Consider the following 53,955-nt stretch of genomic DNA (forward strand, 5'->3'; position numbering starts at 1 on the left):
GGCCTGCTGCACAACGCCTTCGGCACGCGCACGCTCGCGCTGTTCGAGCGCATGCCGAAGGAAGAACTCGCGAGCTACCTCTCGGGCCTGCTGATCGGCGAAGAGTTGCGCACGCAGTCGCTGCAGGCAGCCGGCGAGGTGATCCTGATCGGCTCGTCCGCCCTCACCCAGCGCTACACACTGGCCTTGCGCGCCACCGGCGTCGCCACGCGCACGCTGGGGGCCGAAGCCACCTGGGCCGGGCTGCATGCGCTGTCCGGCTTTCTCGATTCCGACAGAATTCCCGCATGAGCACCCCCACACCCCTCGACAAATTCGGCGCCGCGATGCGCGAGCTGCCTCTGGTGGCGATCCTGCGCGGCCTCACGCCCGCCGAGGCAGCCGATGTCGGCGACGCCATCGTCGAGCCCGGCTTCCGGTTGCTCGAAGTGCCGCTCAATTCGCCTCAGCCGCTGGAAAGCATCGCGCTGATGCGCAAGCGCTTTCCGCAGGCGCTGGTCGGTGCCGGCACAGTGCTCGGCGCGCAGCAAGTGCGCGAGGTTCATGCGGCCGGCGGCGAGCTGATCGTTTCGCCCAACTTCAACGCCGAAGTCATCGCCGAAGCCGTGCGACTCGGCATGGTCTGCCTGCCGGGCGTCATGACGCCGACCGAGGCCTTCGGCGCGCTCGCGGCCGGTGCCACCGGGCTCAAGCTGTTCCCGGCCGAGCTGGCTTCGCCCGCCGTGGTGAAGGCGCTATTGGCCGTGCTGCCGGCCGGCACGCCGGTGATGCCCGTGGGCGGCATCACGCCCGCAAACATGGCCGAATGGCGCACGGCCGGCGCAGCCGGCTTCGGCATCGGCTCAGCGCTCTACAAGCCCGGCAAGCAGGCCGCGGCGGTGCGCGACGACGCGAAGAAATTCATCGCGGCCTGGACGGGCACAACCCTCGCCTGATCTACGCCCTTCCTCCCAACAAGAAAAATGGAGAGCCCCTCGATGTCCGCCGATGCCACCTACGCCAGCCCTGCCGTCCGCAAGCTGCGCGAAGACCTCGCCCTGGCCCTGCGCGCCGCCGCCCATCACGGGCTGTCCGAAGGCGTCTGCAACCACTTCAGCGTGATGCTGCCGGGCGCGCAAGACCGCTACCTCATCAACCCGCGCGGGCTGCACTGGAGCGAGATCGGCCCCGACGACATCGTGCTGATCGACGTGCATGGCGAGGTGCTCGCCGGGCGCCATCGCGTGGAGCCCACAGCCCTCTTCATCCACGGCGCGGTGCATCGCATCACCGGTCATGCGGTCGTGCTGCACTGCCACATGCCGTACGCCACGGCGCTCACGATCACGGTCGACCGCGCGCTGGACCCGACCGCGAGCCAGAACGCCATGCGCTACATGAACCGCATCGCCGTCGACGCCGAATACAACGGCCTCGCGCTCGACGACGCGGAGGGTGAACGCATCGCCCGCGCCATGGCGGGCAAGGACGTGGCCTTTCTGGCGAACCACGGCGTGATCGTGGCCGGCGGCAACATCGCCCACGCCTACGACGACCTCTACTACCTGGAGCGCGCCTGCCTGCACCAGGTGATCGCGCAGTCGACCGGGCGTCCGCTGGTGCCGGTCAACGCGAAGCTGGCCGCGCACGTGGCGGCGCAGATCCAGGGCGAGCGCGAGCAGTCGGACCTGTTCTTCGAAGCCCTGCGCCGCATGCTGCCCGCCCCGCGCGGCTGAACTTCCGGCCGATACGGCCAATGGCCTATCCGTGGGACATGTTCCGCGGTGCAAACTCCATTCACAATTGTGTCTTGGCCTTGCTACGTCCTGCGCGCAAGGCGCTTACAGCTCTTCATCCGATTTCGCTCCAGCCTTACACCAACTTCACACAAGGCCGCGAGGATGGGGCTTCCAACCACAACCGGGGGATCACATGAAACAGCTTTCTTTTGCATTCGGCGCCGCGGCCCTTCTGTCGCTGGCCACGCTCACCGTTCCGGCCCAGGCCCATGCGAGCGGAAACTTCATCCAGGCGCAGGTGTATGTCGTGCCCGCACCGCCGCCTCCGCGCCGCTACTACGCACCGCCGCCTCCGCCGCGCCACTATTACGGCCCCGGTTATCGCCGCGACGGCTACTACGACCGCCGCTGGGATGACCGCCGCCACCATGGCGGCCGCCGGGACAACGACGGTGACGGTGTGCCCAACCGTTACGACCGCCGGCCCAACAACCCCTATCGCTATTGATGAAGACCCGGGCCGCTTGCCCGGGTTTTTCGTTCAGGTTGCGGAACCCGCATAGGGCGGCGTCGCGCTCGACAGGGTCTGCTTGAGCTGCCGCGAGACTTCGTCCGCCAGCACCTCGGGCCGCCCCGCCTCCACGCCCGCCAGCGCCTGGCGCGCCACGTCGTCCGGCGAGGACTTGTCGCCCTGCACGTGCGCTGCCATGTCGGTGTCCATGTAGCCCACGTGCAGGCTCGTGACCTGCGTGCCCTGCCCAGCCAGTTCGTTGCGCAGGCCGTTGCTCAGCGACCAGGCCGCCGACTTGGTTGCGCTGTAGGTTGCCACGCTCGGGAAGGTGGTCCAGCTCAGGGCCGACAGCACGTTGATCACACCTCCGCCGCCGTTGGCCGCGAGCACGGGCGCGAAGGCCTGCGTCAGCGCCCAGGGGCCGAAGAAGTTGGTTTCGAATTCGGCGCGAGCTGCAGCCAGCGCATCGGGCGAGCCGAGGAAGCTGGAGCCGCGCGAGATGCCCGCGTTGTTGACGAGCAGCGTGACGTCGCCGCAGGCACGCACGGCCGCTTCGATCTGCGCGGGCTGCGTCACATCGAGCGCCACCGGCGTCACGCCGGGCAAGGTGACGCTCTTGGGGTCGCGCGCCGCGCCATAGACCTTGCGTGCGCCTGCTGCCAGCGCTGCCTTCGCAAAGGCGAGACCGAGGCCGCGATTGGCGCCAGTGATGAAGACCACGGAGTCCTTGATTTTCATGATGAGTCTTTCGTTGATGGAAATCGTTGAAAACTGCTCTCAGGCCTGCGCCACGCGCCGCAGCAGGCCGCTGGTGGTGCGCGGCCAGCCTACGCGGCCGAACCAGGCGCCTCCTGCGATGGCCGATGCGATCACGATGCCGTACACCACGAGTGCCACGCCCTGCGCCGCGAACACGCCGGTGAGCCCGCCGCCCCAGCGCAGCGCCAGCCAGCCGCCCGTGCCGGCAACCGCCAGGCGCGCGATGTTGCCCAGCACCGGCCACAGCAGCCGCCCCGCGCCCTGCGACGCGAAATACAGCACCAGCCCGACACCGAAGAAGCCATACAGCGGCCCCACCACGCGCAGGTAGTGCGCGCCGGTTTCGAGCATGGCCGGGTCGTTGCCGAACAGCAGCAGCCACGGGCGCGGGAACAGCGCGGCCGCAATGCCGATGGTCTCGGTCAGCGCAAAGGCCAGCGCCGCGCCGGCCCAGGTGGCTCGCAGCGCACGCTCGCGCTGCCCGGCGCCCATGCAGGTGCCGACCATCGCCACCAGCGGCGCGCCCAGCCCGAACACCAGGGGCACCAGCAGGTATTCGAGCCGCGAGGCCGTGCCGTAGCCGGCCAGCGCACCCGAGCCAAAGTGCCCCGTCAGCGCGGTGGCGATGCCGATCGACAGGTTGGTCGCCACCGTCGACACCGCGCCCACCAGCCCGATGCGCAGGATGTCGCGGAACAGCGGCCAGCGCAGCTTGAGCGCGGCCAGCGTGGGCCGCAGCAGGCTGCGCGGCGAGCGCAGGTAGACGATGAGCGCGATGGAACCCAGCAGGTAGTACAGCAGCAGCGCCATCGCGCCACCCGCGATACCCATGCCCGGCAGCGGCCCGACGCCGAAGATCAGCAGCGGCGACGCCGGAATGAGGAACACCACGCCCACCACCGTCACGTTGGCCGGCACAGACATGTTGCCGGTGCCGCGGATGATGGCCGAGAGCGAGTTGAAGAGCCACACCAGCGTCGCGCCCGCGAACACCCAGTTCGAGTACGTGAGCGCCGCGTCGAGCGCGGGCCCGGTGCCGCCCATGATTCCGTACAACCAGCGCCCGCCCAGCAGCAGCGCCAGCGTGAAGCACAGGCCGAAGCCCAGTGCGATGACGATGGCGTGCCACACCAGCGCGTCGGCATCGGCGCGGCGGCGTGCGCCGAGCGCACGGGCGATCGACGAAGCGATGCCGCCTCCCATCGCGCCGCTCGATGTCATCTGCATCAGCATGACGATGGGGAACACCAGTGCCATGCCCGCGAGCGCATTGGTGCCGAGCTTGCCGACGAAGTAGGTTTCGATGAGGCCGACGGAGGCCTGCGCCACCATCACCAGCACGTTGGGTGCGGCAAGGCGCAGCAGCGTGGGAACGATGGGGGCTTCGAGCAGGCGGCGCGTGCGCGGGTCGAGTTCAGTGGCGCTGTTTGGAGCGGTCATGGCGGGAACCTTGGTGCGTTCAGGCACGGGCCGCGGCGGAAGGCGTGACCGGCGAGCCGGCCTTCGCCGCCGGGCGGCGGATCATCATCACGATCAGCGCCGCCACCAGGCAGGCCGCGCCAGCCGCGTAGAGCGCCGGTGTGTAGGTCAGCAGCAGCGTGCGAGCAAAGCCGGCGCCGTAGGCAGCCGTGGCGGCGCCCAGCTGGTGCGCGGCAAAGACCCAGCCGAACACCAGGCCCACCTTGGCGGGGCCGAAGGCGGCGCCCGCGAGCTTGACGGTCGGCGGCACGGTAGCGATCCAGTCGAGGCCGTAGAACATCGCGAAGATGCCCAGGCCGTAGATGGTGAATTCCGAATGCGGCAGCCAGAACAGCGACAGCCCGCGCAGGCCGTAGTACCAGAACAGCAGCTTGCGGTTGTCATAGCGGTCCGACAGCCAGCCCGAGAGGATGGTGCCGACGAAGTCGAAGGCGCCCATCATCGCGAGCACCGAGGCAGCGGGCACCGCGCCCATGCCGTTGTCGCCGCACAGCGAGATGAAGTGCGTCTGCACGAGTCCGTTGGTGCTCAGGCCGCAGATGAAGAAGGTGCCGGCCAGGATCCAGAAGGTGCGGTTGGTCGACACCTCCTTCAGCACGCGGAACGGCGTGGCGAAATTCATCGCTGGCGCTGCTGCGGCGGGCGCTGCCGGCTGCGTGCCGGGCAGTTCGCCGTAAGGCAGCAAGCCGATGTCCGAAGGCCGGTTGCGCATGAGGCACAGCGCCAGCACGCCGATGAGGATGCTGCCGATCACGATCGGCACGATGGCCGAGCGCCAGCCCCAGTGTTCGATCATCCAGGCCGCGAACGGCAGGAAGGCCAGCTGCCCGGTCGCAGAACTGGCCGTGAGCATGCCGATCACCAGCCCGCGCCGCGCGACGAACCACCGGTTGGCCACCACCGCGCCGAGCACCAGCGCCGTCATGCCGGTGCCCAGGCCCAGCATCAGGCTCCACAGCACGAACAGCTGCCACAGCTGCGAGGCCATGGTGACCAGCGCCATGCCCATGCCGACGAGCGCCAGGCCGGTGCAGATCACCGCGCGCAGGCCGTAGCGTTCCATCAGCACCGCGGCGAATGGGCCCATGAGGCCGAACAGCGCGAAGCGCAGCGCAAGCGCCGAGGAGATCTGCTCGGTGCTCCAGCCGAACTCCTTGCCCAGCGGCTGCAGCATGGCGCCCGGCAAGCCCAGCGCGGCCGACATGGTCAGCATGGTCAGGAAGGTGATGGCGGCGACGATCCATCCGTAGTGGATGCCGCGGCGCTGGAGCCATGCGGAAACGGGGGTGGCGAACATGGGACCTCTGCTGTTGGAATGAGATGTGGAGGAGAAGAAAAAAACGGGAGCCGCACGCGACGGAACGCGTGATGTGATGGGGTCGGGAAAGCGGTTGGAGGCGGGTCAGTCGTCGCCGTCGGGCACGTCTTCGGCGCCCAGCAGTTCCATCGACTCGTCGATCAGCAGGTGCAGCGCCAGCACGCGCTCCACACCCAATAGCGCATTGAGCTTTTGCTGCGCGGTCTTCCAGTGGGCCAGCGCCTCGCGCCGTTTTTCTTCGCCCTCGGGCGTGACATGCACCAGCCGGCTGCGCGCATCGGCGCCGGCGGTCTGCGCGACCAGGCCCGCGACGATCAGCGGCTGCAGGTTGCGGCTCAGGGTCGAAGCGGTCATCTTGAGTTCGCCCGCCAGGTCGACCGGCCGCGACGGGCCGAGCCGCGCGAGGTTCGACAGCAGCGAGTACTGCGTGGTCTTCAAGCCGCTCTTCGACACCTCGGCGTCGTAGAACTGCGAAAGACGGCGCGAAAGCTGGCGCACCTTGAAGCTGGTGCAGCCGCGTGGCTTGGTGGGGGTGTCCATGGGATATTATTGTATGTGCAACTATTGCATATGCAACTACCACCCTCCGCCAAAGCCCCCAGAAGGAACACAGGCATGACACAAAACCCCAACCAGCTCGAAACCTGGATCGCCGAAGAACGCCGTATCGCCGAGCGCCTTGATGCCGGCCCAGGCCCCGGCCTCGCCCGCCCCGAACAGATCGCGGGCAAGACCGGCCTCGAAGTGATGCAGGCGATGCTGAACGGCGACATTCCCTACGCAGCCATCGCCAAGACGCTGGACTTCACGATCCTCGAAGTGCGCCAGGGCGTGGCCATCTTCCAGGGCACGCCGCTGCCGCAGCACCTGAACCCGCTGGGCACCATCCACGGCGGCTGGGTCGCGACGATGCTCGACTCGGCCCTGGGCTGCTCGGTGCACACGATGATGCCGCCCGGGCGCGCCTACACCACCGCCGAGCTGAGCGTGAACTACGTGAAGGGCCTCACGCCCAAGGTGCAGCGCGTGCGCGCCGAAGGAAAGGTGATCCATTGCGGCAAGCAGCTCGCCACCGCCGAGGCTCGCCTCTACGGGCCCGACGGCACGCTGTTCGCGCATGCCACGACCACCTGCCTGGTGTTCGAGGTGCTGCCAGCACGCTGAGCCCCTGCGCCCGGATTGCCATCGGGTTGGGCGGGAGGGCGTCAGCAGGAGGAAGCGGACGCCATCACATGCTGCTGAGCAGCGCAGGCACCGCACTTTGCAACGAGGCAGTAGGCCTTCGACCTGTAAGTCCAAAGGCGTCGCAACTCACACCTCCAGTGATAATTATTCTCATCCGAGACCTGCAACAGGCCTCGGAGCTTTCCAGAACACCCGCTCCCGGAGGATTCTCATGACCGAACGCTCAAGCGTCCAAGGCCGCGCCGCGCGCGCATTGTTCGCCACCAGCGCCGCCTGGCTTGCCGTCGCCGCCCTGCCCGCGCAGGCTGCCGCAGCCGACGAACTCACGCTCTACACGACGCGCGAGCCCGCGCTGATCCAGCCGCTGATCTCGGCCTTCAGTGCGCAGAGCAACATCAAGGTCAACACCGTGTTCGTGAAAGATGGCCTGCTGGAGCGCGTCAAGGCCGAAGGCGCACGCTCGCCGGCCGACGTGCTGATGACGGTGGACATCGGCAACCTCATGGACCTGGTCGACGGCGGCGTGACGCAGCCGGTGAAATCGGCCGCGCTCGAATCGGCCATTCCGGCCAACCTGCGCGGCGCCGACGGCCAGTGGTTCTCGCTCTCGCTGCGCGCGCGTGTGCTGTATGCCGACAAGAGCCTGCCCCTCACGAGCTTCCGCTACGAGGACCTGGCCAACCCGAAGTACAAGGGCAAGGTCTGCATCCGCGCCGGCCAGCACCCCTACAACACCGCGCTGGTCGCCTCGCTGATCGCGCACGACGGCGAAGCCAAGGCCGAGCAGTGGCTGCGCGGCGTCAAGGCCAACCTGGCACGCAAGGCCACGGGCGGCGACCGCGACGTGGCGCGCGACATCCTCGGTGGCATCTGCGACGTGGGCCTGGCCAACTCGTACTACGTCGGCCAGATGAAGAGCGCCAAGGAAGGCACCGACGCTCGCAAGTGGGGCGACGCCATCAAGGTCGTGCGCCCGACCTTCGCCAATGCAAAAAGCGGCGGCACGCACGTCAACATCAGCGGCGCGGCCGTGGCAAAGAACGCGCCGCAGCGCGCCAACGCGGTCAAGCTGCTCGAGTTCCTGGTGTCGGAACCGGCGCAGTCGCTGTATGCGCAGACCAACTATGAATACCCGGTGCGCAAGGGAGTGGCACTCGACCCGATCATCGGCCAGACCATCGGCGAGCTGAAGGTCGATCCGCTGCCGCTGACCGAGATCGCGAAGTACCGCAAGCAGGCCAGCGCCCTGGTGGACAAGGTCGGCTTCGACCAGTGACATGAATGGCCGGGCACGCCTTGCCGGCGACTGAATGCTGACAGCGCGGCGCCAGCCGCCGGGCCTGCGCGCCGCGGGCCCGGCGTGGCGCTGCGCGTCGTTCTTGATCGCCATCGGCGTGCTCGCGCCGGTGCTCACGCTGGCTTGGCTCGCGTTCGGCTCGGGCGTCGGCCACTGGGGCCCGCTGTTCGCGCACGTGCTGCCGCAGGCGGCGCTCAACACGGCCCTGCTGCTCACGGGCGTGGGCGCACTGGTGCTGGTGATCGGCACCGGCTGCGCGTGGCTGGTAACGGCGCACGACTTTCCAGGGCGCGGTGTGCTGCACTGGGCGCTGCTGCTGCCGCTGGCGATGCCGACCTACATCGTCGCCTTCGCGTACCTCGACTTGCTGCACCCCATCGGCCCTGTCCAGGGCGCGATCCGCTGGGTGCTGGGCTTCGACAGCCCGCGCCAGTTCCGCCTGCCCGACCTGCGCTCGATGCCCGGCGCGATCTTCGTGCTGGGCTTCGTGCTCTATCCGTACGTCTACATGACGGCGCGCGCGATGTTCATGACGCAACCGGCGCACCTGATGGAAGCGGCGCGCATGCTCGGCGAAAGCCGGCGCGGCGCGTTCTTTCGCGTGGCGCTGCCGCTGGCGCGGCCGGCGCTGGCCGTGGGGCTGAGCCTGGCGCTGCTCGAAACGCTCAACGACATCGGCGCTTCTGAATTCCTGGGCGTGAACACGTTGACGGTGGCGGTCTACACCACGTGGATCACGCGCTCCGACCTGGCCGGAGCAGCGCAGATTGCGTGCGCGATGCTGTTCGTGGTGGTGGCGCTGGTCTGGCTCGAACGCAATGGCCGGCAGCACCAGCGCTTCGGCTCGGCACAGCGCATGCGCGCGGTGCAGCCACGGCGCCTGCATGGCGGCGCGGCCTGGGCTGCGACTGTGACGGCAGCGACGCCCGTGCTGATCGGCTTCGTGGCCCCTGCGCTCTACCTCGTCTGGGAAAGCGCCAAGCGGCTGCAACAGGGCGGTGGCGTTTCCCGGGGTCTGATCGCGAGCCTCGGCAACACGCTGGCGCTGGCTTCGGGCGTCACCGTGGTCGCGGTGGCGGCGGGGCTGGTCGTCGCCTGGGCTTCGCGCAGCCAAGGCTCAAGCCTCAACCGTGCGCGCTGGCAGGCGCGTGTAGCAACTCTGGGCTATGCCGTGCCGGGCACGGTGCTGGCCATCGGGCTGCTCACGCCTGCGCTGGCCTTCGATGCCGCCCTGGCCACCGCGCTCGGCTGGCAGGGCCTGCCGCTGATGGGCGCCGGCGTCGTGCTAGTCATGGCCTGCGCGATCCGATTTCTTGCGATGCCCGTGGGCGGCATCGAGGCCGGCCTCGCGCGCATTCCCCCCGCCATCGAGCAGGCCTCGCGCCTGCTTGGCGAAACCACCGCCGGCACGCTGCGCCGCGTGCACCTGCCATTGCTGCGCCCCGCCATGGCTGCAGCCGCGCTACTGGTGTTCGTCGATGCAATGAAGGAGCTGCCGGCCACGCTGCTGCTGCGGCCCGCCAACTTCGACACCCTCGCCACCTGGCTCTATGCCGAGGCCGCGCGCGGCACGTATGAAGAAGGCGCAATTGCCGCGCTCGCGATCGTGCTGGCCGGCCTGCTGCCCGTCGTGCTGCTTGCGCGCAACCAGCTGGGCACGTCCTCGCTCACACCCGGCCCCGACAAGACATGAGTTCTCCCCTGCACATCGATGCGATCCAGCTCGCCTACGACACGCCGCGCGGCCTGCACACGGTCGTCGATGGCTTCTCGCTGACATTGAACGCGGGCGACATCGGCTGCCTGTTCGGCCCCTCGGGCTGCGGCAAGACGACGGTGCTGCGCGCCATCGCCGGCTTCGAGCCCGTGCGCGCCGGCACCGTCCGACTCGGCGACGTGCTGCTGTCGTCCGCGCAGAAGCACCTGCCGCCCGAGCAGCGGCGCGTGGGCATGATGTTCCAGGAATACGCGCTGTTTCCGCATCTGTCGGCCGCGAAGAACGTGGCGTTCGGGCTGCGTCGCCTGGACCGTGCGGCGCAGCAATCGCGCGTCGCGGAAATGCTTGCGCTGGTCGGCCTGGCCGACGCGGGCGAACGCTACCCTCACGAACTCTCCGGCGGCCAGCAGCAACGCATTGCGCTGGCCCGCGCGCTCGCGCCCTCGCCCGCGCTGCTGCTGCTCGACGAGCCCTTCTCCAACCTCGACGGCGGCACGCGCGAGCGACTGACGGCAGAAGTGCGCGGCATCCTGAAGCAGGCCGGCCAGACCGCGATTCTCGTTACGCACAACGAGGCCGAGGCGCACGCCATGGCCGACCGCATCAGCGTGATGCACGGGGGGCGCATCACGCACTGGCTCGACACGGCGGCCTAGCACACAGGGGCCTTTTCTCGAATGGGCTTATCGGGAAAAGGTTGTTCGGGATCGCAAGAATCGCGGCGTTCCAGACACATCCTTCCCAAAGAACGGAAAGCCCCATGACGCGACAAGCCCTCACCCTCGTCAGCCACCTGCTGTGCCCGTACGTGCAACGCGCCGCGATTGCGCTGAATGAAAAAGACGTGCCCTTCGAGCGCGTCGTGATCGACCTCGCCAACAAGCCCCAGTGGTTCCTCGACATCTCGCCGCTCGGCAAGGTGCCGCTGCTGAAGGTACAGCGCCCCGATGGCAGCGAGGCCGTGCTGTTCGAAAGCAACGTGATCTGCGAGTACCTCGAAGAAACGCAGCTCGGCGCGCGCCTGCACCCCGAAGACCCGCTCACCCGCGCCGAGCACCGCGCCTGGATGGAGTTCGGCTCGGCCATCCTTGCCGACCTCTGGGGCTACGAGACCACGCAGGACGCCGCCGTGTTCGAGCAGAAGCGCCTCGCGCTCATCGCAAAGTTCGGGCGCGTCGAGGCTGCGCTGGGCGAAGGCCCCTACTTCGCAGGCCGCAGCTTCAGCCTCGTCGACGCGGTCTTCGCGCCGGTGTTCCGCTACTTCGAGGTGTTCGATGCGATCAGCGACTCGCACGTCTTCGATGCCCTGCCCAAGGTCGATGCCTGGCGCAAGGCGCTGGCCGCCCGTCCCAGCGTGCGCAACGCCGTGGTGCCTGAGTATCCGCAGCACCTGATGGAATTCCTGCAGCGCCACCAGGCCCATCTGCTCACCCTCGCAGCTTGATCGCCGCGCCGGGAGGCAGACAATAGCGGCCTCCCTTTCCGATCTTTCCCATAACTACACGGCACCACGAGATGCGACTCCTTCACACCATGCTGCGCGTTGGCAACCTCCAGCGCTCCATCGACTTCTACACCAAGGTGCTCGGCATGAACCTGCTGCGCACGTCCGAAAACCCCGAGTACAAATACAGCCTCGCCTTCATCGGCTACGGCAAGGGCAACCCCGACCAGGCCGAGATCGAGCTCACCTACAACTGGGGCACCGAAAGCTACGAACTCGGCTCCGCCTACGGCCACATCGCGCTGGGCGTGCCCGATGCATACGCGGCCTGCGAGAAGATCAAGGCCGCGGGCGGCAACGTGACGCGCGAGGCGGGGCCGGTCAAGGGTGGCACCACGGTGATCGCGTTCGTCACGGACCCTGATGGCTACAAGATCGAGCTGATCCAGCGCGACGAAGGCGCCGCTGGCGGCGGCCTGCGCTGAACCTCGGCGGGGCAGCCCATGGCAAGCACGAAGAAGCAGGCCACGACAACCCGCCATGTCGCGCTGCTGCGCGGCGTGAACGTCAACGGCATCACGATCAAGAGCGCCGATCTGAAGGCGCTCTTCGTCGAACTGGGCTTCGGCGCGGTGCGCACCGTGCTCGCCAGCGGCAACGTGCTGTTCGACACCAGCGAGAGCGACGCCGCCGCGCTGCGCACGCGCATCGAGCAGGCCCTGCGCAAGCGCTTCGGCTACGACGCGTGGATCGTGCTGCTCACGCAGAAGACCGTGGCCGAAATGGCGGCGAGCTACCCCTTCGAGCGCATCGACGAAGAACGCCATCCCTATATCGTGTTCGGCTCCGACGCCGCAATGCTCGATGAAATCGTGGAGAAGGCCGGCACCGTCGATGCTGACGTTGAACAGCTGAAGCGCGGCAAGGGCGTGCTCTATTGGCAATGCCCGCGCGGCGAGAGCCTCGATACACCGGTGGCCAAGCTGCTCGCCAAAACCCGCTACAAGTCGAGCACCACCACACGCAACCTGCGCACGGTAGAGAAGCTGCTCACAGACTGATCAGCAGCCCAGCAGGTCCGCCAGCTCATTGATGTCGCGCGCGTGCAGGTTGTTGTCCACCTGCGGCGAAACATCCTTCGGCCTGGCGCGGCCGAATTCATGCGGGCGTTCGATGTACGCGGTCTTCAGGCCGCAGGTGCGCGCGGCGGCCAGATCGTCGTGGTGCGCGGCGGCCAGCATCACCTGCCCGGGCGTTGCGTCGAACACACCCGCCACGCCGAGGTAGGTTCGCGGGTCGGGCTTGTAGGCCTTGAACACTTCGGCCGACAGCACGCAGTCCCAGGGCAGGCCGGCGCGCTTGGCCATTTCGGTGAGCAGGCCGATGTTGCCGTTCGACAGCGTGCAGATGGTGAACTTCTTCTTGAGCCGCGTGAGCCCGGCCACCGAATCGGGCCACGCCGGCAGTCGATGCCAGGCACGGCTCAGGTCGCGCTTGGCGGCGGTGTCGAGGCGGTCGGCCAGGCTGAAGTCGTGCAGCACCTGTTCGAGCATGCTCAGGTGCAGTTCGTCGAGCAGCGTGAAGCCGCCCTCGCCCGCGGCGATGCGCTCCATCACTGCCTTCATCGCGGGCTGGTAGCCGGCACGCCATGCCAGCGCAAAGGCTGCGCCGTCCACGCCCGGCAGTGCGCTCTCGGCCTCGGCGGCAATGCCGCTGTGCCAGTCGACCACCGTGCCGAAAACGTCGAACGCGATGACCTTGAGGTCGCTCGCGTCGAAATCAGCGCCGCTCATGGCGATGCTCAGCGCGGCAGCTGGCTCGCGGCGCGTGCCAGTTGCTCGATGCGCGCCCAGTCACCATCGCGGATCGCGTCGGTCGGCACGATCCACGAACCGCCCACGCAGGCCACGTTCGACAGCGCAAGAAACTCGGCTGCGTTGCCCGCATGGATGCCGCCCGTCGGGCAGAAGGTGACGTCGCCGAACGGCCCCTGCCAGGCCTTGAGCATCGGCAGGCCGCCGGCCTGCAGCGCGGGGAAGAACTTCAGCTGCGTGTAGCCGTCTTCCTGCGCCGTCATGATTTCGCTGCCAGTGGCCACGCCGGGCAGCAGCGGCAGGCCGAGGTCGTGGCAGGCCTTGCCGACCGCGCGCGTGTAGCCCGGGCTCACGCCGAACTTGGCACCCGCCAGCGCCGAGGCTTGCGCATCGGCCGCGCTGCGGATGGTGCCGGCACCGGCCACGGCTTCGGGCACGTCCTTGGCGATGGCCTCGATGCACTGCAGCGCCTGCGGCGTGCGCAGCGTGACTTCGAGCATGCGGATGCCGCCGGCCACCAGCGCGCGCGCCAGCGGCACGGCGTCTTTCACGTCGTTCAGCACGATGACCGGGATGACCGGGGCGTCGCGCATCACGTCCAGCGCGGTGAGTTTTTCGTTCATAGCCATGAGCAGGCTCCTTCTTCTGCGGTCAATGCATTGCGGCGCATGCCGGCGAACAGTTCACGGCCGAGGCCGTGCCCGTCGGCGATGCGCTGCGCTTCGGGTTGCGTTGCGGTCTCGCGCGCTGCCCATTCGTCTTCGGGCAGCAACACGGCGAGCGTACCCGCGACGGAGTCGAGGCGGATCAGGTCGCCGTCGCGCACCTTGGCGAGCGGGCCGCCCGCTGCCGCTTCGGGCGAGACGTGGATCGCGGCCGGAATCTTGCCCGACGCGCCGCTCATGCGGCCATCGGTGACCAGCGCCACGCGGAACCCCTTGCCCTGCAGCACCGACAGCGGCGGCGTGAGCTTGTGCAGCTCGGGCATGCCGTTGGCCTGCGGGCCCTGCCAGCGCACCACGCAGACCACGTCGCGCTCGAGTTCCCCGGCCGTGAATGCCTTCTGCAGCGCCGCCTGCGAGTCGAACACGCGCGCCGGGGCTTCGATGACGTGGCGGTCGTCGGGCACCGAGGACACCTTGATGACGCTGCGCCCGAGGTTGCCACTCAGCAGCTTCAGGCCGCCCGTGGCGCTGAACGGGCTCGCGACCGTGCGCGTGACGGCTTCGTTCTTCAGGGGCGCGGCGGGGGTCCATTGCAGGCGGTGCTCGCCCGCATCGCCTGCCAGCGCCGGAATGTTCGCGAATTCACGGATGCCGCCCGAGCGCACCGTCAGCACGTCGGCATGCATGAGGCCGGCATCGACCAGTTCGCCGATCACGAAGCCGGGGCCGCCCGAGGCCTGGAACTCGTTCACGTCGGCGCTGCCGTTGGGGTACACGCGGCTCAGCAGCGGCACCACGTCGGAGAGCTTGGAGAAGTCGTCCCAGTCGATCAGGATGCCGGCGGCGCGCGCCACGGCCACCCAGTGGATCAGGTGGTTGGTGGAGCCGCCCGTGGCGAGCAGGGCGACCATGGCGTTGACGATGCAGCGCTCGTCGACCATCTCGCCGATGGGCGGGCAATTGAATGCTGCCTCGCCCGCCTTGCCCAGCACCGTGCGCACGGCCTCGCGCGTGAGCGTTTCGCGCATCGCGTCGCCGGGCTGGATGAAGGCCGTGCCGGGCACGTGCAGGCCCATGGCTTCGAGCAGCATCTGGTTGCTGTTGGCGGTGCCGTAAAAGGTGCAGGTGCCCACCGTGTGATAGGCGGCCATCTCGGCATCGAGCAGGCCCTGGCGGCCCACAAGGCCCTGCGCCGCCTGTTCGCGCACCTTCGACTTGGCGCCGTTCGACAGGCCCGAGGGCATCGGGCCGGCTGGCACGAACACGGTCGGCAAGTGGCCGAAGTGCAGCGCGCCGATCAGGAGGCCAGGCACGATCTTGTCGCACACGCCGAGCAGCAGTGCCGCATCGAACATGTCGTGCGTGAGCGCGACCGCGGTGCTCATGGCGATCAGGTCGCGGCTGAACAGGCTCAGCTCCATGCCGGGCGTGCCCTGCGTGACGCCGTCGCACATGGCGGGTACGCCGCCGGCCACCTGCGCGGTGGCGCCGAGGCGGCGAGCCTCCTGCTTGATGATGTCCGGGTAGCCTTGGTACGGCGCGTGGGCCGAGAGCATGTCGTTGTAGGCTGTGACGATGCCGATGTTGGGTGCGCGCTCGGTCACCACGCGGAATTTGTCGTTGGCCGGGATGCCGGCCACGGCGTGCGCCACGTTGGCGCAGCCCATGCGGTCGGAGCCGCGGTCGCGGGCGCGGATTTCGGCAAGGCGGGTGAGGTAGGCGCCGCGCAGCCCCTGGCTGCGCTCGCGGATGCGATCGGTAACGTCGCGGACGGTGGGGTTTGTGCTGCTGCTCATGGGGGTACGTGGCTCTTGCTGCATGTCGCCAGGGCGACTGTGGGCCTGGAGGCCCATGGTAACAAGCCGGGCGCGAAAGCCCGATGAAATCCGGGCGCCAGGCAATACGAATTTACCCATTCGAGCCTTGCAGGGAGGCGCACGCAAAAAAGCCCGGCGTTACCGGGCTTCTTCTCTGATCTGGCAATCGGGGCGCGTGGCGCTCAGTCGACCAGCTTCACCTCGACACGGCGAGCCTCGGCGTTGTTGCCAGTGCCGGCCGTCACGGCGGGCTTCTGCAGGTCGACCTTGGCCGCCGGAACGCCCAGGCCCACGAGCACGTCGCGCACCATCTCGGCGCGCTTCTTCGCGAGCTGTTCGTTGATGGCGGCGTCGCCGGTGGTGTCGTGGAAGCCCGAGATCACCGCCTTGCGGCCGCTTTCGACGCCCTTGATGACCGCGGCCAGTGCCTCGGCGGCGCCCGGTGCGAGATCGGCGCTGCCGGTCGCGAAGTAGAAGCTCACCACGCCGTCGACCACGCGGACGCTGGCGCCGTCGGGGATCGTGACCGTCACCGTCTCTGTGACCTCGGCCACCTTGGGCGCCGCTCCGGGTGCGGGCGCCGAGATTGTCACTGCCGCAGCGGGCTTGGCGGCCGCCGGGTTGTGCCCCTTGTGCCAGAGCACGATGCCCACCACGAAGAAGATCACCAGGGCGATCAGCGCCATGACGAATCCGATGATGAAATTCTGCTGGCTGTCGTCGTCGCTCATTGCGGGTCTTGCTCCGTAGGAAAGAGGTCGGTAAATAATGGTGCGGTGAACCATGATCAGGAAATTGTAGGCGTCGGCCCTGACACCCCCGTGTCGGACCCTGCGCCGAACCCCGGTCCGCCGGGACTCGACCCCATGCCCAAGCCCCTGCGCGACCCGCAGCCGATGCTCGAGCGCGCCATCGCCGACTGGGGCGGACATGAGGACCTCTGGCTCTTCGGCTACGGCTCGCTGATATGGCGGCCCGAGTTCGGCTTTACCGAGCGCCGGCCGGCCTGGGTGCACGGCTGGCACCGCGCGCTGAAGATGTGGAGCCGCGTGAACCGCGGCAGCGTGCAGACGCCGGGCCTCGTGTTCGGGCTGCTCTCGGGCGGCAGCTGCCGCGGCATGGTGTTCCGCGTGCCGAAGGCCGAGGGGCTTGAAACCCTGCGCCGGCTCTGGCTGCGCGAGATGCCGACCGGCGTGTACGACCCCAGGTGGCTGCAATGCGGCACGGCCGAGGGCCATGTGCGCGCGCTGGCGTTCACGCTCTCGCGGCGCAGCCCCAACTTCACGGGCGAGCTCAGCGACGAGCGCTACCGCCACATCTTCGCCCACGCGGTGGGCCGCTACGGCAGCTCGCTCGACTACGCGCAGCAGACGCTGCTGGAGCTGCAGCGGCATTCGATCCACGACGCGGCGCTGGCGCGGCTGGTGGCGCTGGCCGCGGCGAAGGAACAGGAGCAGCGCCAGTCAGGGAACGCTGCTGATTGCGATGCACCGCAGGCTCCGGTATATGTTCCGGGGTCTCCAGACAATTCCGAATCATCCCAATCTTCCGGACCCTCCAAGGAAAACACATGAACCAACGTCGTCTCATCGCCACCGGCGCCGCCCTCCTCGCCTCGGCCCTCCTGGCCGCCTGCGGCAGCATGGGTGGCAAGCCGAGCACGGCCGTCGAACTGGTGCCGACCGCCGCGATCACGCCCAACCCGACGCGTGGCACGGTGACCTTCACCGCCCTCGAGCACGGCGTGCGCGTGTCGGGCGAGGTGCGCGGCCTGGTGCCGGGCAGCGAGCACGGCTTCCACATCCACGAAAAGGGCGACTGCGGCGACAACGGCAATGCCTCGGGCGGCCACTTCAACCCGGCCGGCGGCACGCACGGCAAGTTCGCCGCGCCAGGCAGCCATGCCGGCGAACTGCCGAGCCTGCGCGCCGACGCCAACGGCATGGCACGCTTCAGCGTGGAAGACCACGCGATCTCGCTGACCCCGGGCGCTGCCAACAGCGTGGTCGGCCGTGCGCTGGTGGTGCACCGCGACCCCGACGATTTCACGACGCAGCCGGCAGGCAACTCGGGTCCGCGCATCGCCTGCGCCGTGATCGCAAAGCCCTGAGATCGAATAGAAAAGGCTAGGCGTTCACGCGCGCCAGCCACAGCGCCTCGGCCTGCGCCAGCGCCTCGGGCGTGTCGATGTCGGTGACCACGCCGACATCGTCCACCGCCAGGTCGGCGACCGAATCGATGGCGCGCATCGACCGCAGGATGGACGATGCGCCGAGGCCTCCCTCCAAGGTAGCGAGCTGCGCGCCGCACCCGGCGGCAAAGCCCACCGGATGCCCGCGCTCTCCCCGGTACTGCGGCTGCACGGCATTCACCCGGCCGCCAAGGGCGGCTGCAACCGCCTGCAGCGTCGCGGGCAGCACCAGCGGCAGGTCGCCCGGCAGGATCAGCCAGCCCTGCGCATCGGACGTGGCGCGCACGGCAGCCGCGATCGAGTCGCCCATGCCGGGGTGCCCCGCGTCTTCCACATGCCACGGCAGGCCGCTGGCGCGCACCGCGTCGAGCGTGCGCTCCAGCACCGGCTTGCCGGCGAGCAGCGCCTTCAGCTTCGATCCCGTGCCGCCAGCTGCAATGAAGCGCTCGCCGCGGCCCGAGGCCAGCACGATCACTACCGGGGAATTCGCCTTCTGTGTCGTCATGGGCCGAGTATGTGCGCAACAATCCCGGCATGACTTCTCCTCTCTCCAATGACGCACTGGCGGCACTGCGCAAGAGCTACGAGCGCGCAGAACTCGGCGAGGCCCACAGCGCCGGCGATCCGCTGAAGCAGTTCGAACGCTGGCTCACCGAAGCCATCGACGCGCAGGTGCCCGAGCCCAACGCGATGACGCTGTGCACCGTGGGCAGCGACCTGCGGCCGTCGAGCCGCATCGTTCTCATCAAGGGCTACGACGCGCGCGGCATCGTCTGGTACACCAACTACGAAAGCCGCAAGGGCCGCGAGCTGTCGGGCAATCCGTACGCATCGCTGCAGTTCCACTGGGTCGAGCTGGAGCGGGTGGTGCGCATCGAGGGCCGCGTCGAGAAGGCGGGCGCCGAAGAGAGCGACGCCTACTTCGCAAGCCGCCCGCTCGACTCGCGCATCGGCGCCTGGGCCAGCCCGCAGAGCGAAGTGATCAGCGGACGCGACGTGCTGGTGAAGAACGCGGCCGTGTTCGCGGCCAAGCACCTGCTCTCGCCGCCGCGCCCACCGCATTGGGGCGGCTACCGGCTGGTGCCCGACCGCTGGGAATTCTGGCAAGGCCGCAAGAGCCGGCTGCATGACCGGCTGCGCTACCGGCTCGAAGGCAGCGACTGGGTGCGCGAGCGCCTCGCCCCCTGAGCCGCGTCGTCAGGCCTCGCAGCCTACGACCTTGAATTCGACGCGCCGGTCCAGCGCGTCGCTCGCATCGTCGGCCCCCGTTCCGACGATGTTCTCGCGAAAGCCCATGCCCGATTCGCGCAACTTCTTCGACAGCGGCGGCGCCTCGCCCACCAGCCGGGCCTTCACGCTCACGGCGCGCTGCAGCGACAGCCGCTCGTTCACCGCCTCCGAGCCCGTGCGGCTCGTGTGGCCCGTGACCACCACGCACGAATCGATCTGCGCCGCCTGCCGCGCGATCTGGCGCAGCCACATCGGATAGGCGGTGCTGATCTTCGGGTCGGAGAGGAAGTCGGTCGAGCCCGGCTTGAACAGGAACTTCACGCTCAGGTTGTTGGTTTCGAGCCCCAGGCGCGCGATGGTGCCGAAGGTCTTCTCGGCATCGGCAGTGCGGCCGAGCTGCGATTGCGTGAGGTACAGCCCACTGTAGATGCGCAGTTGCTGGCCGTCGGGCCGTTTCGACGCGGCCTCGTAGCGGTTCAGCGCCTCGCTCATACGGCCGGCCTCGTAGGCAGCGGTGGCCTCTTGCAGCACGGTTGAAGTCGGCAAGCGCTCCAGGTACAGCGCGTCGGCGGCCTGGCCCGGCTGGGTCTCCGCGGTGCGGATGTAGCCCTCGACGCCTCGGTCCTTGCCGTTCACCGGGCTGTCGCGGAAGAAGGCGGTGGGCCGCGTGTCGAGCGTGGCATCGCTGATGCGCGTGACCGACTGCGCGATCACCACGCCGCTCTTGATCTCGGTCAGCGCAAGGTTCAGCCGGTACGGCCCGCCCGAGGCGTCCTTGTCGCGCACCAGCGTGCCGTTCAGCACGTACTGTGCGTTGCCGATTTCGCTGGCGTTGAACGGCGTGACGGTGAACTGCTTGAACTGTGCCTGCATGCGCTGGACGATGCGCTGTTCCGCCACGCGCGTCACCTCGGTCTGCTGGCCGCTCGCGCCTTCGAGCAGCGGGTCGATCACGATACGGCGCTGCGTGAGCGTCGACTCCACCTTGGCCAGAAAGGCCGGCAGCTTCTGCGTCTGCACCATCAGGTCGTCCACTGCCTGGTTCACGGCCTGGTCGAAAGGCATGGCGTTGCCGGGCGCGGGGCGGTGCGCGCAGGCGGCGGCAAGCACGGCGGCAGCGCACAGCGTGAACACGCGCAGTGCCACGCGAGCTCGTTGGGTGGTGGTCGTCATCAGCATTGGCTCCTCAATGTCTTCATGTCCTGGTCCGACAGCGGCTCGCCGACGGCGGCGCGCATGTTGATTTCGCTGCAGCGCTTCGATGGCGCGGCGCGCGGCGCGGCGGCTTCGCGTTGCACTGGCGGCGGTGGCGGCGGTGCGGCCGGCTGCTGTGCGCGCGTCCTGATCACCGGCTTCGGCTTCGACGGCGCCTCGTCGGTCTTTTCAGACTTCTCGGCGGGCGACGGCTCGGCCGGCTCGCGCGGCACGTTCGCCGACAGGCACGGCGTGCGGCACGGCTTGGCCGCGCCAGCGGGCTCCGCGGCCTGCGCGGGACGGCCGTGCAGCGCGATCACCGTCGCGACCACCGCCATAGCAAGAAGGGGCGAAGAGCGCGCCGGGTGAATCATCAGCCGGCAAATGTAGGGTGCCAGCGGCCCCGCGCCATCTCGCCAAACGGCCACCCTGCCAAACGGCATAGGCGCGCGGCGAAGCGCTCTAAGGCGAAAGTCCGCTCAACGCCAAGGAGAAGAGCCCGAAGGACTCAGGGCAGCCATTGCACACACATCATCACGAGCGTGAGCGTGACGAGCCCCAGCACCGTCGACACAGCGACGCTGGCCGTCACCAGGTCTTCGGACGTGCGGTAGCGCTGCGAGAACAGGAACACGTTGGCGCCAATGGGCAGCGCCGCAGCCACCACCATCACCGTGAGCGGAATGCCGCGCACGCCCAGCAGCCAGCCGATGACGGCCACCAGCAGCGGATGCAGCAGGTTCTTCACAAGCGCCTGCACCAGCGCGCCGCGCCAGTGCCGGCCGATGGGCGTGAGCGCGAGCGTGATGCCCACCATCACCAGCGCGATCGGCCCGAAAGCCTGGCCCAGCAACTGGATCGGCTTGTCGATGACCTCGGGCATGACCAGCCCGGTCTGCGCGAACAACAGGCCCGCGATGATCGGCATCGGCACGGGGTGAATGATGGCGTTGCGCAGCGCGCGCATCACGGTGCGCGCCATCGACGGCCGCTTGTCTGCGCCAGCGGCGCCAGCCTGCTCGCGCGCGACGGCCAGCTCCAGCACCACCGTGGCGCTCGTCAGCAGCACCAGCGAATGCAGCGAAATCAGCGTGAGCAGCACCACCATGCCCTCCTCGCCGTATGCGAGGCCGATCAGCGCGATGCCGATCATCACGGTGTTGCTGTAGGTGTTGGCCAGCGCGAGCACCGCCGCCGTGCGGTTGAACCCACGCAGCGCCAGCGTGCCCGCGAACAGCAGGCCCGAGGCGATGAAGTACGCCGCCACGGGCTTGAGGCTCAACTGCTCGACGTGCACCGTGCTCATGGCGCGGAACAGCAGCGCAGGCGCGAGCAGCAGGAAGATGAGGTGCGACAGGTCTTTCACCGCATTGCCGCCGATCCAGCGGCGCTTGCCTGCCAGATAGCCGACAGCGATGAGCAGGACGACGGGGAGGAGCGAGGAGATGACGATGGAATTCACTCGGCGAGGATAGCCGAGGGACTCTTTCGTCTTCGCCCGCCCCTTGCGCCCTTAGAACGTCACGCGCAGGCCGACCTTCAGCGTCCGCCCCGGCAACGGTGCGTTCGGATACACCGTCGTCGTCAGGATCGAGGTCGCGCTGTAGGCCAGCTTGTTCGTGATGTTGTCCATGCGCGCATACCAGGTGAGGTTGGCGCGCTGCACCTTCATGCGGTAGGTGATGGCCGCATTCCACAGCGTGTATGCATCGGTTTCGCGCGCGCCCACCGACGGAATGCGGTGCTGCGCTGCGTTGTAGTCGAAGCCGAAGCGCGCGCCCCACGGGCCGTTGGCATAGGCCAGCGTTGCGCCCAGGCGCAGCGGCGCGATGCGCGGCAGCGGCTCGCCGGTGTCGAGGTTCTTCGCGCGCACGATGTCGCCGCGCCACTCGAGGTCGAGCGTGCCCGCATCGCCCATGCGCGCGAAGCCGTCGGTGCCCAGCAGGCGCAGGTTGCCGTTGGCCTCGATGCCGGTGAAGCGCGCGCGCACGCCGCTGTAGACGTACTCCGCCAGCGTGTCGGTGGCGCCGGGCTCGGCCACGTTGCCCTCTTCATCGAGGTTGCGCCCCGATGCCGTCAGGCCGATGTAGTTGCTGAAGCGCGTGACATACGCGTTGACGCGAGCCGTGTTGGGGCCCGACTTCCATTGCGCGCCCAGGTCGAGGCCGGTGGACTTTTCCTTCTTCAGGTTCGGGTCGCCCACCTCCCATGCGGCCGTTGCCACATGGGGGCCGTTGGCCAGCAGCTCGTAGTCTTTCGGCGCACGCTCGGTGTAGGCGAGATTCGAAGTCAGCTGCCACTGCGGCGCGAGGTTGACCAGCGCACCGAAGGCCGCGCTGTGCGGGTTGAAGGTGCGCTCGCCGACGGCAAAGCGCGTGACCGTCGGATCGTCCGGGTAGCCCAGCGAGCGGATGCGGACCTGCTCGGTGCGCGCACCGAAACTCAGGCGGCCCCATGAAGTGCCGTATTCCTCGTACATGAACAGCGCGTTGGAGCGCGTGCGGCTGTGCGGCGCGAAGGCTTCCTCGCCGTCGGCAGCGAAGCGGTTGGTTTCGCTGCTGAAGCCGACCAGGCCTTCGAAGTTGCCGATCTTCTGGTGGCGCGCCTCGATGCGCAGGTCGTTGCTCATGTTCGAGAACGTGGTGCCGGCTTCGCCGCCCTCGAACTCGGTGTGGCGGTAGTCGGTGTGGCTCAGCTTCGCGTGGATGCTGCTGATGAAGCCGCCCGGGCGCCACTCGCCTTCGATCGCATAGCGGTCGGACTTCATGCCGATGGTCACGTCGTCTTCAGCCACGGTGCCATACTTGCTGCGGTAGGTGCTGACCGAGGCGCCGATGTAGCCCTGGTCGAAGAACATCGTGCCGCCGACGGCGCCGCCGTGCGCTTCGTTGGCCGAGTTGCAGATCTTGCGCGCAGTCCACGGCGAGCCGGGCTTGCTGCATTCGAGCGTGATCGGCACCGACACGTCTTTCGAGTCGCGGTTGAAGGCGTCGACGTGGATCGCCAGGCGGTCGTTGCCGCCTTCGAGCACCACGCCGCCGTTCTTCTCCTTGTTGCCGGTGGAGTAACCCAGGTCGGCGCGACCGCCGAAGCCGTTGATCGGTTCCGTCGGAATGCGGTTGTCGATCACGTTGACCACGCCGCCGACAGCACTGCCGCCGTACTGCAGCGCCGACGGGCCGCGAAGCACTTCGATGCGGTCGGTCACCAGTGCATCGACCGGCACGGCGTGGTCGTAGCTCAGCGCCGAGGCGTCGGGCGCACCGCCGCCGTTCTGCAGGATGCGGATGCGGTCACCGTCCTGGCCGCGAATGATCGGGCGGCTGGCGTTGGGGCCGAAGTAGCTGCTGCTCACGCCGGGCACGTTGTCGAGCGTTTCGCCGAGCGTCGATTGGGAGCGCAGCAGCAGCTTGTCGCCCGACAGGGTGGTGGTCGGCGCGATCAGGTCGCTGGCGCCAAGCGGGTTGCCGGTGACGGTGACTTCGCGCAGGCTGGTGGCGTCGGCGGGTTGGGCCTGCGCCTGGGCCAGGCTTGCGAAAGAGGCAAGCGAAAGAACGGCAACGCCGATGGCGTTGCGAGGGAAATTGGGAGTCATGAATGGACACTCGTTGAAATCAAGGGGCGACCGGCCGCCACCCACGCCAAGCGGGTGCGGCAGTCGGAACACATCGGAATTTCAGCGAGTGGAAGGCGGACCGCGTGCGTCGAACAGCACGATCCAGCGGGCGACGGCTTCGCCCTGCAGATACGCGAAGGTGGCCGACGGCAGCACCATCGGCAGCACCACCAGCGGCACGCCGGGCGCGCTGAAGCCGTGCGACAGCCGGTCGTACAGCCGGCACTCGGCGTCGGTCTTGTCGCCAAACAGCGCATGCAGCCAGGTGTGCCGCTGCGCCGGGGCGTGAGCCTCAGAGGCCCCGGCAGCCACGGCGGTCGCGCGCTCGGCGGACAGGGCCCAGGCGCGATCGCCCGGCACGTGCAGCGTGGCATGCACGAGGCCGAGCGTCGACGTCACCCACACTGCGACGAGCAGCATGAAGGCGACTGTGCGCGAGAGCCTCGTGTGCGTCATCTGCGTGCGACCTGTATCAGAAGTGCGTGGTCATGCTCACGTACAGGCTGCGCCGCGTGCCGTACTGCGGCGCACCCACGCCCACGCCAGTGCCGTCGCGCAGCAGGTAGCTCTTGTCGAACAGGTTCAGGATGGCAATGCGCCCGACGATGTCGCCGCCCGAAGCCTCCTTCCAGGTGTGCGAGTAGGCGGCGTTGACCACCGCGTAGTGCGGCAGCGCCGCGCTGTTGGGCGCGCCGCCGTCGGGGGTGCGGCGCAGGCCGCTGCCGAAGATCAGGTCGCCGCTGACCTGGTTGTCGCCGAAGCGGTAGCTGGCGCCACCCGACAGCGTGTAGGTCTGGTCGTGGTCCAGGTACACGTAGTGGTTGGCGATGTAGCTCAGTTCGTCGGCACCGAACAGCGACTGGCTCGACACGATGTCCTTGCCCATCGCCTTCTGGTAGGCGAAGTTCGCGTATGCCGACCAGTGGTCGTCGCTGTAGCGGGCCGACAGCTCCAGCCCGCGCGCGAAGCCCTTGGCATAGTTGAACGGCGACAGGATCAGCGCCTGGCCGAACTGGCCTTCGTCGAGCAGGTTGGTGATGTCCTTGTAGTACACGTCGGCCGACAGCGACAGGTTGGCATTCACCTTGTGGTCCACGCCCAGGTCGAAGTAATGGGTGCGCTCCGCCTTCACCGCATCGGAGTTGGCAACCTCCGGCTGGTTGGTGGTGCCCGCATACAGATTGATGCTCTGCTGCGAGGCCAGCTCCTGCGGCGGCGGCGTGAAGTAGCGCGCGTAGCCCGCGTGCAGCGCCGTGTCGTCCGACAGCTTGTACGCAAGGTTCAGCCGCGGGCTCCACTGGTGCTCCTTGGTGAAAGCGTCGACGCTGTCGTAGCGCAAGCCGTAGTTGAAGGTCAGCTTCGGGTCGATGCGCCATTCGTCCTGCAGGTAGAGGCTGGCGAGCTGGCCGACCTTGCTGGAGTTGTCGTTGATCAGCAGCGGCGTGTTGCCTACCTGCGCGCCGGTGTCGTCGACCGGGAACACGTTCACCGCATTGATGCTGCGCGTGGTCTGCCGCGTGTAGGCGCCGCCGAAGCGCAGCGTGTGGGCATCGTTCAGCTTGTACGACGCATCGGCCTGCAGGCCGTTGGACGAGTTGGAGCGCAGGGTGTCGGAGGCCACGCCGTTGTAGATCAGGTCGCCCACGGCGTCGGGCACGTAGTGCAGGCTCGAGTACTGGTGGAAGGCCGAGAGCTGGAAGTCCAGCGCGCCCACCGTCTTCTGGTACGACAGCGCGACGAAGCGCGTGGCTTCGGTCTGGCGCTCGCGCACATCGGACGACGGCAGCCCGTTGTAGCCCGTGCCCAGGTCGCTGTAGCCGGCCAGCGAGAAGGACGGCGTCTGGTTCGGGTTGGTCGGAATCTGGAACTTGCCGTTGTAGGTGCCGAACATCAGACCCAGGCGCGTATCGGCGTCGAGGTAGTACGAGAGGTTGCCGAAGGTCTTGCCCTGCCGTGTGCGGTCGTTCTGCGCGTTGAGCGTGGGCTGCGGGTTCTCGATGCCGTTGGTGTTGGACACCAGGCTGCCCGACAGGTAGTAGCTCAGGTTGCCGGTGGTGCCGTAGACGGAGCCGCTTTCTTCCAGCGTGTTGTGGCTGCCGAAGGTAAAGCCGAGCGAACCGCCGGGCTTGCCGAAGCCCTGCTTGGTCTGGATGTCGACCACCCCGGCAGTGCGCAGGCCGTATTGCGCGGGCAAGGCGCCGGTCAGGAAGTTGACCGAGTCGATGTAGCGCGTGTCCAGCGACTGGCCGAAGCCCGAAATACCTTCGGGCAGCTGCACGCCGTTGACGCGGTACTGCACGTTGCCGTGGTCGTCGCGCACATGCAGCGAGCCGGAAGCCTTCGAGTCCTTGGCCACGCCGGGCAGTGTCAGCAGCACGTCGTCGAGCGGCGTGGCGTCGCCCTTGCCGAGCGCGTCGATGGCCGCGCGGTCGATGCGGTAGACGGTCGCGCCGACCTCGGGCGAGAGTTCCATGCGCGCCTTCTTGAGGCGCTCGGACTGGATCTCCACGGTGGACAACGTGCCTTCGGCGCTGGGCGCGACGGTGGTGGTCGTGGTAGTCGCGTCCTGGGCGAAGGCCGACCAGGACAGCAGTGAAAGAACGGCAATGCCAACGGCACTGCGACGGAAATTGGGAATCATGAATGGGCACTCGTTGAATCGATGAACGATCTGCCGCCGCCCGCGCGATGCGGGCGGCGGCAGCCGGAACACAGGGAGATTCAGCGAGAGGAAGGCGGACCGCGCGCGTCGAAGAGCGCGATCCAGCGGGCGACGACCTCGCCCTGCAGATAGGCGAAGGTGGCCGACGGCAGCAGCATCGGCAGCACCACCAGCGGCACGCTGGGCACGGCGGAACCGTGCTCCAGCTGGTCGTATAGCCGGCATTCGGCGTCGGTGTGCTCGCCGAACAGGCTGCCCAGCCCGTGAGCCGCGTGGTCGTGCGCGCCGCTGCGCGATGCCTGCTGCACCTGCACCGCCGCCTCGGCGTGCGAGAGGCCCGGCACGTGCAGCGAACGGTGCATGACCCCCAGCGTGCCCGCAATCCACAGCGCGAACGCCAGCGCGACGATGAACGCGCGCGACGAACGGGAGGGAGACTGGCGGGCCATGCGCATGGGGCGGAAGGCGATCAGGCCTTCAGGCGCGAGGCGAAGGTCTTCTGGAACTTCTCGACCTTCGGGCCCACGACGAATGCGCAGTAGCCCTGGTTCGGGTTGTTCAGGAAGTAGTCCTGGTGGTAGGCCTCGGCTGTCGAGTAGTTGGCGAGCTTTGCCACTTCGGTGACGACGGGCGAGTGATAGGTCTTGCTGGCCTCGATCTCGCGGATGACCCCTTCGGCCACCTCTTTCTGGGCGTCGCTGGTGTAGTAGATGCCGCTACGGTACTGGGTGCCGACGTCGTTGCCCTGGCGGTTGAGCGTGGTCGGGTCGTGCACGACGAAGAAGATTTCGAGGATTTCACGCAGGCTGATCTGCGCCGGGTCGAATTCGAGTTTCACCACCTCGGCATGGCCGGTGCGGCCGGTGCAGACCTGCTCATAGGTCGGGTTGACGGTCTGGCCGTTGCAATAGCCCGATTCCACGTCCAGCACGCCCTGCACCCGGTCGAACACCGCCTCGGTGCACCAGAAGCAGCCACCGCCCAGCACGATGGTTTCGGTCGGCGACGGTGAAGTGGACATGGTGCTGCTCCGGCAGGTTGGAAAAAGACGAACCCGATATTGTCGCGGCTTGACGTGACGGATGCCGGTCACTACATTACTAACCCGCGAGTCATTAACACCATGCCCACGCCCCGCTCCTTCGTCGAAAAGATCTGCCCGGTGCACGCCAAGCGCGAACGCCGGAAAGAGGCGCGCCCCGGCGAACTGCTGGCCGCCGCGCTCGATCTGTTCGTCGAAAAGGGCTTTGCCGCCACCCGTTCCGAGGAAGTGGCGGCGCGTGCCGGCGTCTCCAAGGGCACCCTCTTTCTCTACTTTCCGAGCAAGGAAGAGCTGTTCAAGGCCGTGGTCATGGAAAACCTCGGCGGCCGTTTCACGGAGTGGAATGCCGAGTTCGAGGCCTTCGAAGGCACCACGGCCGAGATGCTGCGCTACTGCATGAACGTGTGGTGGGAGCGCGTCGGCAAGACCCAGGCTTCGGGCCTGACCAAGCTCATGATGAGCGAGGGCGCCAACTTTCCAGAACTGGCGGAGTTCTACCGCCGCGAGGTGGTCCGCCCCGGCCACGAGCTGCTGCGGCGCATTTTCAAGCGCGGCATCGACAGCGGCGAGTTCGCGCCGATGGACATCGACCACGCGATCTACTCGGTGGTGGCGCCCATGGTCTTCCTCATGCTCTGGAAGCATTCGGCCATGGTCTGCGTCGACGGCGCATCGGCTCTCGACCCCGAAAAGTACCTAGCCGTGCAGGCCGACGTGGTGATCAACGGGCTCAGCGCGCACCCCGGAAGGCCGAGCGTGCCGACGGTGTCACCGACGGCACCTAAAATTGAAGGTTTGTCCTGAGCCCACTAGGAAAACCACGCCATGAACCCCACCCCCACCCTCGAGCGCTTGCGCTTCAACATGATCGAACAGCAGATCCGCCCCTGGGATGTGCTGGAAACGGACATCCTCGAACTGCTGGCCGAAATCCACCGCGAAGACTACGTGCCGGAAGAACACCGCACGCTGTCTTTCTTCGACATGGAACTGCCCCTGCTCGACGGCTCCGTGCCCGGCGAATTCATGCTGTCGCCCAAGGTCGAGGCCCGCACGCTGCAGGACCTGCACATCCAGAAGCACGAATCGGTGCTCGAGATCGGCACCGGCTCCGGCTTCATGGCCGCCCTGCTGGGCGCCCGCGCCGCCCAGGTGCTGTCGCTTGAAATCAACCCCGTGCTGGCCGCCCGCGCCGCCGAGACGCTGCGCCGCAACGGCGTGACCAACGTCGAAGTGCGCAATGCCGACGGCGCCGTGCCCCTGGCCAGCGGCCCGAGCTTCGACGTGATCGTGCTGAGCGGCTCGGTCGCCCGCATTCCGCAGAACCTGCTGGGTTCGCTCAAGGTCGGCGGCCGCCTCTCGGCCATCGTGGGCGAAGAGCCGATGATGCGCGCCCACTTCGTCACCCGCTCGAGCGAAAGCAAGTGGGACACCATCCAGCCCTGGGACATCGTGGCCCCGCGCCTGCTGAACTTCCCCGAGCCCTCGCGCTTCTCGTTCTGAGCCGGCGGTTGACCGAATGATCGACCAAGTCCGCCCCGCCGACCTTGCCGCCTGGTTCGCCCAGAACGCCGATGCCACCCCCGTGCTGCTCGACGTGCGTGAGCCCTGGGAACTGCAGACGGCGAGCGTCGCTCCCCAGGGCTTCACCCTGGTGGCGATTCCGATGAACGAGATTCCCGGGCGGCTGGCCGAACTGAATGACGGCCAGTCCGAACTTCGAATTGCATGCCTGTGCCATCACGGCGCGCGCAGCCAGCGCGTGGCCGCCTTTTTGAACCAGAACGGCTTTGACCAGCTCGCCAACGTGGCGGGCGGCATCGACGCCTGGTCTTCGCACGACCCCTCGGTCCCGCGCTACTGATTCTTTCTTCAAGGACGTTCAATGCCTTCCAGGCCCCGGCTTTCGCCTCTTTCCGCAGCGCTCGCAAGCATCTTCGCAGCCCTGCTCGCATCGCCGGCCCTGACCCAGGCCCAGACACTGAACGAACTCTATGACGCCGCCCGCGGCTACGACGCCACCTACCAGGGCGCACGGGCCCAGTACGAGGCCAACGTCGCGCGTGCAGCGCAGGCCAAGGCCGGCATCCTTCCCGCCGTGGGGCTCACGGCCGGCGTGACGCGCAGCGACCTCGACATCGACACCCTCACGGGCAGCGGCCGCGGCACCACCACGCCGCGCGACTTCAACACGCAGAACGTCGGCATCAACGCCACGCAGCCGCTGTACCGGCCGGCCAACTGGGCCACGTACGAGCAGGGCAAGCGCCAGGCCGACATCGCTCAGGCGGTACTCACCATTGCCGAACAAGACCTGATCGTGCGCGTGAGCCAGGCGTATTTCGACGTGCTCGCGAGCCAGGACAGCCTGGCGCTGGTGCGTGCGCAGAAGGTCGCCGTGGCCGAGCAGCTGGCGTCGGCCAAGCGCAACTTCGAGGTCGGCACCTCCACCATCACTGACTCGCGCGAGGCGCAGGCCCGCTACGACCTCGTGATCGCGCAGGAGATTGCGGCCGAGAACGACCTGCAGGTGAAGAAGATCGTGCTCGACCAGCTGGTCGGCCGCCCCGGCAGCGTGCCGGTGCCGCTGCGGGTGCCGGTGGTGCTGCCCGCCGCCGTGCCCGCGGACATCAACGCCTGGGTCGCGCAGGCCGACGAGGTGCATCCCTCGATCCAGCAGGCCCGCCTGGGCCTCGACGTGGCCGGGCTCGAAGTGGACAAGGCCAAGGCCGGCCACAAGCCCACGCTCGACGCCAACCTGGGCTACAACGTCACGCGCAACCCGACGGGCACCAGCACCAGCACCGTGGGCACCCGCGTCAACGCGACCACGGTCGGCGTGACCTTCAACCTGCCGCTGTTCGCAGGCTTCGCCACCGAAAACCGCATCAAGGAAACGCTGGCGCTAGAAGACCAGTCGCGCAGCGTGCTCGACGGCACCCGCCGCAGCGTGGCGCAGGCCACCCGCGCGGCCTACCTCGGGCTCGTCTCCGGCGCAGGACAGGTGAAGGCGCTGGAAGCGGCCGAGGCGTCGAGCCAGAGCGCGCTCGACGCCAACCGGCTCGGCTACCAGGTGGGCGTGCGCATCAACATCGACGTGCTGAACTCGCAGAGCCAGCTGTACCAGACCAAGCGCGACCTGGCGCAGGCGCGCTACAACGTGCTGCTGGGCAACCTGAAGCTGCGCCAGGCCAACGGCACGCTGACGACCGACGACATGAATGCGATCAACGCGACGCTGGCAAGCAATGGCAGCGTGCCGGCCGTGCCCTCGGCCACTGGGCCCGATCGCAGCACCACGGTGCCACCTGCGACAACGGTGACGCCACCGAGCATTCCGGTGATCCCGCCGGTGCCGGTGCAGCCGTTCAATCCGCCGGCGCCGACGATGCCGACAGCACCCGTGCCGCCGGTGATCCTGAACCCGCCGGTGCGCTGAGCGCGCGCCGCAGTCAGTCCAGCGTGGGCTCGGCCCGCGTTGGCTCTTCGTCCAGCGGCTCGCCCGCCGCCGTCACCGGCTCCGCCGCCTGCGCAATCGCCAGCACCGCGGCCGCTGTGCGCTCGGCAGCCCCACGGTTCGATGAAGAGAACGCCAGCGCGGCCTGCGCCATCGTGGCGCGGCGCTCTGGGTTCTCGACCAGCTTCAGCGCGGCCGTCACGGCCTGCTCCATGCCCTCGACCCGCAGCGACGCACCGGCTGCCAGCGACAGCTGCGCCGCCTCGGCGAAGTTGAAGGTTGACGGGCCCATGATCACCGGGCAACCGCAGGCCGCCGGCTCGATCAGGTTCTGGCCGCCCAGCGGCTCGAAGCTGCCGCCCAGCAGCGCCACGTCGGCCAGGCCGTAGTACAGCGCCATTTCGCCCAGCGAATCGCCGAGCCAGATCTCTGCATCTGACGGCTGGCCCGCCGCGCTCCGGCGCGCGACGGCAAAGCCCTCGGCCTCGATCAGCGCCGCCACTTCGTCGAAGCGTTGTGGATGGCGCGGCACGATCATCCATTGCACGTCGTGCACGCGCTTGGCAATCGAGCGGATCGCGCCCTGCTCGGGCGGCACGGGCGAGGTTGCGCCGAAGCGCTTGAGCACTTCGAGCAGCAGTCGCTCTTCGCCGTCGCGCGAGCTTGCGAGCACGACCATCGGCTTGGGCAGGCGCTCGCGCAGCGACACGGCCGCGTTCAGCTGGCGCGCATCGGGCGTGGCGTCGAATTTGAGGTTGCCGTAGATGCCGGCCACCTTGGCGCCGAGCGACACCAGGCGGTGCGCATCGGCCTCGGTCTGCGCCCACACGGCCGTCAGGGCCGAGTACGCGGGCCGCGCCAGCCATGCAAGCCGTTCGGCCGAGGCCAGCGATTTCTCGTTGAGCCGCGCGTTGGCCAGCACCAGCGGAATATGGCGCTCCGCGCACGCGGCGGCCATCTCGGGCCAGACCTCGGTTTCCATCAGCACGCCGATGCGCGGCTGGAACTTGTCAAGAAAGCGCGCCACCGCGCCCGGCGTGTCCCACGGCTGCCAGACCTGCGTGTCGCCGGGTTCGAGCAGCTTGGCGCCTTCTTCGCGACCGGTGGCGGTGCCATGCGTGAGCAGGATCGGAATGCCCGGGTACTGCCGCCGCAGCTCGGCGATCAGGATGGCGGCCGCGCGCGTCTCGCCGAGCGAAACCGCATGCACCCAGCACTGGGCCTGGCCGGTGGTGGCTTCGTCATAGTGGCCGAAGCGCTCTTCCACGGCGACGCCATAGCCCGGCTCGGCCTCGGCGCGGCGCCGCAGCTTGCGGCGCACGAGCGGTTGCACGACGGTGGTGAAGACGCCGTAGAGGCGAAGCAGCAGGGAACGCACGGGCTCAGTTCAATGAGAGGCTTCAGCCAGCTTGGCGTCGGGCTTGACGGTTCTCAACAGAGCCAGCATCTCGGCTTCGATGCGCTTCAATGCGGCATCGGTCTGGCCTTCGAAGCGCAGCACCAGCACGGGGGTGGTGTTCGAGGCGCGGATCAGGCCGAAGCCATCGGGCCAGTCGACGCGCAAGCCGTCGATGGTCGAAACCTTGGCGGGGGCCGCGAAGCTCGCGCCCTTCACGAGCTTGTCGACCACCACATGCGGCTCGCCTTCGGCGCAGGCCACGTTCAGTTCGGGCGTCGAGAAGCTGGTGGGCAGCGCGTTGAGCACGTCGCTCGCGTTCGGGCTCTTGCTCAGGATCTCGAGCAGCCGGCAGCCTGCGTAGGTGCCGTCGTCGAAGCCGAACCACCGCTCCTTGAAGAAGATGTGGCCGCTCATCTCGCCGCCCAGCGGCGAATCGATTTCCTTCATCTTCGCCTTGATGAGCGAATGGCCGGTCTTGAAGATCATCGGCACGCCGCCCGCTGCCTCGATGGCCGGTGCCAGGCGCTGCGAGCACTTCACGTCGTAGATGATGGTGCCGCCGGGCACGCGCGACAGCACGTCCTGTGCAAAGAGTTGCATCTGGCGGTCGGGGAAGATGTTCTGGCCGTCCTTGGTGACGATGCCCAGGCGGTCGCCGTCGCCGTCGAAGGCCAGGCCCAGTTCGGCGTCGCCGGTGGCCAGCGCGGCCATCAGGTCCTTGAGGTTCTCGGGCTTGCTGGGGTCCGGGTGATGGTTGGGGAAGTCGCCGTCGACTTCGCTGAACAGCTCGGTCACTTCGCAGCCGATGGCGCGGAAGATGGCAGGGGCCGACGCACCCGCGATGCCGTTGCCCGAATCGACCACGATCTTCATCGGCCGCGCCAGCTTGATGTCGCCGGCAATGCGCTTGACGTAGGCCTCGGTCACGTCGACCTTGCGCACGCTACCGCCTGGGGCGAGCTGAGCGGTGCCAGCTTCCATGGTCTTGCGCAGGCCCTGGATCTCGTCGCCGTAGATCGCGCGGCCGGCCAGCACCATCTTGAAGCCGTTGTAGTCCTTGGGGTTGTGGCTGCCGGTGACCTGGATGCCGCTCTTGCACAGCGTGTGGGCCGCGAAGTACAGCATCGGGGTGGTGACGGCGCCCACGTCGATCACTTCGACGCCGGTGGCCACCAGGCCCTTGATCAGCGCCTCTGCCAGCGCGGGGCCCGACAGGCGGCCATCGCGACCTACGGCCACCGACTTCTCACCGGCGGCGCGGGCTGCGCTGCCGAAGGCCCTGCCGAGCGCTTCCGCCACCTCCGTATCGAGAGTGACGGGCACGACGCCGCGAATGTCATAGGCCTTGAAGATCGACGCGCTGAGCTGCATGAAAGGCGTTTCCCTGTTGGTTTTGTAAACGGGGCATTGTAGGCAAGGCTCCAGATGCCCACATGTCCGAAAACGGCCAGTTGAAACGAGTCGAAACCGTATCATTTCCCCATGCCTACCAGCCACACCCCCACCGAAGCGCTCGAGAGCGACGCCTGCTACCTGGCGATGAAGACGCATGATGCGCGCTTCGACGGGTCGTTCTTCACCGCCGTGACCTCCACCGGCATCTATTGCCGCCCGGTCTGCCGCGTGAAGCTGCCTCGGCGCGAGAACTGCCGGTTCTTCCGCCACGCGGCACAGGCCGAGGCCGCGGGCTTTCGCCCCTGCCTGCGCTGCCGGCCCGAGCTGGCCCCTCGTGCTTCAGGCGCAGCCAGCTGGTCTACCGAAGACGCCTCGCGCATCCTCGCGCTGCAGGCGGCACGGCTGATCGACGAGCCCGACGCCTGGTCGGAAGACGGCCCGGGCGCGGCGCAGATCGCGGCGCGGCTCGGCGTGAGCGACCGCCACCTGCGGCGCATCTTCGAGGTGCAGTTCGGCGTCTCGCCCCTTCAATATCTGCAGACGCGCCGCCTGCTGGCCGCCAAGCAGCTCATCGCCGACACCCGCCTTCCGATGACGCAGGTGGCACTGGCCAGCGGCTTCGCCAGCGTGCGGCGATTCAATGCGGCCTTTCTGGAGCACTACGGCCTGAACCCGAGCGCCCTGCGGCGCGCCGGTGGCGCCACCGTCGAGGGTGGCGAAGGCAAGGCCATCGAGGTGCGGCTGGGCTTTCGCCCGCCCTACGGCGCCAACGCGATGCTGGGCTTCTTCGCGCGCCGTGCGTTGCGCGGCGTCGAAGTCGTATCCACGGCAGACGGCAAGGAGCCCGCCAAGGGCAGCACGCCCACCTATGTAAAGCTGACCCGCACGCTGCGCGTCCAGCAAGGCGGACAGGCGCATGCGGGCTGGCTGCAACTGCGCTTCGACCTCGAACGCGAGCAACTGCTGCTGTCGGTCAGCGATTCACTGGCCGCGGTGCTGCCCATCGTCATCAGCCGCGCACGCGCCCTGTTCGACCTCGACGCCGAGCCGATGGCCATCAATGCAGCGCTGCATGCGGCCTTTCCGCATGGCGACGGGCTGCGCGTGCCGGGCACGGTCGACGGCTTCGAGCTGGCGGTGCGCGCGGTGCTGGGCCAGCAGATCACGGTGGCCGCGGCGCGCACGCTGGGCTCGCGGCTGGTCGAGGCCTTCGGCGAGCCACTGGCTACGCCCATCGAGGGGCTGACCCGCCTGTTTCCCACGCCCGCGGCCATTGCCGCCGCGAGCGGCGATGCGCTGGGCCAGCTCGGCATCGTGCGGCAGCGGCAGACGGCCCTGCACGCCATCGCCCGCGAAGTCGCGTCCGGCAAGCTGGCGCTGCATGCGGGAGCCGACGTGCCTTCGACCATCGCGGCGCTGCAGGAGCTGCCCGGCATTGGCGCCTGGACCGCGCAGTACATCGCGATGCGCGCGCTGCGTTGGCCCGATGCATTTCCGGCCGGCGACGTGGCACTGCAGAAGGCGCTGGGCGTAACCACAGCGCGCGCTGCCAGCGAGGCCTCGCAAGCCTGGCGGCCGTGGCGCAGCTATGCGGTGCTGCGGGCATGGCACGCGCCCTCTTCCACTCCTGCGACCGCCACCGAAACGGCGGCCGCGGAACTCCCTCTCATCACTACGGCAGACCTCGCCGCCTGAAACGTCATGAAATTCAAGAGCAAAGTCATCTACACCTCGCACATCGACACGCCGCTCGGCGGCATCACGATGGCGGCCACCGACCAGGGCCTGGCCGGCGTCTGGTTCGACCAGCAGCGCCACTGGCCCGACACCAGCGGCTGGATCACGAAGGACGACCACCCCGCGCTGGTCGAGGCGGCCGCGCAGCTGCACGACTACTTCGCCGGCAAGCGCGACAACTTCGACATGAAGCTCGACCTGTCGCACGGCACCGCGTTCCAGCAGAGCGTGTGGCAGCAACTGCTGGCCATCCCGGCGGGCGCCACCACGAGCTATGGCGCGCTCAGCGTCAACGTCGGCAACCCGGCCGCCGTGCGCGCAGTGGGCGCGGCCGTGGGGCGCAACCCGATCAGCGTGATCGTGCCCTGCCACCGCGTGCTGGGCGCCGACGGCTCACTGACCGGTTACGCTGGCGGGCTCGAACGCAAGACAGCCCTGCTGGAACTGGAAGGCGCGCTGTAAGAACATCCAACGAAGAAGAGACAAAGAGCGAAAGACGCATGACCACAACGAACAACAACATCGCAGCCACCAAGCCCCTCGCACCAACCGCCTGGCTCATCGACCTGGTGCTGCTGGGCGCGCTCTGGGGCGCATCTTTCCTCTTCATGCGCATCGGCGCGGCGGAGTTCGGCGCGCTGCCGACGGCCGCGGTGCGGGTGGCCATCGCCGCGCTGTTCCTATTGCCCATCGCACTGCTGCGCGGCCAGGGACCGTCTCTCGCCAAGCACTGGAAGGCCAGCTTCGCGGTCGGCGTCTTCAACTCGGGCATGCCGTTCGCCCTGTTCTGTTTCGCGCTGCTGACCATCAACACTGGCCTGGCCGCCGTGCTCAATGCCACGACACCGATGTTCGGCGCGCTCGTCGCCTGGGCCTGGTTCCGCGAGCGGCCTGCGGGTTCGCGCATCGTCGGGCTGGTGATCGGCTTTGCCGGCGTGGCAATGCTCGCCAGCCGCAGTGCCGGCCTGCATGCGGGCGCCAGCGGCAATGCCGCGCTCTTCGCGGTGCTGGCCTGCCTGGGCGCGTGCCTTTGCTACGGCATCTCGGCCAGCGCCACGCGGGCCCACCTGGGCGGCGTGCCCGCGCTGACCACAGCCACTGGCAGCCAGATCGGCGCCACGCTGTTCCTCGCCCTGCCCGCCTTCTGGCTCTGGCCCGCGCAGATGCCCAGCCTGCGCGCGTGGCTCGCGCTGCTGGCGCTCGGCATCGCCTGCACGGGCGTCGCCTACATCCTGTTCTTCCGGCTGATCGAACGCGCCGGCCCGGCGCGCGCGCTGACGGTGACCTTCCTGGTGCCGGTGTTCGCACTGTTCTACGGCGCGGTGTTCCTCGGCGAGAACATTACGCAGTGGATGCTGATCTGCGCGGCCGTCATCGTCTGCGGCGTGGCGCTGTCGACGGGCATCGTCAAGCTGGGCTCGCCCCGCAAGGCCTCGGCCTGAGCGCGCTTCGGCGGGGCGCCTACACGGCGCCCGCGACGACGTTCACCGAGAGTGCGAGCACCAGCATGTTGAACGCGAAGGCCAGCACGCTGTGCAGCAACGTGATGCGCCGCATCTCCTTCGACGTCGCCTGCACATCGGACACCTGCGAGGTCATGCCGATCACGTACGAGTAGTAGAGAAAGTCGAAGTAGTCGGGGGCGTCGTCCTTGCCCGGAAAGTCGAGCCCGCCGTCGGGCGTGCCGCTCTTCTGGTCGATGTAGTAGCGGTGCGCGTAATGAAAGGCGTAGATCGTGTGCATCATCAGCCACGAGCCCGCCAGCGCCACCAGCCCGAGCGCCACATGCGCCGCGCGCTCCCAGCCGCTCAGCGCCTTCACCTGCTGCAGCAGCATGGCGATGGCCACCACGCTGGCGCCGACCACCACCAGCATCGAGACCAGGATCACCACGTTGGGCTGGTCCAGCGACTGCGCCCGTTCGCGCGTGCGCTTCGCATCGAAGGTGTCGGCCAGCCACCACGACAGCACCTGGTAGACCACCACGGCCACGCACCACCCGGCCAGCGCGCGTGCCATGCCGCTCATGGGCACCGGCATCAACGCCGCGGCGGTGGCGCAGCCTGAGACAGCGCCGTAGAAAAGACGTTGGGGACCGGTGGTTGTGGAAAGGTGTTTGCGCATGGCGGCACTGTAGCGCCGTGCAGTCTCCCGTCGTCGGCGTTCAAGGGAGTCATGCCCGGAGACATTCGCTTCTAGCGCTGTCTCTGCCCTTCTCCGTCCGACAGCAACGCTGCGCGCACTTCCTTCTTCAGCACCTTGCCCACCTTGGAGCGCGGCAGGTCGAGCCACACCTCGATCTGCTTGGGTGCCTTCACGCTGCCGATGCGCGACTTGACGAAGGCCTTGATCTCCTCCACGTCCAGTTGCCGCCCGGCATGCAGTTGCAGCACTGCCACCACGCGCTCGCCCCACTTCTCGTCGGGCAGGCCGACGACGGCGCTGTCCTGCACGTCGGGGTGCTGCATCAGCACCTGCTCGACCTCGGCAGAGTAGACGTTGAAGCCGCCCGAAATGATCATGTCCTTGGCGCGGTCCACGATGTAGAGAAAGCCGTCTGTGTCGAGGTAGCCGATGTCGCCGGTGTGGTGCCAGCCGTGGCGCGAGGCCTCTTCGGTGGCGCGCGCGTCCTTGTAGTAGCCGAGCATCACGAGCGAGCCGCGCACCACGATCTCGCCGCTCTCGCCCGTGGGCAGCAGCGCGCCGTCGCCGTTCATTACGCCCACCTGCACGAGTGGCCCGGGCCGGCCGGCCGATGACAGGCGTTGGTGTGCGATGGTGCCGTCATTGTTGAAGTGGTCGCGCGGCGACATCATCGAGATCATCATCGGCGCCTCTGTCTGGCCGAAGAGCTGGGCCATGACGGGGCCGATCTTCTGCAGCGCCTCTTCGAGCCGCGCGGCCGACATGGGCGCCGCGCCGTACCAGAAGCACTGCAGCGAATCGAGCTTCGCATCTGCCAGCTGCGGGTGCTGCAGCAGCATGTAGATCAGCGTGGGCGGCAGGAAGGTGTGGGTGATGCCGTGTTCTTCGATGAGGCCGAGGAACTCGCCCAAGTCGGGCTTGGGCATGATCACGACCTGCCCGCCGAGCGCCATCACCGGCAGGCACAGCACGCCGGCCGCATGCGTGAGCGGTGCCAGCGCGAGGTAGACGGGCCGGCCCTCGAAGGGGTAGCCCATCAGCGTCAGCGCCGACATCGCCTCGAGGTTGCGCCCCGACAGCATCACGCCCTTGGGCTGGCCGGTGGTGCCGCCGGTGCCGGCGATCATCGCAACGTCGTCGACCACCGGCACATCGATGGACGCATCGCCGGCATCCCCCAGCCATTGGTCGAGCGATGGCGCGAAGGGCTGCGGCTTGTCGAGGCAGACCAGCGTCGTCACCTTGGGCAGGTCGGCCCGCATCTGCTCGACCAGCGGTGCGTAGTTGCTGTGGAAGATCAGGCAGCTGCAGTCGAAGGCGTCGAGCACGTAGCGGTTCTCGGCAGCCTCGTTGCGCGGGTTGATCGGACACCACACGGCCGCGGCGCGCGACAGCCCGAAGACGCATGCAAAGGCGACCGGGTCGTTGCCCGACAGCACCGCCACCTTGCTGCCCGGGGCGATGCCGCTGCGCTGCAGCGCCCGCGCCACGCGGTAGCTGAAGCGCTGCACGTCGCCGTACGACAGCAGCACGGCCCCCATGCGCAGGCAGGGCGCCGCGGCTCCCAGCGAAGCGCCCTTGTCCAGGTAGTCGATCAGGCGCATGGGAGTCAGCCCAGCCGGGTGAGCACGGGCTCCTGCACCAGTCCGAAGCTGCGCAGCGCGCCCAGCAGCTCGCGATGCCCGAAGGCCTGGCAACCCGAGGCGAAGCCGGCGCGCCGCGGCGCCTGCTGCAGCAGCGAGGCCGCCGCATAGGCCTGCAACAAGCCAGTCTGCTTGTAGTTGCAATTCCCGAAGATCACGCAGTGCATGCGGCCCAGCGGACCGGAGGCATGCACCGAATCGACGGACTTGTTGATGCGCGGGTTCTCGCGCGGGGGCATGGTGTTCATCACGCCTGCCGCCGTCTGGGCCAGCGCGGCGTAGCGATCCTCGTCGTTCATGCCCTCGGTGGCCTTGAGCGCGGCTGCCACGATGTGCGGCACGCCCTGCATCAGCGCCTTGTTGAAGACCCCGCCGAGCACCTTCACATTGGCCACGCGCGGATCGCGCTTGAACCAGACCGGGTGCGAGGTGCCGCCCCAGGGCAGCGCCAGTGCCGCCTCGTGCTGGCCGGGAATCGACAGGTGGTACAGGCCCGCGTCGGGTTGCCACTCCACGTACTCGTTCTGCTCCAGGTAGTAGGCCTTGGACGTGGCAGCGTTGACCAGGATGGTCTGAGTGGACGCGATGGTCGGGCTGCCGCCCCAGAACACGGCAATGTCCAGCGTGTCGAGCCCGGGCGTCTCCAGGCACAGTTGCGCCGCGATCTCGCCGGTGGTGTACATCTGCGCCAGGCCGGGCGAGAGCAGCAGCCCCGCGGCGGCGAACTTGGCGCCGTACTTCTGTTCGAGCGTGATGAGCCAGTCCTGCTCGCCGGTGGTGTCGGTGTAGTGGCATCCGGCGGCCAGGCAGGCCTCGACCACCTCCGGGCCGAACTTGGCGAAAGGCCCCACCGTGTTGAGCACCACCGAGGCACCGGTGAAGAGCTCGGTGAGCGCCGCCACCGAATGCTTCACCTCCACTACCTCGTAGCTCGCGGTCTCGATGCCGGGCACGTTGGACTTCATCGCCGCTTCCAGCTTCTGCGCGCTGCGGCCCGCGGCAACGAAGGGGATGTTGTACTCGCGCAGGTATTCGCACACCAGTCTGCCGGTGTAGCCGGAGGCGCCGTAGACGACGACAGGCTTCTTCTTGCTGCTGCTCATGTTGTGTCTCCTTTTTGTGCGCTCACATGCCCATGCCGCCGTCCACCGCGATGCCGGCGCCGGTGATGAACCGGGCCGCATCGGAGCAGAGGAAGACCACCACGTCGGCCATGTCGCCGACTTCGCCGAGACGGCCCAATGGCGTCTGGCCGATCACATCACCCACTGCCGCCTCGACGCTGGGCGCGAGCCCCGCAGCGACGATGTCGCTGGCGAGCTTCATGCCCATGTCGGTAGGCACCAGCCCCGGGTAGATGCAGTTCACGCGAACGCCGTAGCCCAGCTTGCCGGACTCCATGGCCGCGACGCGCGTGGCGCGATCGACTGCGGACTTGGTCGCCGAGTAGCCCGCAATGGCCGGGAAAGCGATGGTCGCCGCGACCGAGGCGATGTTGACCACCGCCCCGCCGCCACCCGCACCGCCGCCGGGACGCATCGCACGGAACGCGTGCTTCATGCCGAGCAGCGTGCCCGCCACGTTCACGTCGAGCATGCGGCGCAGGTCGTCACCGTCGACGTCGATCACCAGAGAGGTGATCTCGATGCCGGCGTTGTTGACGAGGATGTCGAAGCCGCCGAGTTCCTTGACGGTGGTCTCGGTGGCCGAGGCCCAGTCGGCGTCTTTCGTGACGTCGAGCGGCACGAAGCCCACCTTCGCTCCAGACGCAGACAACCTGGAAGCGGTTTCGCGCCCCAGGTCGGCGAGCACGTCGCCAATCATCACGGAGGCGCCGGCCGCCGCCAGCGCTTCGGCAATGCCCGCACCAATGCCGCGCGCACCGCCCGTCACCAGGGCCTTGCGCCCTTTCAAGTCGAACTTGGCCATCACTTGTCTCCTGTAGATGTGTTGTGAGATGGAGCGGTCATCGTAGAAATCGACTTTACGGGTGTCAAGTTTTTCTTTGACGATTGTCAAAACTTCGTAAAATGACATGCGTGGCGCGCCGGATGCGGGTTCTTCCGCTTGCGTGCTATGGTTTGGAATCACGAAGAACACAGGGGCCGGCATGCGTGCGGTCCGGCTTTCAATGACGACACATCAACGGCTAAAGAAACACGCTGAACGAGTGCCCAAGACGCGGGTCGACAAATTCTCGGAACGGCGCGCCGAACTGGGCGAAGCCGCGCTGACCACGCTGGCAGCACTGGGCTATGCACGCACCAGCCTGCGCGAGATCGCCCAGAACTCGGAGTTCTCTCACGGCGTTCTGCACTACTACTTCAGCGACAAGGTCGACCTGATCATCTGCAGCGTCAAGCAGTACAAGGCGCGCTGCGTCACGCGCTACGACCACGCGGTGGAAAGCGCCACCACCTACGACGAGCTGATGGAGGGCTTCCTGCAAAGCCTTGGCGACACGCTGTGCGACGAAGGCCACGTGCATCGCCTCTGGTACGACCTGCGTTCGCAGGCGCTGTTCGAAGAAGCCTTCCGCGCCGATGTCGTGCAGATCGACAAGAGCCTCGAAGACATGATCTGGCGCATCATGAGCCGCTTTGCCGAGCTCTCGGGCGAAACGCCCGGCATGCCGCCCTCGGCCACCTATGCGCTGTTCGACGGGCTGTTCCAGCAGGCGCTGCTGAAGCACCTGTCGGGCGATGCGAAGGCCATCGACAACATGCAGGCCGATGTGCGCCAGGCCATCTCGCGCCTGTTCGCTGCCCCTGCCAAAGCCGCAGCGCCGGCCCGCAAGCGCCGCGCCTGAAACGAAGGGCCGGGCGTCAGGGCCTTGGCCCTTTCGCCGGCGCGACGGCACGTGCGCCCGCCCACTGCCCGCTCTCGCACAGATCGCGCACCACGTCGCCGATCAGCGTGCACACGGCGCGCTTCGCGTTCGTGGTCGGCAGATGCACCGACACGCACAGCCCGAGCGTGCGAAACATCGATGGCGAGTCGATGCGATGCGCGACAAGCCGGCCTTCCTGCACTTCGCGCTGCGCGAGCCCGAACGGCATGATGGTCGGCCCGAGCCCCGCTTCCACCGCCGCCTTCAGCGTGTAGACCGAATTGATCTCCGCGGCCACCTGCGCCGTGGAATGCCCCTCACGCTCCAGCACCGCATCGACCAGCCAACGCGTGCAGTGGCCGTGCGCATTGGCGGGCCACACCAGCGGCCGCGCAGTAGCCTGCGCAATGCTCACGTCGCCGGGCGGCAACGCATGCGGGCTCTGCGGCGATTCGAGGAACACGAAGTCTTCTTCCACCAGCGGGACGAACCGGATGTCCTCCGCCGGCATGGCGGGCGAGAACACCGCCACGTCGACCCGGCCGCGCAGCAGCTGGTCGGCCATGTTGCCGGTGAGTTCCTCGTTCAGATGCAGCACCACGTCGGGGTAGCGCCGGGCCGCTGCACGCATCAGCGGCAGCGCGATCATGGGCGACACGCTTTGCGGCAGCGCCGCCACCACCGAGCCCGCCACCGAATCGGCCGCGACGTGCACAGCGGCCTTGGCGTCGCTTACCTGCTTGGTGATGCCCTGCGCGTACTCGTAGAAGACCTTGCCTGCCTCGGTCATCGCCACGCCGTTGCGGCTGCGAAGCAGCAGCTGGGTGCCGAGCTCGGCTTCGAGCTCGGCCATCTGCTTGCTCAATGCCGACTGTGCAATGAAGAGTTGCTGCGCGGCGCGCGACAGGCTGCCGCAATCCACGATGGCAACGAAGTACTTGAACTGACGCAGCTCCATCGAAGGGCCTCCGGCCGCGCACTGCGGGGTGCAGGCGAGGCCGGGGATTCTAGGCCGCACATCTCCGCTCGGGCACTCAGGCCCCGGCCGGAGCAACGACCTTTCCCGGGTTGAAGATGTTGTACGGGTCCAGCGCCTGCTTCACGGCACGCATCAGCGCCACCGTGTGCTCTCCGTGCTCCTCGACCAGGTACTTCATCTTGTGCATCCCCACGCCGTGCTCGCCGGTCGAAGTGCCGCCATGGCGCAGCGCGCGCTGCACCAGCCGGTGGCTGAAGGCCTCGGCGGCTTCGTTCTCCGCCACGCTGTTCGGGTCCACCAGCACCAGGCAATGGAAGTTGCCATCGCCGACGTGGCCGAACACCGGCACCAGCAGGCCATGTTCGGCGATGTCGGCCTGCGTCTCCTCGATGCACTGCGCGAGCGCGGACAGCGGCACGCACGCGTCGGTGGTCAGGCTACGGCTGCCCGCCTTCAGCTGCAGGCAGGCGAAGTAGGCGTGATGGCGCGGCGTCCACAGGCGCGAGCGCTCCTCGGGCCGGTTGGCCCATTGAAAGGCGCCACCGCCGTGGTTGCCCGCAATCTCCCGCACGATGCCGGCCTGCTCGTCAATCTGCGCCTGGCTCGCGCCGAACTCCAGGAACAGCGTCGGGTTCTCGCCCAGGCTGGTGTGGCTGTACGCGTTCACGGCGCGGATGGTCAATGCATCCAGCATCTCGGCGCGCGCCAGCGGCACGCCCATCTGGATCGACTCGATCACGCAGTCGACCGCCGCGCGCACCGACGGAAAGTGCACCACCGCTGCCGCGTAGGCCTCGGGGTGCGGATGCAGCCGCACGGTGGCCTCGGTGATCAGCCCCAGCGTGCCTTCGGAGCCGCAGTACAGCTGCGTGAGGTTGTAGCCCGCCGAGCTCTTGCGTGCCCGCGAAGCGGTGTGCGTGATGTCTCCGTTGGCCGTGACCACCGTCAGGCTCACGAGGTTGTCGCGCATGGTGCCGTAGCGAACGGTGTTGGTGCCGGAAGCGGCCGTGGCGATCATCCCGCCGATGGACGCATTGGCACCGGGGTCGACCGAGAAGAAAAAGCCGGTGCCCATCAACTCCGCGTTCAGCTGCCCGCGCGTCACGCCGGCCTCGACCGTGGCCGTGAGGTCACCGGGGCGAATTGCCAGCACCTTGTTCATCTGCGAGAAGTCGATGCACACGCCCCCCTCGACGGCCAGCAGGTGCCCTTCCACCGACGAGCCCACGCCGAAGCCGATGACCGGCACGCGCTCGCGTGCGCAGGCCCGCACCACGAACGCCGTCTCTTCGGTGCTGCGCACGAACACCACCGCATCGGGCGGCTGCGGCAGATAGGTCGACTCGTCGGTGCCGTGCTGCAGCAGCACGGCCGGGCTGGTGGAAAAGCGCTCGGCAAACTTGCGCTGCAGCAGCGCAACCAGCTCAGGCGACGGGGAACGCCGCGTGTTCGAACTCACGACCGTGTCCATGGGGGTCCTTCAAGGAGGCAGACAAACGGATCAGCGCTTCGGCTTGACGAACAGCACCAGCACCGCGCCAGTCACCAGCAGCCCTGCAAGCATGTGCAGGCCGGCATCGGTGCTCTGCGTCGCATCCTTGATGAGCCCGATGAGAAATGGCGCGCTGAAGCCCGAGAGGTTGCCGAAGGAGTTGATGAGCGCAATGCCCGCGGCCGCCGCGGCACCGCCGAGAAAGGCCGTAGGCATGCCCCAGAAGACCGGGAAGGTCGACATGATGCCCATCGTGGCCAGCGTGAGGCCGGCCATCGCGAGCGTCGCATTGCCGTGGAAGGCCACGCTCAGCACCAGGCCGATGGCGCCGACGATGGCGGCCAGCGCGCTGTGCCAGCGGTACTCGAGCCGGCGGTCGGCGCTGCGGGCCGCGAAGTACATCGCGATCACGCCGAAGGTCCACGGAATGGCGCTGAGCAGGCCGATGTCGAGCGCGCCCTTCACGCCGATCGCCTTGATGATGCTCGGCAGCCAGAACGAGATGCCGTACAGCCCCGATGTGTACGCGAAGTACACCAGCGCCAGCAGCCACACGCGGCCGTTGCCCAGCACGCTGAGGATGCGCGGCTCGGCCTTGCCGGCGTCTTCGGCGGCGATGTCACGGGCGATGAGTTCGCGCTCGGCGGGCGTGAGCCACTGCACGTCCTTCACGCGGTCATCGAGGTAGCGCCACACGACCAGGCCCAGCGCCACGGTCGGCAGCCCCTGCAGCAGGAACAGCCACTGCCAGCCGGCCCATCCGTTGACGCCGCTCATGCCCTGCAGGATCCAGCCCGAGATCGGCCCGCCGAGGATGCCCGCGAACGGAATCGCCGCGAGGAACAGCGACGTGGCCTTGCCGCGCCGCGCGGCCGGATACCAGTAGGTGAGGTACAGGATGATGCCGGGGAAGAAGCCCGCCTCGGCCGCACCGAGCAGGAAGCGGATCACGTAGAACGACACCGGCGAACTCACGAACATGGTGGCCGCCGAGAGCAGGCCCCAGGTGATCATGATCCGCGCGATCCAGCGGCGCGCACCCACGCGGTGCAGCACGACGTTGCTCGGCACCTCGAACAGGAAATAGCCGATGAAGAAGATGCCCGCGCCCAGCCCGTAGACCGCGTCGCTGAACTGCAGGTCGCCCTGCATCTGCAGCTTGGCGAAGCCGACGTTCACGCGGTCGAGGTACGCCACGATGTAGCAAACGAATAGCAGCGGGATCAGCCGCCATCCGACCTTGCGGTAGACGGCGTCGGAGGTGCTGTCGAAGCGGCCGCTGTAGGGCGGCGTTGCGATGGTGCTGGTGCTCATGGGTGCGTCGCTTTCGTTCGTTCTGGCCCGGTTGCAGCCAATAGTCTCGTTCGCACCCCGCTGCGCCGGTGCGGGTTTCTACGCAAGATTCATATGGATTGAAGATCCGCGTATCTCCGAACGAGATGCGCACGCCGCCGGTTCGCCGAAGTGTTGTTTCATCAGGGCTAACCCTGCGGTCAGGGCCCTGTTCCTCCGCCCCGATGAATGTAATAATTTAGTTACAAAATTACCCATCAACTGGAAGAAGGCCTCCATGAATCACCGCACTCTTCGTCCTTCGCTTCGCACCGTCGCTCGCGCTACAGCGGGGTTGCTTCTGGCAGTTGGCGCCTCGGCGCATGCCTTCGTGATCGGTGTCAGCGAAGGCGTGAGCTACAACGTGTCCGACGCGCAGGTCAGCGCCCGCTTCGAGCCCATCGCCGAAGTGCTGTCCAAGGCGCTCAAGCAGCCGGTGACGGTCAAGGTGCTCAATTCGTACAACGGCGCGCGCGACGCGCTGAAGCAGCAGCAGGTCGACTTCGCCTTCGTGCACCCGTCGCACGTGGCGCTCGCCGCCATCAAGAGCGGGCAGTACAGCGCCTTCGCCTGGACCACCGGCTACACCGACTACAAGGTGTCGTTCCTGTGCAAGGAGCAGCAGCCGATCTCCGACTGGAAAAGCGTGGCGGGCAAGCAGCTGGTCATGCCCGATGCCGACTCGATCACCGCGGTGATCACCCGCGCGATGCTGCGCGAGCAGGGCCTGCAGGGGCCGACGGCGGTCAAGGTCACCAACACGCGCTTCCAGGAGGCCGTGCCCTTCTACGTGCAGAACGGCTTCGCGGCCTATGGCGCAACGGCAGCCTCCAGCGTGGTCAAGACCTGGAAGGACGGCGGGGGCAAGGTATGCGCGGAATCGCGCGCGGTGCCAATCAAGCAATGGCTCGCGTCGCGCAAGCTCGACGCGGCCACGGTGAGCGCGGCGCGCGATGCCCTGCTGAGCCTGGGGCAGACCGACGCAGGCAAGCGCGCGCTCGCGGCATCCAGCTATGTCGGCTTCGTCGCGCCTTCGGCCGACGTCGAGGCCTCGCTGATGAGCTGGCTGGGAATCTGAGGGCCAGGCAGAGGGTAAAGCCGCACGCGCACGCCATCTGCCCGGCGCGGGCAGAATCCGGCGCTTGCAGTTTCCTCCCTCTCAAGGACTCCCTCCATGACCGATCTCTCGAGCTTCCCCATCACGAAGAAATGGCCCGCGCAGCACCCTGACCGGCTGCAGCTGTACTCGCTGCCCACGCCCAACGGCGTGAAGGTGTCGATCATGCTGGAGGAGACCGGCCTGCCCTACGAGCCGCACCTCGTGAGCTTCGAGACCAGCGACCAGATGTCGCCGGAGTTCTTGTCGCTCAACCCGAACAACAAGATCCCGGCCATCATCGACCCCAACGGCCCCGGCGGCAAACCGCTGGCGCTGTTCGAATCGGGCGCCATCCTCATGTACCTCGCCGAGAAAACCGGCAAGTTCATTCCGCAGGACGCCGCCGGCCGCTACGAAACCCTGCAGTGGGTGATGTTCCAGATGGGCGGCATCGGCCCGATGTTCGGCCAGCTCGGCTTCTTCAACAAGTTCGCCGGCAAGGACTACGAAGACAAGCGCCCGCGCGACCGCTATGTGGGCGAATCGAAGCGCCTGCTCGGCGTGCTCGACAAGCACCTTGCAGACCGCGCATGGATCATGGGCGACAGCTACACCATCGCCGACATCGCCACCTTCCCGTGGATCCGCAACCTGATCGGCTTCTACGAGGCTGCGGATCTGGTGGGCTTCAAGGATTTCAAGAACGTGGCGCGCGCGCTCGAAGCCTTCGTGGCGCGCCCCGCCGTGGTGGCGGGGCTGGGCATTCCGAAGCGGGGCTGATCCGGTCAGTTCGCGATCAGTTCGCGGACAGGTCCATCAGCATGCGCGAGAGCAGATAAAGCCGCGGCACCACGCTCTCGACCTCCGCGTATTCCTCCGGCGTGTGGATGCCGCCACCCACGATGCCGAAGCCGTCGAGCACCGGCACGCCGACGCCCGCCACCAGGCTCGCGTCGGCCGCGCCGCCGCTGCTCTCGATGGTGAGCTTCTTGCCGATCTCGCCGTAGATGCCTTCGGCCATGCGCACCAGCTTGTCTGACGCGGGCAAGCGCGGCATCGGCGGCAGGCCGCGAATCAGGCGCACGCGCACTTCGGTCTCGGGAATGAGCTTGTTCTGCGAGATGCGGATCAGGTCTTTCTCGACACGATCGAACTCTTCAGGCGTGGCCGCGCGCACGTCGCCCTTGGCGCTGGCCGTCGCGGGAATCACGTTGGTCGGGCCGTTGGCCGTGAGCACCGTGAAGTTGACCGTGGTCTTCTTCGCCGCGTCTGCCGTCTTCGACAGCTGCAGCACCTGGTGCGCCACTTCCATCGCCGCGTTGCGGCCCGCCTCGGGCGCCACGCCCGCGTGAGCGGCCACGCCCTTCACCTCGATGAGCGCGGTGGCCGAGCCCTTGCGCTCGACCACGAGGCCGTCGGCCGGTCGGCCCGGCTCCAGGTTCAGCGCCACGTCATGTTGCTTGGCAATGCGCTCGATGAGCGCGCTGGTGCCGACGGAGCCGACCTCTTCGTTGGTGTCGAGCAGGAAGGTGATCTGCCCATAGTCCTTGAAGCCGATCTGCTTCAGGATCTTCAGCGCATACAGGCCGGCCACCACGCCGCCCTTGTCGTCCATCACGCCGGGGCCGTAGGCGCGGCCGTCCTTGATGTAGAAGGGCTTGGCTGCAGCCGTGCCTTCCTTGAAGACGGTGTCCATGTGCGCGAGGATCAGGATCTTCTTCTTGCCCTGGCCGGTCAGCGTCGCAACCACGTTGGTGCCGGGGTGCGGATCGGCCGGAAAGGTCTCGATGCGCGCGCCAAGCTTGCGCAGTTCGTCCACGGCTATCTCGCGGACCTTTTCCAGGCCCGCGGTGTCGGCCGAGCCCGAGTCGATGTTGACCATGCGCTCCAGCATCTTGACCGCCTCGTCCTTGCTTTGCGTAGCTGCGTCGAGCACGCCCTGATGCGGCTTCTGGGCCGCGGCGTTGCCGGCAAGCAGCATGGCGCACGCGAGCACGGCGCCGTGGCAGGCGGTGCGCGCCCAGCGGCGGGTTGGTGTGGATGCCGAAGGAACCGGGAAGAGATGGCGCGAATGAATCGTCATGTTGTGCGTTCTGTGCTTTCCGTGGAGGGACGGGGGAAGCGGCGGCAGGCTATCACCCGCTTCGAGAACGGGTCAAGCACGATGCGGGCCGCGGCACACCGCACCGGCACGCACCTCTAGCCGGGAAAGTCTTCGCCGCGCAATTCGATCGGCTGGCCATGCGGTGTGCGGTCGGCCGCGTGGTCCCAGGCGTGGCGATAGCGGGCCAGTTCGTCGTCGGAGCTGGCGCCCTTGCGGGCCACGAGGCCTTCGAGCGCGGCGAGCCAGTGGCGGTAGTAGGTCTCGCCGGTGTCGGGGTCGCCTGCGGCCTGTGCAGCGGCGATCTGCCCGGCCAGCGCCTCGGCCCATTCCGGCCAGGTGAATAGGCCGCGTTCATGCAGCGCCAGCGTCATCGCGAAGGCCTGCGCCTCCCACGGTGCATTGAACACGGGCCCATCGGCATCGCGCGGCATGCCGGGCGACAGGGGCATGTCGCTCACGACGTGGCCTCCAGATAGCTTTCCCACGCATCGACCGACACCGACAGGTTCTGGCGCGGCGCTTCGTCGCCCCAAAGCTCGGCTTCATCGAACTCCACCGTGTAGAGCCACTGCGGCTGCTCGCCGAGCCCCCGCGCATGACTGTCGGCGAACACATGTGCGCCATGTACGTGCACGATGGTGCCGCGCTTGCCCTGCACATAGCCCGGTAGCCGCGTGTGATGGTCGACCTTGCCGAGGTGGTGCATGCGCACCGGCTGGCCCATGGCGAAGCGCGCCGGGGCCGATGCCGGCCGCTCGGTCGGCGAGCCCTTGGCGAGAACGGCCGGCACATTGCCCACCTCCAGCACGCGGGCCACGGGCGTGGGCGCGTGGCGCATTTCTCCGCTCGTGAGCTCGTCGGGAAAGACCTGCCCGCGCTGCAGCATCAGTTGCTCCAGTGCACTGAGCCAGATCTGGTAGTAGCTCAGGTCGCGATAGTCCGGCAGCGTCTCACGCACGGCGCGGCTCGCATCGATGTTCCATGAACCGGTCGCGCCCATGGCCAGCACGAGCGCCAGGGCGCGTGGCTCCCAGGCCGCATGAAAGAGTTCGCCCTCGGACTCCGGCACCACCTTGCCGAAACCCGGCTGGCCGCCGAGGTCGGCTTTCGTGACGTAGCTCATGCGGCGCTCCCCTCGTCGGCAGGCACCTCGACCAGCCGCGTGCCGATCATCGAATCGCGCGAGACCAGCGCGGCGAGTTCGTCTTCGCCCAGGCTTTCGGTTCCGGCGGGGCGCTGCGGAATCACGAGGTAGCGCACCTCAGCGGTCGAGTCCCACACGCGGATGCGCGTGGCCTCGGGCAGCGTCGTGCCGAAATCGGCAAGCACGCCGCGCGGGTCTTTCACCACGCGCGAGCGGTACGGCGCGCTCTTGTACCAGGTGGGCGGCAGGCCCAGCACTGGCCACGGGTAGCAGCTGCACAGCGTGCAGACCACCATGTGGTGCAGCTCGTCTGTGTTCTCCACCGCCACCATGTGCTCGCCCTGCCGGCCCGTGTAGCCCAGCGAGGCGATCGCCGCCGTGGCGTCGGCCAACAGCCACTGCCGAAAGGCCGGATCGACCCAGGCCCGCGCCACCACGCGTGCGCCGTTGCGCGGGCCGACGCGGGTCTGGTAGGTGTCGATCAGCGCATCGAGTGCGGCGGGGTCGATGTAGCCTTTCTGGGTGAGCACGCTTTCGAGGGCGCGGACGCGCAGGTCCATCTCGCCGAGTTCGCTGTGTCCGTGGGAGTGGTCATGGCCGGTCATCGGCCAATGCTAGCGCCGCCCCGTAAAATTCCCAACATGACCTCGCCCACCCGCCCCGTCCGCTCCCAGTACGAAGATTTCATGCGCCATGTCGACACCCATGGTGTCTTCAAGAGCGACCGCACGGGTACCGGCACCAAGAGCGTGTTCGGCCACCAGATGCGCTTCGACCTGAACGAGGGCTTCCCGCTGGTCACCACGAAGAAGGTGCACCTGAAGTCCATCATCCAGGAACTGCTGTGGTTCCTGACCGGATCGAGCAACAACAACTGGCTCAAGGAGCGCGGCGTCACCATCTGGGACGAATGGGCGCGCGAAGACGGCGACCTGGGCCCGGTGTACGGCGTGCAATGGCGCAGCTGGCCCACGCCCGATGGCGGCCACATCGACCAGATTTCCGACGTCATCAAGACCCTCAAGACCAACCCTGATTCGCGCCGCATCATCGTGAGCGCATGGAACGTAGCCGAGCTGTCGAAGATGGCGCTGATGCCTTGCCATGCCTTCTTCCAGTTCTACGTGGCACCGCCGCAGGCCGAAGGCGAGCGCGGCAAGCTCAGCTGCCAGCTCTACCAGCGCAGCGCCGACATCTTCCTGGGCGTGCCCTTCAACATCGCAAGCTACGCGCTGCTCACGCACATGGTGGCGCAGCAGTGCGACCTCGACGTGGGCGACTTCATCTGGACCGGCGGCGACTGCCACATCTACAGCAACCACGCCGACCAGGTCGCGCTGCAACTGAGCCGCACGCCGTACCCGTACCCGACGCTGAACATCAAGCGCAAGCCGGCGTCGATCTTCGACTACCAGTACGAAGACTTCGAAGTGCTGGACTACCGGCACGGCGATCCGATCAAGGCGCCCGTGGCGGTGTGAAGCCCGACGCCCTTCCCGCCACGCCGGGGAGCACCGCGGCTGGAGCCACAGTCCCGCCTCGTCCATTCGCGGAGCGTGCCGGCCTCGTCGCAATGACCGTGGCCGCCGAGCTGACCTTCCTGGCAGCCTCGTTGCTGGGATGGGCGCCGATGATCATTCTCCAGGCGGTCTTTCTCGGACCGACCACAGCAGCAGTAGTTGGCTCGGCCCTCACCGTGTGGGTCTGGTGGATCTTCCAGCCGAATCTCGACATCTCCGGCATCGAATTGCCGCGCGAGAAAGCACCCGCGCTGTTCGAAGCACTCGACGGGCTGCGCCAGAAACTCGATGCGCCTCCCATCCACCGCGTCATGCTGTGCGAAGACCTCAACGCTGCGGCCCACCTGTCCGGCGGGCTGCTGTCGTTGGTCGGCGGCCAGCGCACACTCGTGCTCGGCGTGCCGCTCCTGAAGCTGCTGTCGAAGGACGAGGCGACCGCGGTCATTGCACACGAGCTGGGGCATTTCTCGCGCCATCACGGCCGCCTGGGGCACTGGATCTACAACGTCCGCGCCAAATGGGGTGTCTACCTCAACAGCGACGAAAAACAAGACTCTGGCCTCGATCGGCTGCGCCGGTGGATTGCCTCGGCCTTCCTGCCGCGCTTCATGCGCATGTCGGCGAGCCGCTCGCGCGTCTGCGAGTTCGAGGCCGATGAATTGGCGGTGCGAGCGACGGGCAGCAGCCACCTCGCACAGGCCCTCATCAAACTGGACATCGCCGGGAGCCTGATGCGCCACGGCCTGCGCCGCAAGCTCAACGAACTGCAGGCCGAATCGCCGCATGCACCGGCCGCCTTCTGGGACTTCGTTGCGGCCTTCGTGCGCGACACCGCCCCCGACAAACTGCAGGCCGCGCTGGAAGAGGCGCGCAGCCTGCCGCGGCGCGTGCACGACACCCATCCGAGCCTCGATGACCGCATCGAAGCCATAGGCGCGTCGCTGAATCTGCCCGACTGGACACCGGCAGACTGTGCCGGCCAACAACTGCTGGGGGCCGACTGGCCCACGCAACTCAATGCAGCGAATGCGCGATGGTGCGAGCAGAAGGCGCCGGCATGGCGCTTGCGTCATCTGCGACTGGGTGCACTGCAGGCACGTCGGCTCGCAGACGCGGCCGGTGACGATTCCGTCGAACTTGCGCACCTGCAGTCCGAAGACGAGATCAAGGCCTCCGACGACACGCTGCGAGCACTCGAACGCCACGCCCAGACGCATGCAGCCGACGCGCTGGCCCAGTACGGCCTCGGCCTCGCGCTGCTGAATCGCGCGCGGCCCGAAGGCATTGCGCAAGTGCGTTCGGCCATCAAGCTGGACAGGCGCCTTGCGGTGCCGGGCTACGAAGCCATCCTTTCGCATGTACATCTGCACGGCACCGAAGACGAGATCCACGAGTTCTCGAAGCGCCGGGACCTTGCGGTCGAGAAGCAGGGATTGCTGCGCAAAGGCTTCTGGCGCCACCTGATGGACGTGCCCCTCACGCCGCTGCAACCCTGGGCCGCACAGCTGCTGTCCGAGGTGCTGCGCGAGGAAAAAGCACTCGATGGCTGCTGGGTGGCGCGCACGCGCATGACCAGCGAGACCGGCGAAATCTATGACATCAACCTGCTGATCGCGCGCGTCCACCATGCGAAGCTGGAAGCGGACGACCTCGACGAGGATGCGCTCTCCGCCCGGTATGCGACGTACCTCGCGGCTCTCTGCCCTCCGAACGAACTGCTGCGGCTCTCCGTCTACTTCGACACAGAGCCCATCAACCCGCGCCTGCTGGCACGCTTCATGGGCGTACCGGGCTGCGAACTCCACAAGCCAACCGGTACCATCAACGCGAACGTGATCAAAATCGACTCGCTCTGAAGCTGATACCTTGCCTGCCATGAACATCAACATCATCTTCGCCCGCGCCGCCAACGGCGTGATCGGTGCGAACAACACGATCCCCTGGCACATCCCGGAGGACATGGCGCACTTCAAGCAGCAGACCGCGGGCGCGCCGGTGATCATGGGCCGCAAGACCTGGG

The 53,955-nt window shown here is 67.8% G+C and carries 57 protein-coding genes (2 of these 57 only partly in view); 27 read left to right on the plus strand and 30 right to left on the minus strand.

What is annotated here, in order from left to right; genetic code table 11:
* The 4 genes from ACZYSP_RS24830 to ACZYSP_RS24845 form a co-directional block, all read left to right on the plus strand.
* Positions 1-291: the 3' portion of a 2-dehydro-3-deoxygalactonokinase gene (locus ACZYSP_RS24830; RefSeq protein ID WP_489017181.1), read on the plus strand. Its footprint begins 618 nt before the window's first position; the window shows 291 of its 909 coding nt (coding positions 619-909); its start codon lies beyond the left edge, outside the window; it ends in the stop codon at positions 289-291.
* A complete protein-coding gene (locus ACZYSP_RS24835) occupies positions 288-935 on the plus strand; it encodes a 2-dehydro-3-deoxy-6-phosphogalactonate aldolase (RefSeq protein WP_489017183.1) in 648 nt (215 codons plus the stop codon). Before ACZYSP_RS24830 ends, ACZYSP_RS24835 begins: the two co-directional genes overlap by 4 nt.
* Before the next feature lie 27 nt (positions 936-962).
* A complete protein-coding gene (locus ACZYSP_RS24840) occupies positions 963-1,715 on the plus strand; it encodes an aldolase (RefSeq protein WP_093058269.1) in 753 nt (250 codons plus the stop codon).
* Positions 1,716-1,911: 196 nt separating this feature from the next.
* Positions 1,912-2,226: a hypothetical protein gene (locus ACZYSP_RS24845; RefSeq protein ID WP_093078816.1), complete on the plus strand. Its 315-nt coding sequence runs from the start codon at positions 1,912-1,914 to the stop codon at positions 2,224-2,226.
* Positions 2,227-2,259: 33 nt separating this feature from the next.
* Here the strand turns inward: ACZYSP_RS24845 and ACZYSP_RS24850 are convergent, their stop codons facing one another.
* The 4 genes from ACZYSP_RS24850 to ACZYSP_RS24865 all read right to left on the minus strand — a co-directional run bounded on the left by ACZYSP_RS24850 (position 2,260) and on the right by ACZYSP_RS24865 (position 6,325).
* Positions 2,260-2,967 (minus strand): SDR family oxidoreductase, encoded by a 708-nt coding sequence (locus tag ACZYSP_RS24850; protein ID WP_489017185.1) that lies wholly within the window; start codon positions 2,965-2,967, stop codon positions 2,260-2,262.
* A gap of 39 nt (positions 2,968-3,006) precedes the next feature.
* The gene (locus ACZYSP_RS24855) at positions 3,007-4,428 is read right to left on the minus strand and encodes an MATE family efflux transporter (protein WP_093177899.1); all 1,422 of its coding nucleotides are present in this window, start codon (positions 4,426-4,428) and stop codon (positions 3,007-3,009) included.
* A gap of 19 nt (positions 4,429-4,447) precedes the next feature.
* A complete protein-coding gene (locus ACZYSP_RS24860) occupies positions 4,448-5,764 on the minus strand; it encodes an MFS transporter (RefSeq protein ID WP_093058265.1) in 1,317 nt (438 codons plus the stop codon).
* A gap of 105 nt (positions 5,765-5,869) precedes the next feature.
* Entirely contained in the window at positions 5,870-6,325 is a 456-nt protein-coding gene (locus tag ACZYSP_RS24865; protein WP_093058264.1) for a MarR family winged helix-turn-helix transcriptional regulator, read from the minus strand.
* A 75-nt stretch (positions 6,326-6,400) separates the two neighbouring features.
* Between ACZYSP_RS24865 and ACZYSP_RS24870 the strand changes: the two genes are divergently transcribed.
* The 7 genes from ACZYSP_RS24870 (at position 6,401) to ACZYSP_RS24900 (ending at position 12,489) form a co-directional block, all read left to right on the plus strand.
* Positions 6,401-6,949, plus strand: coding sequence for a PaaI family thioesterase (locus ACZYSP_RS24870; protein ID WP_093058263.1), 549 nt, complete (start codon positions 6,401-6,403; stop codon positions 6,947-6,949).
* A gap of 232 nt (positions 6,950-7,181) precedes the next feature.
* Entirely contained in the window at positions 7,182-8,246 is a 1,065-nt protein-coding gene (locus tag ACZYSP_RS24875) for a Fe(3+) ABC transporter substrate-binding protein (RefSeq protein WP_093078822.1), read from the plus strand.
* Between the two features lie 34 nt (positions 8,247-8,280).
* A complete protein-coding gene (locus ACZYSP_RS24880; protein WP_489017189.1) occupies positions 8,281-9,960 on the plus strand; it encodes an ABC transporter permease in 1,680 nt (559 codons plus the stop codon).
* Positions 9,957-10,640, plus strand: a complete 684-nt coding sequence (locus ACZYSP_RS24885; protein WP_489017191.1) for an ABC transporter ATP-binding protein — start codon at positions 9,957-9,959, stop codon at positions 10,638-10,640. Before ACZYSP_RS24880 ends, ACZYSP_RS24885 begins: the two co-directional genes overlap by 4 nt.
* 104 nt (positions 10,641-10,744) lie before the next feature.
* On the plus strand, positions 10,745-11,428 hold the full coding sequence (locus tag ACZYSP_RS24890; RefSeq protein WP_489017193.1) for a glutathione S-transferase family protein: 684 nt from the start codon (positions 10,745-10,747) through the stop codon (positions 11,426-11,428).
* Positions 11,429-11,499: 71 nt separating this feature from the next.
* Complete coding sequence (gene gloA / locus ACZYSP_RS24895; RefSeq protein WP_093058258.1) at positions 11,500-11,913, plus strand: lactoylglutathione lyase; 414 nt, start codon at positions 11,500-11,502, stop codon at positions 11,911-11,913.
* 18 nt (positions 11,914-11,931) lie between these two features.
* Positions 11,932-12,489 (plus strand): DUF1697 domain-containing protein, encoded by a 558-nt coding sequence (locus tag ACZYSP_RS24900; RefSeq protein WP_093058257.1) that lies wholly within the window; start codon positions 11,932-11,934, stop codon positions 12,487-12,489.
* Here the strand turns inward: ACZYSP_RS24900 and ACZYSP_RS24905 are convergent, their stop codons facing one another.
* The 4 genes from ACZYSP_RS24905 to ACZYSP_RS24920 all read right to left on the minus strand — a co-directional run bounded on the left by ACZYSP_RS24905 (position 12,490) and on the right by ACZYSP_RS24920 (position 16,455).
* Positions 12,490-13,221, minus strand: coding sequence for a haloacid dehalogenase type II (locus tag ACZYSP_RS24905; RefSeq protein ID WP_093078830.1), 732 nt, complete (start codon positions 13,219-13,221; stop codon positions 12,490-12,492).
* An 8-nt stretch (positions 13,222-13,229) separates the two neighbouring features.
* On the minus strand, positions 13,230-13,871 hold the full coding sequence (eda, locus tag ACZYSP_RS24910) for a bifunctional 4-hydroxy-2-oxoglutarate aldolase/2-dehydro-3-deoxy-phosphogluconate aldolase (protein ID WP_093058255.1): 642 nt from the start codon (positions 13,869-13,871) through the stop codon (positions 13,230-13,232).
* Positions 13,862-15,703 carry a phosphogluconate dehydratase gene (gene edd / locus ACZYSP_RS24915; RefSeq protein WP_093058254.1) on the minus strand — a complete coding sequence of 614 codons (1,842 nt, stop codon included), beginning with the start codon at positions 15,701-15,703 and terminating at the stop codon, positions 13,862-13,864. Before edd ends, eda begins: the two co-directional genes overlap by 10 nt.
* A gap of 203 nt (positions 15,704-15,906) precedes the next feature.
* Positions 15,907-16,455, minus strand: a complete 549-nt coding sequence (locus tag ACZYSP_RS24920; protein ID WP_093058253.1) for an OmpA family protein — start codon at positions 16,453-16,455, stop codon at positions 15,907-15,909.
* A gap of 135 nt (positions 16,456-16,590) precedes the next feature.
* On the opposite strand from ACZYSP_RS24920, the gene ACZYSP_RS24925 reads away from it, so the two are divergent.
* Together ACZYSP_RS24925 and ACZYSP_RS24930 are read left to right on the plus strand one after the other, a co-directional pair.
* The gene (locus ACZYSP_RS24925; protein ID WP_489017197.1) at positions 16,591-17,298 is read left to right on the plus strand and encodes a gamma-glutamylcyclotransferase; all 708 of its coding nucleotides are present in this window, start codon (positions 16,591-16,593) and stop codon (positions 17,296-17,298) included.
* The gene (locus ACZYSP_RS24930) at positions 17,295-17,834 is read left to right on the plus strand and encodes a superoxide dismutase family protein (RefSeq protein ID WP_489017199.1); all 540 of its coding nucleotides are present in this window, start codon (positions 17,295-17,297) and stop codon (positions 17,832-17,834) included. The genes ACZYSP_RS24925 and ACZYSP_RS24930 overlap by 4 nt, the downstream gene beginning before the upstream one ends.
* Before the next feature lie 16 nt (positions 17,835-17,850).
* Here the strand turns inward: ACZYSP_RS24930 and ACZYSP_RS24935 are convergent, their stop codons facing one another.
* Positions 17,851-18,420, minus strand: a complete 570-nt coding sequence (locus ACZYSP_RS24935) for a nucleotidyltransferase family protein (protein ID WP_093078836.1) — start codon at positions 18,418-18,420, stop codon at positions 17,851-17,853.
* 29 nt (positions 18,421-18,449) lie between these two features.
* Here ACZYSP_RS24935 and pdxH point away from each other — a divergent pair, with 29 nt between their 5' ends.
* Positions 18,450-19,103, plus strand: coding sequence for a pyridoxamine 5'-phosphate oxidase (pdxH, locus tag ACZYSP_RS24940; protein WP_097200856.1), 654 nt, complete (start codon positions 18,450-18,452; stop codon positions 19,101-19,103).
* A 9-nt stretch (positions 19,104-19,112) separates the two neighbouring features.
* On the opposite strand, the gene ACZYSP_RS24945 is transcribed toward pdxH, so the two are convergent.
* From ACZYSP_RS24945 to msrA, 8 genes are all read right to left on the minus strand, one after another.
* Positions 19,113-20,324, minus strand: a complete 1,212-nt coding sequence (locus ACZYSP_RS24945) for an OmpA family protein (protein ID WP_489017202.1) — start codon at positions 20,322-20,324, stop codon at positions 19,113-19,115.
* On the minus strand, positions 20,318-20,677 hold the full coding sequence (locus ACZYSP_RS24950) for a hypothetical protein (RefSeq protein ID WP_489017204.1): 360 nt from the start codon (positions 20,675-20,677) through the stop codon (positions 20,318-20,320). The genes ACZYSP_RS24945 and ACZYSP_RS24950 overlap by 7 nt, the downstream gene beginning before the upstream one ends.
* A 170-nt stretch (positions 20,678-20,847) precedes the next feature.
* Positions 20,848-21,801: an AEC family transporter gene (locus tag ACZYSP_RS24955; protein WP_093058248.1), complete on the minus strand. Its 954-nt coding sequence runs from the start codon at positions 21,799-21,801 to the stop codon at positions 20,848-20,850.
* 51 nt (positions 21,802-21,852) lie between these two features.
* The gene (locus ACZYSP_RS24960; protein ID WP_426392060.1) at positions 21,853-23,934 is read right to left on the minus strand and encodes a TonB-dependent receptor; all 2,082 of its coding nucleotides are present in this window, start codon (positions 23,932-23,934) and stop codon (positions 21,853-21,855) included.
* Positions 23,935-24,015: 81 nt separating this feature from the next.
* Positions 24,016-24,375 (minus strand): hypothetical protein, encoded by a 360-nt coding sequence (locus ACZYSP_RS24965; RefSeq protein ID WP_489017206.1) that lies wholly within the window; start codon positions 24,373-24,375, stop codon positions 24,016-24,018.
* A gap of 52 nt (positions 24,376-24,427) precedes the next feature.
* Positions 24,428-26,596: a TonB-dependent receptor gene (locus ACZYSP_RS24970; RefSeq protein ID WP_354337630.1), complete on the minus strand. Its 2,169-nt coding sequence runs from the start codon at positions 26,594-26,596 to the stop codon at positions 24,428-24,430.
* An 80-nt stretch (positions 26,597-26,676) separates the two neighbouring features.
* Positions 26,677-27,066: a hypothetical protein gene (locus tag ACZYSP_RS24975; protein ID WP_256330891.1), complete on the minus strand. Its 390-nt coding sequence runs from the start codon at positions 27,064-27,066 to the stop codon at positions 26,677-26,679.
* Between the two features lie 20 nt (positions 27,067-27,086).
* Positions 27,087-27,638 (minus strand): peptide-methionine (S)-S-oxide reductase MsrA, encoded by a 552-nt coding sequence (gene msrA, locus ACZYSP_RS24980; RefSeq protein ID WP_093058245.1) that lies wholly within the window; start codon positions 27,636-27,638, stop codon positions 27,087-27,089.
* A 102-nt stretch (positions 27,639-27,740) separates the two neighbouring features.
* On the opposite strand from msrA, the gene ACZYSP_RS24985 reads away from it, so the two are divergent.
* From ACZYSP_RS24985 to ACZYSP_RS25000, 4 genes are read left to right on the plus strand one after another with little or no spacing between them, the layout of a single operon-like run.
* Positions 27,741-28,463 carry a TetR/AcrR family transcriptional regulator gene (locus tag ACZYSP_RS24985; protein ID WP_097199631.1) on the plus strand — a complete coding sequence of 241 codons (723 nt, stop codon included), beginning with the start codon at positions 27,741-27,743 and terminating at the stop codon, positions 28,461-28,463.
* Positions 28,464-28,484: 21 nt separating this feature from the next.
* Entirely contained in the window at positions 28,485-29,162 is a 678-nt protein-coding gene (locus tag ACZYSP_RS24990) for a protein-L-isoaspartate O-methyltransferase family protein (protein WP_093058243.1), read from the plus strand.
* A gap of 16 nt (positions 29,163-29,178) precedes the next feature.
* On the plus strand, positions 29,179-29,523 hold the full coding sequence (locus tag ACZYSP_RS24995) for a rhodanese-like domain-containing protein (RefSeq protein WP_093058242.1): 345 nt from the start codon (positions 29,179-29,181) through the stop codon (positions 29,521-29,523).
* A gap of 21 nt (positions 29,524-29,544) precedes the next feature.
* Complete coding sequence (locus ACZYSP_RS25000; RefSeq protein WP_093058241.1) at positions 29,545-31,098, plus strand: TolC family outer membrane protein; 1,554 nt, start codon at positions 29,545-29,547, stop codon at positions 31,096-31,098.
* Positions 31,099-31,111: 13 nt separating this feature from the next.
* Here ACZYSP_RS25000 and ACZYSP_RS25005 read toward each other — a convergent pair whose 3' ends face one another.
* Both ACZYSP_RS25005 and ACZYSP_RS25010 read right to left on the minus strand, forming a co-directional pair.
* The gene (locus ACZYSP_RS25005; protein WP_093058240.1) at positions 31,112-32,494 is read right to left on the minus strand and encodes a 3-deoxy-D-manno-octulosonic acid transferase; all 1,383 of its coding nucleotides are present in this window, start codon (positions 32,492-32,494) and stop codon (positions 31,112-31,114) included.
* A 9-nt stretch (positions 32,495-32,503) separates the two neighbouring features.
* Positions 32,504-33,886 (minus strand): phosphomannomutase/phosphoglucomutase, encoded by a 1,383-nt coding sequence (locus ACZYSP_RS25010; protein ID WP_093058239.1) that lies wholly within the window; start codon positions 33,884-33,886, stop codon positions 32,504-32,506.
* Positions 33,887-33,997: 111 nt separating this feature from the next.
* Here ACZYSP_RS25010 and ACZYSP_RS25015 point away from each other — a divergent pair, with 111 nt between their 5' ends.
* The 3 genes from ACZYSP_RS25015 to ACZYSP_RS25025 are packed head-to-tail and all read left to right on the plus strand — an operon-like array spanning position 33,998 to position 37,089.
* Positions 33,998-35,605 carry a DNA-3-methyladenine glycosylase 2 family protein gene (locus ACZYSP_RS25015; RefSeq protein WP_489017211.1) on the plus strand — a complete coding sequence of 536 codons (1,608 nt, stop codon included), beginning with the start codon at positions 33,998-34,000 and terminating at the stop codon, positions 35,603-35,605.
* A 6-nt stretch (positions 35,606-35,611) separates the two neighbouring features.
* The gene (locus tag ACZYSP_RS25020; RefSeq protein WP_097199635.1) at positions 35,612-36,109 is read left to right on the plus strand and encodes a methylated-DNA--[protein]-cysteine S-methyltransferase; all 498 of its coding nucleotides are present in this window, start codon (positions 35,612-35,614) and stop codon (positions 36,107-36,109) included.
* A 38-nt stretch (positions 36,110-36,147) separates the two neighbouring features.
* Positions 36,148-37,089: a DMT family transporter gene (locus ACZYSP_RS25025; protein WP_489017213.1), complete on the plus strand. Its 942-nt coding sequence runs from the start codon at positions 36,148-36,150 to the stop codon at positions 37,087-37,089.
* A 19-nt stretch (positions 37,090-37,108) separates the two neighbouring features.
* On the opposite strand, the gene ACZYSP_RS25030 is transcribed toward ACZYSP_RS25025, so the two are convergent.
* The 4 genes from ACZYSP_RS25030 to ACZYSP_RS25045 form a co-directional block, all read right to left on the minus strand.
* The gene (locus tag ACZYSP_RS25030; protein WP_093058235.1) at positions 37,109-37,771 is read right to left on the minus strand and encodes a DUF1345 domain-containing protein; all 663 of its coding nucleotides are present in this window, start codon (positions 37,769-37,771) and stop codon (positions 37,109-37,111) included.
* Positions 37,772-37,842: 71 nt separating this feature from the next.
* Positions 37,843-39,396 carry an AMP-binding protein gene (locus ACZYSP_RS25035; RefSeq protein ID WP_489017215.1) on the minus strand — a complete coding sequence of 518 codons (1,554 nt, stop codon included), beginning with the start codon at positions 39,394-39,396 and terminating at the stop codon, positions 37,843-37,845.
* Between the two features lie 5 nt (positions 39,397-39,401).
* A complete protein-coding gene (locus ACZYSP_RS25040) occupies positions 39,402-40,538 on the minus strand; it encodes a DUF5938 domain-containing protein (protein WP_093177936.1) in 1,137 nt (378 codons plus the stop codon).
* A 22-nt stretch (positions 40,539-40,560) separates the two neighbouring features.
* Complete coding sequence (locus tag ACZYSP_RS25045) at positions 40,561-41,364, minus strand: SDR family NAD(P)-dependent oxidoreductase (protein WP_489017217.1); 804 nt, start codon at positions 41,362-41,364, stop codon at positions 40,561-40,563.
* Between the two features lie 241 nt (positions 41,365-41,605).
* Between ACZYSP_RS25045 and ACZYSP_RS25050 the strand changes: the two genes are divergently transcribed.
* Positions 41,606-42,244: a TetR/AcrR family transcriptional regulator gene (locus tag ACZYSP_RS25050; RefSeq protein ID WP_218149768.1), complete on the plus strand. Its 639-nt coding sequence runs from the start codon at positions 41,606-41,608 to the stop codon at positions 42,242-42,244.
* Between the two features lie 16 nt (positions 42,245-42,260).
* Here ACZYSP_RS25050 and ACZYSP_RS25055 read toward each other — a convergent pair whose 3' ends face one another.
* The 3 genes from ACZYSP_RS25055 to ACZYSP_RS25065 all read right to left on the minus strand — a co-directional run bounded on the left by ACZYSP_RS25055 (position 42,261) and on the right by ACZYSP_RS25065 (position 46,050).
* Positions 42,261-43,223: a LysR substrate-binding domain-containing protein gene (locus tag ACZYSP_RS25055; protein ID WP_093058230.1), complete on the minus strand. Its 963-nt coding sequence runs from the start codon at positions 43,221-43,223 to the stop codon at positions 42,261-42,263.
* 76 nt (positions 43,224-43,299) lie between these two features.
* Positions 43,300-44,715, minus strand: a complete 1,416-nt coding sequence (locus tag ACZYSP_RS25060; protein ID WP_489017220.1) for an FAD-binding oxidoreductase — start codon at positions 44,713-44,715, stop codon at positions 43,300-43,302.
* Positions 44,716-44,745: 30 nt separating this feature from the next.
* Positions 44,746-46,050 carry an MFS transporter gene (locus tag ACZYSP_RS25065; RefSeq protein ID WP_489017222.1) on the minus strand — a complete coding sequence of 435 codons (1,305 nt, stop codon included), beginning with the start codon at positions 46,048-46,050 and terminating at the stop codon, positions 44,746-44,748.
* 256 nt (positions 46,051-46,306) lie between these two features.
* On the opposite strand from ACZYSP_RS25065, the gene ACZYSP_RS25070 reads away from it, so the two are divergent.
* Together ACZYSP_RS25070 and ACZYSP_RS25075 are read left to right on the plus strand one after the other, a co-directional pair.
* On the plus strand, positions 46,307-47,146 hold the full coding sequence (locus ACZYSP_RS25070; RefSeq protein WP_489017224.1) for a phosphate/phosphite/phosphonate ABC transporter substrate-binding protein: 840 nt from the start codon (positions 46,307-46,309) through the stop codon (positions 47,144-47,146).
* Positions 47,147-47,242: 96 nt separating this feature from the next.
* Positions 47,243-47,947: a glutathione S-transferase N-terminal domain-containing protein gene (locus ACZYSP_RS25075; RefSeq protein ID WP_258350443.1), complete on the plus strand. Its 705-nt coding sequence runs from the start codon at positions 47,243-47,245 to the stop codon at positions 47,945-47,947.
* 16 nt (positions 47,948-47,963) lie between these two features.
* Here the strand turns inward: ACZYSP_RS25075 and ACZYSP_RS25080 are convergent, their stop codons facing one another.
* From ACZYSP_RS25080 to nthA, 4 genes are all read right to left on the minus strand, one after another.
* Complete coding sequence (locus tag ACZYSP_RS25080) at positions 47,964-49,250, minus strand: M20/M25/M40 family metallo-hydrolase (RefSeq protein WP_489017226.1); 1,287 nt, start codon at positions 49,248-49,250, stop codon at positions 47,964-47,966.
* A 116-nt stretch (positions 49,251-49,366) separates the two neighbouring features.
* Complete coding sequence (locus ACZYSP_RS25085) at positions 49,367-49,720, minus strand: nitrile hydratase accessory protein (RefSeq protein ID WP_093058322.1); 354 nt, start codon at positions 49,718-49,720, stop codon at positions 49,367-49,369.
* 5 nt (positions 49,721-49,725) lie between these two features.
* Positions 49,726-50,394: a nitrile hydratase subunit beta gene (nthB, locus tag ACZYSP_RS25090; protein ID WP_489017228.1), complete on the minus strand. Its 669-nt coding sequence runs from the start codon at positions 50,392-50,394 to the stop codon at positions 49,726-49,728.
* Complete coding sequence (gene nthA / locus ACZYSP_RS25095) at positions 50,391-51,020, minus strand: nitrile hydratase subunit alpha (RefSeq protein WP_354337642.1); 630 nt, start codon at positions 51,018-51,020, stop codon at positions 50,391-50,393. The genes nthB and nthA overlap by 4 nt, the downstream gene beginning before the upstream one ends.
* 36 nt (positions 51,021-51,056) lie before the next feature.
* On the opposite strand from nthA, the gene ACZYSP_RS25100 reads away from it, so the two are divergent.
* The 3 genes from ACZYSP_RS25100 to ACZYSP_RS25110 all read left to right on the plus strand — a co-directional run.
* Entirely contained in the window at positions 51,057-51,896 is an 840-nt protein-coding gene (locus tag ACZYSP_RS25100) for a thymidylate synthase (protein ID WP_093058222.1), read from the plus strand.
* A gap of 92 nt (positions 51,897-51,988) precedes the next feature.
* The gene (locus ACZYSP_RS25105) at positions 51,989-53,791 is read left to right on the plus strand and encodes a M48 family metallopeptidase (protein ID WP_093058221.1); all 1,803 of its coding nucleotides are present in this window, start codon (positions 51,989-51,991) and stop codon (positions 53,789-53,791) included.
* A gap of 19 nt (positions 53,792-53,810) precedes the next feature.
* Positions 53,811-53,955, plus strand: partial view of a dihydrofolate reductase gene (locus ACZYSP_RS25110; protein WP_093058220.1) — the beginning only. It continues 374 nt past the right edge of the window; the window shows 145 of its 519 coding nt (coding positions 1-145); its start codon is at positions 53,811-53,813; its stop codon lies beyond the right edge, outside the window.

This window comes from Variovorax sp. F042, assembly GCF_057814215.1.

Excerpts from the sequence above, each read along its gene's own strand:
- ACZYSP_RS24905 (WP_093078830.1), bottom strand. The coding sequence starts at position 13,221 with ATGAGCGGCGCTGATTTCGACGCGAGCGACCTCAAGGTCATCGCGTTC.
- ACZYSP_RS24965 (WP_489017206.1), bottom strand. The coding sequence starts at position 24,375 with ATGCTGCTCGTCGCAGTGTGGGTGACGTCGACGCTCGGCCTCGTGCAT.
- ACZYSP_RS25010 (WP_093058239.1), bottom strand. The coding sequence starts at position 33,886 with ATGCAGCTCAGCGCGTCGATCTTCAAGGCCTATGACATTCGCGGCGTC.
- ACZYSP_RS24850 (WP_489017185.1), bottom strand. The coding sequence starts at position 2,967 with ATGAAAATCAAGGACTCCGTGGTCTTCATCACTGGCGCCAATCGCGGC.
- ACZYSP_RS24925 (WP_489017197.1), top strand. The coding sequence starts at position 16,591 with ATGCCCAAGCCCCTGCGCGACCCGCAGCCGATGCTCGAGCGCGCCATC.
- ACZYSP_RS24985 (WP_097199631.1), top strand. The coding sequence starts at position 27,741 with ATGCCCACGCCCCGCTCCTTCGTCGAAAAGATCTGCCCGGTGCACGCC.
- ACZYSP_RS24870 (WP_093058263.1), top strand. The coding sequence starts at position 6,401 with ATGACACAAAACCCCAACCAGCTCGAAACCTGGATCGCCGAAGAACGC.
- ACZYSP_RS24845 (WP_093078816.1), top strand. The coding sequence starts at position 1,912 with ATGAAACAGCTTTCTTTTGCATTCGGCGCCGCGGCCCTTCTGTCGCTG.
- ACZYSP_RS24865 (WP_093058264.1), bottom strand. The coding sequence starts at position 6,325 with ATGGACACCCCCACCAAGCCACGCGGCTGCACCAGCTTCAAGGTGCGC.
- ACZYSP_RS24875 (WP_093078822.1), top strand. The coding sequence starts at position 7,182 with ATGACCGAACGCTCAAGCGTCCAAGGCCGCGCCGCGCGCGCATTGTTC.
- ACZYSP_RS24970 (WP_354337630.1), bottom strand. The coding sequence starts at position 26,596 with ATGATTCCCAATTTCCGTCGCAGTGCCGTTGGCATTGCCGTTCTTTCA.
- msrA (WP_093058245.1), bottom strand. The coding sequence starts at position 27,638 with ATGTCCACTTCACCGTCGCCGACCGAAACCATCGTGCTGGGCGGTGGC.
- ACZYSP_RS25085 (WP_093058322.1), bottom strand. The coding sequence starts at position 49,720 with ATGCCCCTGTCGCCCGGCATGCCGCGCGATGCCGATGGGCCCGTGTTC.
- ACZYSP_RS25020 (WP_097199635.1), top strand. The coding sequence starts at position 35,612 with ATGAAATTCAAGAGCAAAGTCATCTACACCTCGCACATCGACACGCCG.
- ACZYSP_RS24885 (WP_489017191.1), top strand. The coding sequence starts at position 9,957 with ATGAGTTCTCCCCTGCACATCGATGCGATCCAGCTCGCCTACGACACG.
- ACZYSP_RS24950 (WP_489017204.1), bottom strand. The coding sequence starts at position 20,677 with ATGGCGGTGGTCGCGACGGTGATCGCGCTGCACGGCCGTCCCGCGCAG.
- nthA (WP_354337642.1), bottom strand. The coding sequence starts at position 51,020 with ATGACCGGCCATGACCACTCCCACGGACACAGCGAACTCGGCGAGATG.
- ACZYSP_RS25025 (WP_489017213.1), top strand. The coding sequence starts at position 36,148 with ATGACCACAACGAACAACAACATCGCAGCCACCAAGCCCCTCGCACCA.
- ACZYSP_RS24840 (WP_093058269.1), top strand. The coding sequence starts at position 963 with ATGGAGAGCCCCTCGATGTCCGCCGATGCCACCTACGCCAGCCCTGCC.
- ACZYSP_RS24935 (WP_093078836.1), bottom strand. The coding sequence starts at position 18,420 with ATGACGACACAGAAGGCGAATTCCCCGGTAGTGATCGTGCTGGCCTCG.
- ACZYSP_RS24990 (WP_093058243.1), top strand. The coding sequence starts at position 28,485 with ATGAACCCCACCCCCACCCTCGAGCGCTTGCGCTTCAACATGATCGAA.
- ACZYSP_RS24890 (WP_489017193.1), top strand. The coding sequence starts at position 10,745 with ATGACGCGACAAGCCCTCACCCTCGTCAGCCACCTGCTGTGCCCGTAC.
- pdxH (WP_097200856.1), top strand. The coding sequence starts at position 18,450 with ATGACTTCTCCTCTCTCCAATGACGCACTGGCGGCACTGCGCAAGAGC.
- ACZYSP_RS25015 (WP_489017211.1), top strand. The coding sequence starts at position 33,998 with ATGCCTACCAGCCACACCCCCACCGAAGCGCTCGAGAGCGACGCCTGC.
- ACZYSP_RS24860 (WP_093058265.1), bottom strand. The coding sequence starts at position 5,764 with ATGTTCGCCACCCCCGTTTCCGCATGGCTCCAGCGCCGCGGCATCCAC.
- eda (WP_093058255.1), bottom strand. The coding sequence starts at position 13,871 with ATGGCTATGAACGAAAAACTCACCGCGCTGGACGTGATGCGCGACGCC.
- ACZYSP_RS25045 (WP_489017217.1), bottom strand. The coding sequence starts at position 41,364 with ATGGCCAAGTTCGACTTGAAAGGGCGCAAGGCCCTGGTGACGGGCGGT.
- ACZYSP_RS24855 (WP_093177899.1), bottom strand. The coding sequence starts at position 4,428 with ATGACCGCTCCAAACAGCGCCACTGAACTCGACCCGCGCACGCGCCGC.
- ACZYSP_RS24880 (WP_489017189.1), top strand. The coding sequence starts at position 8,281 with ATGCTGACAGCGCGGCGCCAGCCGCCGGGCCTGCGCGCCGCGGGCCCG.
- nthB (WP_489017228.1), bottom strand. The coding sequence starts at position 50,394 with ATGAGCTACGTCACGAAAGCCGACCTCGGCGGCCAGCCGGGTTTCGGC.
- ACZYSP_RS25080 (WP_489017226.1), bottom strand. The coding sequence starts at position 49,250 with ATGACGATTCATTCGCGCCATCTCTTCCCGGTTCCTTCGGCATCCACA.
- ACZYSP_RS24900 (WP_093058257.1), top strand. The coding sequence starts at position 11,932 with ATGGCAAGCACGAAGAAGCAGGCCACGACAACCCGCCATGTCGCGCTG.
- ACZYSP_RS25055 (WP_093058230.1), bottom strand. The coding sequence starts at position 43,223 with ATGGAGCTGCGTCAGTTCAAGTACTTCGTTGCCATCGTGGATTGCGGC.
- ACZYSP_RS24960 (WP_426392060.1), bottom strand. The coding sequence starts at position 23,934 with ATGACTCCCAATTTCCCTCGCAACGCCATCGGCGTTGCCGTTCTTTCG.
- ACZYSP_RS24945 (WP_489017202.1), bottom strand. The coding sequence starts at position 20,324 with ATGCTGATGACGACCACCACCCAACGAGCTCGCGTGGCACTGCGCGTG.
- ACZYSP_RS24835 (WP_489017183.1), top strand. The coding sequence starts at position 288 with ATGAGCACCCCCACACCCCTCGACAAATTCGGCGCCGCGATGCGCGAG.
- ACZYSP_RS25060 (WP_489017220.1), bottom strand. The coding sequence starts at position 44,715 with ATGGACACGGTCGTGAGTTCGAACACGCGGCGTTCCCCGTCGCCTGAG.
- ACZYSP_RS25075 (WP_258350443.1), top strand. The coding sequence starts at position 47,243 with ATGACCGATCTCTCGAGCTTCCCCATCACGAAGAAATGGCCCGCGCAG.
- ACZYSP_RS25065 (WP_489017222.1), bottom strand. The coding sequence starts at position 46,050 with ATGAGCACCAGCACCATCGCAACGCCGCCCTACAGCGGCCGCTTCGAC.
- edd (WP_093058254.1), bottom strand. The coding sequence starts at position 15,703 with ATGAGCAGCAGCACAAACCCCACCGTCCGCGACGTTACCGATCGCATC.
- ACZYSP_RS25105 (WP_093058221.1), top strand. The coding sequence starts at position 51,989 with ATGACCGTGGCCGCCGAGCTGACCTTCCTGGCAGCCTCGTTGCTGGGA.
- ACZYSP_RS25035 (WP_489017215.1), bottom strand. The coding sequence starts at position 39,396 with ATGCGCCTGATCGACTACCTGGACAAGGGCGCTTCGCTGGGAGCCGCG.
- ACZYSP_RS25040 (WP_093177936.1), bottom strand. The coding sequence starts at position 40,538 with ATGAGCAGCAGCAAGAAGAAGCCTGTCGTCGTCTACGGCGCCTCCGGC.
- gloA (WP_093058258.1), top strand. The coding sequence starts at position 11,500 with ATGCGACTCCTTCACACCATGCTGCGCGTTGGCAACCTCCAGCGCTCC.
- ACZYSP_RS24995 (WP_093058242.1), top strand. The coding sequence starts at position 29,179 with ATGATCGACCAAGTCCGCCCCGCCGACCTTGCCGCCTGGTTCGCCCAG.
- ACZYSP_RS24930 (WP_489017199.1), top strand. The coding sequence starts at position 17,295 with ATGAACCAACGTCGTCTCATCGCCACCGGCGCCGCCCTCCTCGCCTCG.
- ACZYSP_RS25070 (WP_489017224.1), top strand. The coding sequence starts at position 46,307 with ATGAATCACCGCACTCTTCGTCCTTCGCTTCGCACCGTCGCTCGCGCT.
- ACZYSP_RS24975 (WP_256330891.1), bottom strand. The coding sequence starts at position 27,066 with ATGGCCCGCCAGTCTCCCTCCCGTTCGTCGCGCGCGTTCATCGTCGCG.
- ACZYSP_RS25030 (WP_093058235.1), bottom strand. The coding sequence starts at position 37,771 with ATGCGCAAACACCTTTCCACAACCACCGGTCCCCAACGTCTTTTCTAC.
- ACZYSP_RS25000 (WP_093058241.1), top strand. The coding sequence starts at position 29,545 with ATGCCTTCCAGGCCCCGGCTTTCGCCTCTTTCCGCAGCGCTCGCAAGC.
- ACZYSP_RS25100 (WP_093058222.1), top strand. The coding sequence starts at position 51,057 with ATGACCTCGCCCACCCGCCCCGTCCGCTCCCAGTACGAAGATTTCATG.
- ACZYSP_RS24920 (WP_093058253.1), bottom strand. The coding sequence starts at position 16,455 with ATGAGCGACGACGACAGCCAGCAGAATTTCATCATCGGATTCGTCATG.